Raw genomic sequence first — 50947 nt, 5'->3', positions numbered from 1 at the left:
ATACATCTTCTCTTATTAATTTCTAATCCTTGAGTTGTTGATGAAATTAACGGATTTGGTGATGTTCCAAGTGACATTATTACAGTATCTACATCCATAACAAATTCTGAACCTGGAACTTCAACTGGACTTCTTCTTCCAGATGCATCTGGTTCTCCAAGTTCCATTCTTACACATTTCATTCCTTTAACCCATCCATTTTCATCTACTAAGATTTCTGTTGGATTAGTTAATACGTCAAAGTTTACTCCTTCTTCTTTAGCATGATGTACTTCTTCTACTCTTGCTGGAAGTTCTGATTCACCTCTTCTATAAACAATATGGCTTTCAGATCCAAGTCTTAAGGCAGTTCTTGCTGCGTCCATAGCAACATTTCCTCCACCTACTACTGCAACTTTTTTACCAGATCTAACTGGTGTGTCGTATCCTTCTACTGCTGCTTTCATTAAGTTTACTCTTGTTAGAAATTCATTTGCTGAGCATACTCCATTTGCATTTTCCCCTGGTATTCCCATAAATCTTGGGAGTCCTGCTCCTGAACCTATAAATACAGCTTTGAATCCTTCATCTTCAAATAATTGATCTATAGTTATAGTTCTGCCAACTATAACATTAGTTTCTATTTTAACACCAAGTTTCTTAATGTTTTCAACTTCATTTTTAACTACTTTTTCCTTTGGAAGTCTGAATTCTGGAATTCCGTATTCTAAAACTCCTCCTGCTTTATGAAGTGCCTCAAAGATAGTTACTTCATATCCCTTTTTAGCTAAATCTCCAGCACAAGTAAGTCCTGCAGGACCACTTCCTATAACTGCAACTTTAATTCCATTTTTAGGTTCTGTTGCACTTAAGTCAACATTATGTGCTGCTGCCCAGTCTGCTGTAAATCTTTCAAGCTTACCAATGGATACTGAGTCACCTTTTATTCCTAAAACACATTTTCCTTCACATTGCCTTTCCTGAGGACATACTCTTCCACAAACTGCTGGAAGTGAGCTGTATTTTGAAATTTCTTTTGCAGCTTCTTCAAATTTTTCATCTTTAACATGAGAAATAAATCCTGGTATATTAATTGATACTGGACATCCTTCTACGCACTTAGGATTCTTACAGTTTAAGCATCTAGAAGCTTCTTTAGTTGCTTCTTCTTCGTTATATCCAATACAAACTTCTTCAAAGTTTGCTGCTCTAACCTTTGGATCTTGTTCTCTTACTGGTATTCTAACTAATCTCTCATTCATGTCCATTATTTATCACCTCTGCAACCACAGCCACCGTGACTATGAGTATTTCCTTCTTCACCTTCTAACTGTGCTTTTCCTTCTTCTGTTTTATACATAGCTTGTCTTCTCATTGATTCATCGTAATTTACTAAATGTCCATCGAATTCTGGTCCATCAACACAAGCAAACTTAACTTCTCCTCCAACGGTAACTCTACAAGCACCACACATGCCTGTACCATCAACCATTATTGGGTTTAAGCTTACTGTTGTTGGAATTCCTAATTCCTTAGTTAGCATAGAAGTAAATTTCATCATTATCATTGGTCCAATGATAATTGCATGATCATATTTCTTACCTTGATTATTAATTAGCTCTTTAAGCATATCTGATCCAGTTCCCTTAAATTCATACGAACCATCATCAGTTGTTATATAAAGATTTCCAGCAGCATTCTTTAATTTTTCTTCATATATTAATAAATCTTTGTTTCTGCTTCCTAAAATAACATCCACTGCTATTCCATGTTCATGCATCCATTTTACTTGTGGGTAAACTGGTGCTGCACCAACTCCCCCTGCTACAAAGATGAAATTCTTTTTCTTTAATTCTTCTATATCCTCATGTATAAATTCACTTGGTACACCTAATGGTCCAACAAAGTCAGCTACATGATCCCCTTCATTAAAAGCAGCTAACTGTTTTGTTCCTTTTCCTACAGTTTGAAAAACTATAGTTACTGTTCCTTTTTCCTGATCATAATCTGCTATAGTTAACGGAATTCTTTCACCTTTTTCATCATTTTTTATAATAATAAATTGTCCAGGCTTTGCAGATTTTGCTACTCTTGGAGCTTCTATATCCATTGAGAATATATTGTTTGTTAGCTCCTTTTTACTAACTATCTTGTACATGTATAATCCTCCATGATCTATTATGTTATAATATAACTACTGCTTTAATTAAGTCTTTTGGCTTGTCTTTCATTAATAACAGTGCTTCTTCTATGTGATCAAATCCATGATATACATGTGTAACTAATTTACTTAGATCAACACGATTATATACTACCATATCTCTTAACATTTCTGCTCTCAAACGTCCCCCTGGACAAAGACCTCCTTTTATAGTCTTGTGAGCCATTCCACATCCCCATTCTACACGTGGTATTAGTAAAGCATCTCCACTTCCATGATAATTTATATTAGAAATTATTCCTCCTGGTTTAACCATAGATACTGCTTGGGATAATGTTTCAGAACCACCGCCTGCCATAATTACGCGGTCAACGCCTTTTCCATTCGTTAATTTCATAACTTGATCAACTATATGACCATTTTTATAATTTAGAATATCTGTCGCTCCATAAAATTTTGCAGTCTCAACACAAACCGGCCTGCTCCCCACTCCAATTATTCTACCTGCTCCACGTAATTTAGCACCTGCTATTCCCATTAAACCAACAGCTCCAATGCCAATTACCACAACACTTGAACCCATTTGAATATCTGCAAGTTCTGCTCCATGAAATCCAGTAGTCATCATATCTGTTATCATAACCGCATTTTCTAATGGCATGTCTTTAGGTAGAATCGCAAGGTTCATATCCGCATCATTTACATGAAAATATTCACCAAAGACTCCATCCTTGAAATTTGAAAATTTCCATCCTGCAAGCATACCGTTTGAGTGCTGTTGAAAACCAGCTTGAACTTCTAAAGATCTCCAATCTGGAGTTGTACAAGGAACTATAACTCTGTCACCAGGTTTAAAATCCTTGACTTCACTTCCTACTTCAACAACTTCACCTACAGCTTCATGCCCTAAAATCATATTCTTCCTATCTCCAAGAGCTCCCTCAAAAACAGTATGTATATCTGATGTGCACGGAGATACTGCTAATGGGCGTACAATAGCATCATATGAACCCGCAACTGGCCTTTCTTTTTCGATCCATCCTAACTTATTAATACCTAACATTGCAAAGCCTTTCATAAAATATGTTCCTCCTTAAAAATATTCCTTTAATAGCCTAAATACATTGTTAAAAAATTATTTTTTAAATTTGTTTTAGATTTATATAATATATTTAAGCAAATACTATGCCAAAATATATTATTTTGAACATATTATGAAGTTATATTATCACTATCTGCCTGTTTACAGCTATTTCAATAGATATATAATATAAGCTTTCATAAGTAATAATATTGTTATTCATATTTATCCAGAAATACTGTTGAAAAAAGCAACATTTATATTTCCAATAACTGTCGCATTTTCCACCAGTGTTGTATTTTCATACATATTTCAAATTATTGATTGTTAAAAAATATCCATAAAATCATCTGACTCTTATATTATATTTTTTTATTTTTATATATAATGTACTTCTGTTTATTCCTAATATCCTACAAGCTTTAGAAATATTCCCTCCGCATTGATCTATACAAATTGAAATTGCTCTTTTTTCAAGTTCTTCTAATGAACACATATCATATTCCAAATTTACATCACTATAATAATTGATATCTTTTTTTATTGTTCTATTTTCAAAACTAAATGAAGTATTTCCATCCATATTTACAATATTCTCAATGCAATTCTCTAGTTCTCTAACATTCCCTGGCCATCCATAACTTAAAAGATTCTCATATATGTTTCTTCTTATTTCTGGAATAGGTTTTCCTAATTTATCTGCCTTTATTTTTAAAAAATGTTCTATTAAAATTCCAATATCTCCAGTTCTTTCTCTTAAGGGTGGGACATATATTGGAATCACACTTAATCTATAATATAGGTCTTCTCTAAAATTCCCGTTTTCAATTTCTTTCTTTAAATTTTTATTTGTAGCCGCAATAATTCTTACATCTACATCAACACATTTGTTCCCACCAATTCTAGTAATACATCCTTCCTGTAGAACTCTTAATAGATTTACCTGCATGTCTAGTGGCATTTCACCTATTTCATCTAAAAACAAAGTTCCTCCATTTGCAAGTTCAAATTTCCCTGGACACCCTCCTCTTTTAGCTCCTGTAAACGCCCCTTCTTCGTATCCAAAAAGCTCACTTTCTATTAAGCTCTTAGGTATAGCTCCACAGTTTATTGCCACAAAACTTTTACTTCTCCTATTACTATTATTATGTATTGATTGGGCAATAAGCTCTTTTCCTGTTCCACTTTCTCCTTGAATAAGAACTGTAGAAGGACTATTTGATATGCTCTTTATTTGTTCTTTCAATCTTTTCATAGCTTCGCTTTGACCTATAATATCATCAAAAGTATACTTGGCAGTTCTACTTATATACTTATTAACTAGATTGTAAACATTTTGAATGTCTTTAAATATTCCTACCATACCAGTAATATTCGAATTTTTATCTTTAATAGGATATACATTTATATTAAATCTCTTCTTTTTATCTGAGTACATAATTTCTTCATCCTCATAGGATTGTCCATTTCTAAGACGCTGAAGTATATGCTTCCAGCTATCTAAAACTGTATCTACGTTTTTATTTATTACATCTTCTTCATTTATATGTAACATATCGCAGGCGCTCTTATTTATAGCTTTTATTATTCCTTTCGTATCTACCGCAAAAATGCCTAGATTTACTGAATCCATAATTTTATTTAAATATTGATATGTTTTAACTAATTCATTTTGTGTCTTTTTAACTTTCAAATGATTTTCAATAGATTTTACTGCTGCTACTACAAGACCTAATGTATGTGGATGAGCTAATTGACGGCGTCCAGTTAAATTGAGGCACCCAATTATATTTCCATCCTCGTCATGAACGACCGCCGAGGAACAAGTCCAGATCTGAAAAACTTTTATAAAATGATCCTCTCCAGAAATTTGAAGAGAAATATTTTCAGCAATTGCAGTACCAATTCCATTAGTACCAGCACTTTCTTCACTCATATCAGCACCCTCAATAATGCCCATTTGAATTTGATCCCTAATTATACCTTGGTCACCAATAATAGTTAAAACCACTCCATTTTTTTCCGTAAAATATAATGAAAAACCTGACCCTTTCAAAAAATTATATAATATCTCCATAAATGGTCCGGCTATTTCTATTAATGCCTTGTTTTTTTGTATAATAACATTAAATTCTTCATCTCTAAGAATTTTAGATGGACATGGTATATCTATTTTTATACCATAATTACTACATCTTTTATGTGACTTCTTTATTATTTCATTATAAGTATATCTTCTGAGCATTTAATATTCCCCCATACTGTTTTATTATATAAAAATAATAAAATCCAAATCTATTATACTGATTTAAAAACTATATTTTCACGTCAAATACAAGCTTTTATTTGTTTATTGATAGTAGCTGATATAAAAATCAGTAGCTAGATCCTTAATTACTACTGTTATTATATTATGTTGTCTATTGACATAAAAGGAATAAGGAGAATAAAGATTTCTCTCTACTCTCCTTATACTGGAATTCTTAAATAAATATTCAACCCATATTACCAACTGCTACAATCAAATTATAACATATTTTAACAAAAATGTAACCTATTTTTTACACAGGATTTTTATTTATCTATATTTATTCTGATCAATATTTCTAAAAAAATAAGGAATTCAAGGTTTCAATGTCATTCAAATAATTCCTTTAACTCTAAACATGAATATCTTTTAAATCGATCTGAAATATATTCTGAATTTAAGTAAGCCTTTGAACTTAGTAGTGATTTTCAAATATAAAATACATACAAAGTTCGAAACTAAACTTCACAAAAAATATATTTTTTTAGCATAATATAACATATTTTTTAATTCTTTCTTGATTGAATTTTTTATTATTGATATAATAAGGCATTATTGAAAAAATAACAAGTCAATACACCTATCTATTTGTACTTGCTATTTTCTTTTATATGCCTAAAGCCAATTTTTGAAAATAGAATAACTTTATATTTACTCAATATATATCTAAAAAGCCATATTATGAATATATATATAAAACATGCTTAAAATTAGAAGTTATGTGTATTGAAGATTTTTTAACATTATGGAGGTAATAAAATGACATATATAGCTATTCTTTTGGTTGTATTAAAATCTCACCCAGTGCTGAGTATTTGGGGATGTATTCTTTTTGGTATTATTAGTCAGTTTGCTTTCCCCCAAAAAGCTAGATTCCATTTATCAAAATTTTCTATAGTCTTTTTTGTGATTATCATTGCTAATATCTTTGTAGGACATTTTTTAACCAATATGATTATTGACAATTTTGGTGAAAAGGGAGAAGCTATGATTGTAGATAATTCGCCAACATCAGATCAATACAATAATGAAAGAGTTTATCACTATAATGTTATGATTAAACCTGAGAATGATAGCAATGCTATTTCAACTTACTTTTTATCATCAGATTTCAATATTGTTCATAATGATTCACTTAATAGATACTACTATCCTTCAACTGGAGTTAAGTTTAATGTAAAATATATAAAAGCTTATCCAAAAGCTTTTGTTATTATCGCCAATGATGATAGTGAATATGGCAGACAACTTCAGATTAATAAGTATTCATCAGAAAAATCTAAGATAGAGAACCAACTAAAGATGGATCCTGAAAACTCTGATCTTAAAGAAAAACTTAAGGAATTGGACAATAAAATTCAATCTATTATTGATAGCAATAGTGGTAATACTAGTGAAAACGCAACAAAGCTTCAGCTTAATAATTATTTAGCAGAAAAATCTAATATAGAAGATCAATTAAAACTGAATCCTGAAAACTCTACTCTCAAGAAAAAGCTTGAAGAGTTAAACATAAAAATTCTTTCTGCTAATAACAGTAATTTTGCTGGAGAATTAGTCGCTATATTCGGAGGAAAAGGTACAGATTCTGGAAAATTAAATGACGCAAGATATATTACAGTAGATTCTGATAATAATGTTTGGATAGGAGATTACACTGATGGTAGGATTCAGCAGTTTAATAACTCTGGTGAATTCATTAAGATGATTCAAATAAATGGAGATCAAAATGATTCTAAACTAATTAAGGGATTAGTTGCAGATATGAATGGAAATTTATACGTCTCTTCTGGTAGCACTATTCAAAAATACAAAACGGCTGATGGTAGTTTGTCAGCAACTTTTAAGGGAAATGATTATTATGGTCCCTTAGCAGTTGATAAGGATAATAATATATATTTACTAACTTCTTCTGCAACAGAAAATACCTTATTTAAGCTAAACTCTGATGGATCTATACTTGCCCATTTTAATAATATTATAAAGAAAGCTAATAAAAATGATCCAGGTATGAATGCTGATTTGGCATTAGATAGTTCTGGTAATATTTATATCTTTAGTGAATATAGCCAAAAGATATATGTATATAATTCTAATGGAGATTTCATTAAATATTTAGATTTAAAGTTTAATACTCAAGATACCAATATTGAGGCAATTTCTATAGATAATAATGATAATTTATATATAAAAAGTTTTACTGGAAATTATAAATTTGACCTTAATGGCAATTTACTTAATGTTTTACCTAATAAAAATTCCTATAGTACTGATGTGGATTCAAACGGCAATATTTATATGTCAGATAATGATGATATATTTGAATATAATCTAAATAATCCTATACAGAAATAGATCATGGAATTACTATACTAAGCTTTAAGTAATTTTCAATTATAAGTAGTGCAAGCTTTTCATTATATTCGAACATAATGAAAAACTTCACTTAGTGATGAATAAATAAAGAGATAGCAGGGATGATCCCCCATTCTTCCTGCCATCTCTTTTCTGTATATTAAATTTTATATTTTTCATCATTCCTATGTATATAATTTTTATATTGCGTCAATAATTATTTATTGTAGAAAGCATAATTACTTAATCTCATAAAAATAGAGGATAGTACTTTAAAACAGTAGCACTACCTCTATTTTTTGTACTTTTAACATAATTTAATTTTTACTACGTAATTATAAGAATATTACGTTTAAAGTATAGTCTTGAAGTTATATTATTAAATACTGAATATAAAAACAATAAGTCAAATTACTAGTATACAGGCGTGTTATCTCCGACTACTTAACTGGTCTTGGAGCTATATATATTTCTGTTTTACCGAGTACTACAAGTTTATTCTTTGGTTGCAGAGGTACTAAATTAAAACTTTTTATGCTTGGTGATAATCGTAAAGATTGCAGTATAACATAATTTTCATCAAAAACAAGTATATAAGCATCTTCTGTTGAGGAAACATTTGTAATATTATAAAGATTCTCAGGTGAAACCTGGAGATCAGCTACTGTATAAACGCCTTCTTTCAAAACATTAGTAGAAAGTTTAGCAAAAGTTGTAATTCCAAAAAAATTAATTAATAAACATATAAAAATTAAGAATAAAAAAGTAAATCTCTTCATTACACACCTACCTTTCAGATATATTTTGTGTAACAAATATCATAATATTCAAGTACGTTTTCAATTTATAAATAAAATCATAGAGTGATAATTATTATTCGCAGTCTTCATCATTATAAACGATTTATATCATATATTGTAAGCGAAAAACTAGCAATAGTTAGTTAGCGAAATTTTCTTATTGGCACTTTCTTATTCCTTAAAGACCTTAATTCTATAAATAAAAAAGAATGATCTACTAGGTTGAATAGACCATTCTGAAGACTTTAAAACTTCCTAACATATTTTTAACATTGTAGCGAGTAAATATCTGAAAACTCTATTTCTATTTTTTCTACATTAGTCTTAAAAAGAAGTTTATCTTCCTCTTCTTCATTTTCAACTAACTTCGCTGGCAATTCTATTATAAATTCACTACCTTGCCCTTCAACACTTGCAACACTTACTTTTCCTCCATGCATTTCAACAAAAGATTTAACAAGATATAATCCTATTCCAGTTCCCTCGCATTTTCTTGAAAGAGTGTTGTCCACTTGACCAAAACGTTCAAATATGAAATTAAGTTTATCTTCTGGAATACCATCCCCTTCATCTTTTACTTTAATTATAACGCTTGTTTCTTTATCTATAAAATCCACATAAATATGACCATTAGAATGGCTATATTTAAGAGCATTTGATATTAAATTAAGCATTATACGTTCCATCATATCATAGTCAAATCCCATAATTTTTTCCTCAACATTAGTATCAAATATAAGCGTTATATCTTTATCATTGACATAAGATGCTATGGATTGAGTAATATCTTCAATGATATTTACAATGTTGCCATTTCTTTTTTTTAGCTTAATAAATCCAGAATCAGAATTTAACTTAGTCGTATCTAAAAAATTGTTTATTATTCTAATCATTCTTAGACAATTTTGTTTCATTGTCTTTAAATACGATTTACATTTTTTTGAGTCACCTAAATTGTAATCATCTAAATAAATCCTTATAGTTTGAATAGCTGAATAAATAACATTAACGGGTGTCTTAAGCTCGTGAGACATATTAGTAAAAAAATTCATTATAAGATTGTTAAATTCTCTTGATTCATTAAGTAATTTTAAATTTTTTTCTATATCTTCTTGTAAAGACTCAACTTTCTTTTCAGATGTTATATCTCGTAAAAATGTCAAAACTGATGGTTCTCCTTTATAAGTAAAAAAAGATGATGTATTAAGCACTGGAATTAATTCACCATCACAATTTAATATGTTTTCCTCACTTGCAATCTTTACATACTTGTTATTGCTAATACTTGAGTACTTTTTCTTAATATCTTGGATAAGTTCCAATAGATAATGATTATAAAAGTTCTCCCCCTTTAATCCTAGTAATCTAGTTGCACTTGCATTAGCATATATGACTTCTCCATTTCTATGTACAATAATTGAATTTACAGAATTTTCAAACAACATATCATAGCAAATTTTATTATTTAGTAATAGAGCTTCCATCTCTTTTCTTTGATTAAGCTGTTCTTTTAATTTGCTATTTAATTGTTGTAGTTTTTTTTCAGTCTTTATTTTATTATTTGATTCTATAGTTACATACTGGCCCAAAATCCATGCAACAAATATAAATATAATGCAAACCATTAGATCTCTTTCAAATTGAATATTAATACCATCAATTTTAGTTTCATAAAAAACATCTAAAGTAAGTATAATTGTATCTACAATAATAGAAGATATAACCCCATATTTCAAACCAGTTTTAATAACCGTTAAAATAATAATTAACAGAAATATTAATTTAAATTCTATTTCATAAGAATGAAGTAAGTACATTGGTAAAAAAATAAAAAGCGCAAGAAATATTACTTCAATAAAATATGCTATTTTAGAATCTTTTACAATTTTCACTATTTTTGAACTTATAAATAATACAAATCTGTTAAACAAAAGAGCACTAACTACAAATAATGTAATTATGCATGAATTGTAATAATCATATATTGTAGATTTACTCAAAAGATTTTTAGATAAATTTTGATATATCATTATGCTAACAAAAAATACTATTGTAGTTTTAATAAGTGAACTTATTGAATTATCATTTTTATTATTTATTTTCATTTTATATCCTCCAGATTATATAACATATTTGCTAATAAACGTATAAATCCAATTCATAAAGTTTTAAGACAAAAATCACAGATTTATTCTTTAAAACAGATAAAATCTATGCTTTTTGTCTTAAAATCTTCTATACTTTCTTTATTTGTCTTTTTTTAAACATTTAGGTTCTTTAGGTTGAAATAATCCTGCCCAGCAAGCAGATGCAGATACAGATTCAGCGCTTATTTTACACACCTTTGTAGCAGCAGTAGCAATAATTTTTTTTACTTTAAACTTCATAATCTCCACTCCTTTTCCATAATAACTCAAAATGGTAATAAAGAATCAATTTTATGTAAAAATTTAATTGCAGGCTTAGTAAGAGTAAACGATTGCCATAATATGCCAAGACTAATACATTCAAAAATCTTTATATAAACCAAGTTCGCTGATATCTTAAAAATTAATAATACTATAACCATCCCAATTGAGAAAATTAAAATTGTTACTATAGAGCCACGTTTAAGACGCTGTCTCATTTTATTACTTGTTATAGGCTTATTTTCAGTATCTACAGGTGCTTTTCTAATTATTATATAAAGGGATATAGCAATACATAATATACCAATAACTGTTATCTCCCATACGCTTTGCTTGCATAATATCTTACTAATTAATAAACTAGAACCTATTGATATTGCACTGCCTAAAAAAAGGCAACGACCTGGAGATGATGCATGTGCTCCACCAGAATATTTCTTTAATATACTTACGGTGATAGTAAATACTAATGCTTCATAAATAACACCAAAAATGACCCCCGTTACTATTGTCAATAAAAAACTTATCAAAGTTTGAATTAAATTTATAGCTCCATATATAATTACTTCTTCAGTATCATCATTAAAATCCAATATACATCTAGTTTCTTTTCCAATATTAGCTGCTATTTTTTCAATTAATGACATCTATTTTACCTCCCTCTTTCTAAATAAAAAATTGGTTAAGTAAATTAATAAAACAAATAATAATAGAGATGGTGACAACAATAACGATTCTACTCCAGGTATTTTAAATTGAACTTCAATATTAACATTTAGTATTTTCAATACAAGCATATTAAAAAACTCACTAATTACAAGAAGTAACATCATTAATAAAGAATTGCGAATAGCAATATCTATTGAAATCCCAGTAATAATTAGAAGGCATATAGTAAATATATTATTTATGATTATATGTACTCCAAAATGTATTGGCAATAATCTCACAACATAGACTTCTATAGCTATTAAAACGCAATAAATAATATGTGTCTTTTTATTTATTACTATATCGGAAATTGTGCAAATTCCCCAAATAAATATAAATTCTTCTGGTATAAGTCTAATAAAAAAGTCTATCCAAGTAAGGCTAAGCATTCCGTTCCTCTTTTCTTCAAATTTATATATATTTATGAATCAAAGTAACATTTTCTTATATAATTTACAATATACTCCTTTTTATAATAATGTAAATACAAATAACACAAAACGTACAAATACTGGAATAAACGGAAGTTTATTTAAAAAATATAGATATAAATAAGCATCCATTAATGTGCCTTTAAACGACAGGAAAATTGATTGTTCAAAATAATTATTAAATATATTTTATTGTTATTTTGATTATCTTTAATGAATATTTCTCAATGTTCTGCAGATAATATAATTGTTCAGACTCAAACACAAAAAGAGATAGGAATTCCCCCATTCTCCCTGCTATCTCTTTTCTATACATTTAATTCTATTTTTTATCTTAATTCTTTAAACAACTTAGAGCCGTATATAATATTATTTATTTATAAAATCTTTTTTAAACTTTGAATCTATTTACTTCTTCTATCATTTGATTTGTCATATTACTAAGAATTTGTGCTGAAGAAGCCACTTCTTCTGTTGATGCATTCATTTCCTCTGATGATGCCGAGATCTCTTGTGCTGATGCTGAAACTTCCACTGAAATTGAAGATAGTCCATTTATTCTGGTTAAAATAGCATCCTTATCATTTTCTATCTTACCAGCAGAACTCTTAACTACTTCAATTTTAGGAATTACTTCATCTACTGAGTGTATTATCTTTTTAAATGATGTTATTGAATTATCTATAATTCTAGCTTGATTCGCCATTTCACCATCCATTGCAACAGACTCCTTAACTATAGTTTCGGTGTTGTTTGATATTTCATTTATTAATTTGCTAATATTTTCTGATGAACCTTTTGACTGTTCAGCGAGTTTTCTTATTTCCTCTGCAACTACTGAAAATCCTTTTCCTGCTTCTCCTGCTCTAGCTGCTTCAATAGCTGCATTTAATGCTAATAAATTAGTTTGTTCTGCAACACTATTAATCAAACTTGTAATCTCATTTATCTCATTTATATCATTTCCAAGTGATTTTATCTTATCATTAAAATCTTTAAATGAATTACTTACATTTGTTACTGATTGATTTAACCTATTCATTTCAGTGCTACTATCATTTGCCATTAAACTTATTTCTCTAGAATTAGAGTCTACAACTTGTATTTCTCTAACCATTTCGGATAACTTATCACTAAATTCATTAAGAATTTCTGTTATATGTATTAATTCCTCAGACTGATTACTTGTTCCTTTTGCAACCTCAGATATTGCCTCAGTAACATTTTGTGATACATTAGCTATCTCTTTTGAAATAGAAGATAAATTTTCTGATTGCCCGTCAATATTTGAAGAATTTTCTTTTATTTTTTCAATCATTGCTCTTAAAGATTCCTGCATTGACTTCATTGCATTAGTCATGACACCAATTTCATCTTTTGATTTCAAATACTTAGCAGAGATTTCTTCACATAAATTTCCTTCTGCTAATATATTCAAATGTTTAGAAGTGAATTTCATCCCCTTGGAAATACTATTTGAAATCAGATAAATTATAGCTAATCCAATTATCAAAAATACTACCGATGATAATATGACTAAAATTTTCAAGCTGCCTAATTCTGATAGCTGCTCGCTTTGAGTTACTGAAATTCCTACTGACCAGTCAGTCCCCTGTACTGGTGCATACCCTACAATTTTATTTTCTCCCTCATAATCATATTCACCTTCGCCTGTTGCTTTAGTAATCATTTTACTTTCAATGTCTGCTAAATCTTGAATCTTGGGTTCTTTCTTTGCTTCTTCTATAATATTTGACATTTTTAAAACTAAGTCTCTATTACTATTTGCAATAGTTGTACCACTTTTATTTATCATAAAGGCTGTACCTGTCTGCCCAATTTTTACTTGATCCGTTAAATCACTTAATTTATTTCCATCTCGTGTTTCAATTAAAACACCTGAAATTTCATTGTTGTTTTTTATAGGAACTGCATATATAACAACCACCGATCCATCAGTTTTGCTTATAGATGGATCAGTCACATTGCTTTTACCACTTAAAGCTATCTTAAAATATTCCTTATCTTTGACATTAGTATGTGTTCCCTCAGAAGTAGTAACATTTCCCTCCTTGTCTATAATACTTAGTCTAATGCCTCCGGTTCTTTTTACTTCCTCTGAAAGAATCGGAATTTTGCTATCTGCTGAATTATTAGTATCCTTTATATCTGATCTTGCAGCAATAGACTCTAGCGAACTTAACTCGCCCTCAATCCTGCCTTGAATATTACTTGCGGTTTGCTTTGCAATTTCAGGCAAGGTATTTTTCAAATTTGATTTTAATGCCTTTGATGAATTCATAAAAGAAATTATACCTAATCCTATACATATAATTCCAACTAATATTCCAAAAGACATCATTAATTTCATTTTTATACTTTTCATAGTGTCCACCTTTCCAAAATTGTTAATTTAAATTAACTTTAATCATAATATACATTTTTGTATACTACAATCTAATGATTAATCAGGAAATAAAAACATTTCTATAAATTCAAATATTCACTCTTAATTATTAACTGTTAACCGCTTCTAATATCTCCATTTATTTCATGATTTAATTATTAAGCAATTATAATGCCAACTTTTAGCTTAATGTTTTCAAGCTTAGATATATAGCTATACCACTTACAAGTCGAACTTAATTCTTAGAGATTATTATTCTAATATTTCAGAATAATTTTCAACATAATAATTACATTTCCCTTCCCAAGCTACTAAAATCAACAAAATAACTTATTCTAAAAAATTAGAAGTTTATAATTAAATTTCTAATTTCTTAGAATAAGTTAATAATATTTTTATAGGCTTTATTAAACATAAAAATTACCTCCATTTATTTGGAGGTAATTTGCGATGAGAAAAATACTTTTCATTATATATTAATCAGTTATTTTCTAACTACTTAAAATATTTAGAGATAGGATAATTTAAAATTTACATTACAGTTATTAAATAACTTAATTAATCATGATAAATTCTGCATAATTTACGTGTTTTGTTTCTTAACTATAGCAGTTCCAATTCCCGCTTCAAGCACACCTTAAATTATAACTTCTAAAAATACTTATATTCTTAGTTATTTGTAACATTCTTTCATGAATACTACTGCATTTTACATAAATCATTAGCAATAATAAGCTCCGCCTCTGTAGCTGACTTAATTTCTTCAATTGTATATTTAGGATTATATTCTTTTAACACAAGTCCACTATTTGTAACTTCCATAACCCCCATTTCTGTAACAATAAGGCTAACTTTCCCTACTGCTGTAAGTGGTAATTTACAATCTTTAAGTATCTTTGGCAACCCTTTAGCTGTATGAGTCATTGCAATAATAACTTTTTTTGCACCACTTACTAAATCCATTGCACCTCCCATCCCAGGAACCATTTTCCCAGGAACCATAAAGTTTGCTAAATTACCTTTTTGATCTACTTCCAAAGCACCTAAAACAGTTGCATCTACATGTCCACCTCTAATTATCCCGAAAGAAGTAGCACTATCAAAGAATGCAGCACCTGGTTTTATTGTAACTGGTTGTCCGCCCGCATTAACAATATCTTTATCCGTTTCTGCTTCTGCAGGTTCTGAACCTAAACCAACAAAACCATTTTCTGATTGCAAAACTACATTAACACCTTTTGGTATATAGTTAGCAACCATAGTTGGAAGCCCTATTCCTAAATTCACTACATCCCCATCTTTTAATTCCTTCGCGATCCTCTTTGCAATAAATTCTTTTACATTTTCCACTGCCATTAGTTTTTACCTCCAACAATGTAATCTACAAATATTCCAGGAGTCATTACATGATTGGGATCTAATTCTCCAGCCTCAACAATCCTTTCAGCACCTGCTATTACTAAATCAGCTGCTGTTGCCATTAATGGATTGAAATTTCTTGTAGAACCTTTGTAAAAAATATTTCCCTGTGTGTCTGCAATAGATCCTCCTATTAATGCTATATCCGCTCTCAATGGCAATTCTAAAAGGTATTCTTTATCTTTTACTTTTAATTTCTGCTTTCCTTCTTCGCAGATAGTTCCAACACCTGTTTCTGTCAGAAATCCACCTATACCTGCACCACCACACCTAATTTGTTCTGCTAATGTTCCCTGTGGCACTAAATCTACTATTAACTCTTTATTGTTCATCTGCCTTCCGGTTTCAGGATTAAGGCCTATATGAGATGCTATAACTTTTTTTACTCGTTTGTTTACAATAAGTTTTCCAATTCCCTTATCCGGCAATCCTGTGTCATTTGCAATAATTGTAAGGTTTTTCACCCCTTTTTCAAGTATTGCATCAATTAATATTTCTGGAGTCCCTACTGCCATGAATCCTCCTATCATTACCGTCATATCATCTTTTATAAACTCAATAACTTCACTAACACTTTTAATTTTATTAGCCATACCTCTTCTCCTTTGCTAATAATTATAATATTGAAAATAACTTTCTATATCTCCATATCCAGTAAGACTGAACTTAAACTCTTACCATGCATATCTAGTGATAATGATCTTGTTACGCCTCCACCTAATGCATCATACATAACGAAGTTTAATGCACCAATATTAGGTAATTCATATCTTACAACTTCTCCATGTACTATGTCTTTAAACCATTCTTTTACTTTATCTGTAGTCACTTTTTCTTTTATCACTTTATAATCTTCAGCTTTATAAGCTATAAGTGATATATTCGAAATATTTCCTTTGTCGCCTGTTCTTGAATGTGCAATCTCTCTTAATTTCATTTTTCTATACCTCCTCGTAAACTACTTTTATATTTATATCTTCACTTGGTACAAATATAGAAGCTACTGATACAATTTCTTTAACACCTTTCCTTGCTCCACCGCCTCCAGCTGGACCATTTGTATAAAGTGCCTCAACTTCATTTCCAATTATTGCTGCGTCTTCTTTTTTCAATGTTCTTCCAACAACTCTAAGTCTTACCTCTTTAAAATCATTCTTTCCTTCATTTAGATAATTACTTAAAGAATCTTTGTATAGCGAATTTACCCCAATCAGATCTACTCTTAACTCTTCAATTGGTGCATTTATATACTCTAATCTCTTTTTGATTATCTCTCCAGCTAACACAGCTCTTTCATAGGCTCCTGAGCCACCATAGCTCATTTCCCCCTCACCAATATAGCAATCTTTATAACCTACACTAGTTTTAAATAACCCAGTTTGCGCTTTCCCTCTTGCACCCTTTACTAAAACTCTATCTTTTTCAATTTCTTTAATAGTTACTTTTGAGAAGTCTGCTATAACATCTGGTGTAAAATAATTTTCCGGATCATGAATTTCATATATTATTTGTTCTTTACAAGTATCCTCTGTAACGATTCCACCTGCATCTTCAAGTTTTGTAATTACTATTTCGCCATTCTCTGATATTTCTGCTATTGGGAAACCTAAGTTCCATAGTTCTGGTACATCCTTATATCCTGGATCAGCATAATATCCACCAGTCACCTGTCCTGCACATTCTAATAAATGTCCCGCTAAAGTCCCTTTACCTAGAAGCTCATAATTATTCTTATCCCATCCAAATTCGAACATTAATGGTGCTAAAGTTAGTGATGGATCAGCAACTCTACCGGTTATTATAATATCTGCTCCGTTATTTAAAGCCTCTATTATCCCCTGAGTTCCGATGTACGCATTGGCAGAAACTATTTGCTCTTTTATAGCTTCCAATTTTTCTCCTGTTTCAAGTATTTTGTAATCCATATATTTATCTATATTTCCGAAAATGTCATCTCCAAGAACTGCCGCAATTTTTAATCCTTCAACCCCTAATTCTTTTGCAATTTCACTTACTTTTTTGGCTGCCGCCACTGGATTTGCAGATCCCATGTTTGTTATAACCTTTATTCTATTCTTTTTGCATAGAGGCACCACATGTTTCATTCTATATTCAAGCAGTTCATTATATCCCTTGCTTGGATCCTTCAATTTTTGTTGTTGTCCTATTGCTATTGTTCTCTCTGCTAAACATTCAAATATTATATAATCAAGTTTTCCCTTTTTCATAATCTCTACTGCTGGTTCTATTCTATCTCCTGCATAACCAGCTCCTGAACCTATTCTAACTTTTTTCACTTTAATGACCTCCTTATTGTCAATAATTTATATATTAGTATACATAGCAACTATTGTGCCAAATCTGCAATTTTGTAAATTTACCTAAGGTACTATTCTCAGAATATTATATTGAGGAATATGTAGCTTTCTAGGCAAAGTTTTATTTCTAAAATACTAGAAATAAAACTTTATTAACCGCCCTCTACCTTATATGAATCCATCCAATCATTACAGCATCACTTGAATTTCTAGAATTTAAGAATTATTAGTACTACTTTCTAAAATTCTAGATTCCTTAACCACTTCTTAATAGATTAAATCATTTTACAAATTCCACTTAAAACTCAATTAAAACTAAATAATTATAATCTTAAAATATAATACTTTATTAATACATATGCTTAGAATTTAATTACCCCTATGAGTACCGCCGTTATTAGCATTACAATTGTTATTGCAAAAGCATAAGGTATTGTTTTTTTCTGATGCTCTCCAAGCTCTACTCCCGAAAGCCCTATCAATAAGAATGTTGAACCTGTAAGTGGACTGATTGGAAATCCCATTGTCATCTGTCCAAGTAATGCTGCTCTTCCTATTTCTATGGCTGGAACACCAAATCCTTTTGCAGTTTCTGCAATTACTGGTAACACTCCAAAATAAAATGAATCTGGATCAAATATTAAACTAGCTGGCATTCCTATAGACCGCAAGATGTTGTCCAAGCGCATTAGGAACTATAGAAATTAATACTTTAGCCATTGATTCAATCATTCCAGAATTTTGCATAATTCCTACAAATGCACCTGCTGCAAATAATATACTAGACATCAAAAGAGCTTCCTTTGCATGAGCATCAATTCTTTTCCTTTGCTCTTTTACATTTGGATAATTTATAATTAAAGCAATAGTGAATGAAATCATGAATACTGCTGTTGGTGCAAACATTCCTTTTATAAGTATTCCAATTGTAATAATAATAGTTAAAATATTAACCCAAAATAATTTAGGTCTAAAAAGTTTTTGTTTTTCTTCATCAATTATCATTTCACCTATATCAGTATTTAAAAGGTTTTCTTTTCCAATTCTTTCAACCTCCTTCTTAGCTAATCTATAATCTATAAATAATATGAATATAGCACCTACTAGAATAGGTACAAGAAGTGGGTTGAATAATTCTGTAGAAGATACCTTAAGAACAGACATTGCTCTAAGAGGAACTCCTCCCCAAGGCTCCATATTAACAAGACCAGCTGATAAAGCTACCACGGTTGCTAATGTGGTCCTTTTCATTCCTACTGCGTCAAATAACGGAAGTAATGCTGGTATAACTACCAAGAAAGTTACTGCTCCATTACCATCCAAGTGAACAAACATAGATAGAATAGCTGTACCTAATACAATTTTTACTGGATCTCTTCCAACTAATTTAAATATCTTCTTGATAATTGGATCAAATGTTCCTGCATCAGTTAAAATTCCAAAGAATAACGTTGCAAAAATGAACATAGTTCAGGTTGGTGCTATGGATGTAATACCCTTGATTATAAAATCACCTGTACTTTTCCCAAATCCGCCTATTAGTGCTGCTACTGTCGGCACAGCTATTAGCGCTGTCACTGGCGTAGCTTTATTTGTCATTATTAGTGCTAGTAGGATAACTATAGTTATGAAACCAAGTATAGCTAACATTAATAACCCTCCTTTAATTTATATTTTCACTTTTATATATAGCAATAGCTGTGCCAAAATTAATTATTATCATATTTATTTTAGAATATTAAGAAAAATATGAAAAAAAGCACTATTCATATATGTTGAAAACGTTCTTGATTGTTATAGTTAATGCGAATTTCTGCATCTTTAACTTCAAAATTTATTAATATAAAATAAGACCTATTACTCTCATTATTTTTATATTAAATTTAATAAACCGTCAATAAATATTCTAAAATCTTAGAATTACTTTCTGACGGTTTATCAAAAACTAGTTAATTGGTCGTTAATACCTCCAATCCTTGTTATCTTTTTAACATTGTATAGGTTAACATTTTCAATAGATTATAACCCTGTAATTAAGTTTTAAAAATTTATTCTAAAAACTAAGAAATACAAAACGCATAATTTATAATATTTTAGAAATATTATTTTAATTTGTTGTAAAGTGTAGCTAATGAAATTCCTAAAGCTTTCGCGGCCTTCTTTTTCCCTTCAACAGTATCTCCATAAACAGTAATAGCTTCATTTATTACGGAAATCTCTGCATCCTTTATGATTTCCTCAAGAGATTTTAATTTCATAATATTCTTTTTTATTCCCTCTGTCTGAATAATTTTAGGAAGATGTTCGGGATTAATAATATAGTCATCTGTCATATTCGCGGCAAACTCGATAGAATTTTTCAACTCTCTGATATTACCTGGCCAATCGTAATTATATAGCAAATTAATAGCCTCTTCAGAAATTTCAATATTTCTTTTTATTTTATAAGCCATTTGATTTATGTACTTATTTACTAATGGTTTTATATCTTGACGTCTATTTCTTAATGGTGGTATGTTTATTGGAAATATCGCTATTCTGTAGTAAAGATCCTTCCTAAATTTATTTTCTTCTATCATTTTTTCTAAGCTCTTATTAGTAGCTACTATTGTTCTAACATCTATATGTATTTCTTTAAGTCCGCTTACACGCCTAATAGTATTTTCTTGAAGTACTCTTAATAATTTTGCCTGAAGTCCATAATCTAGTTCAGATACTTCATCTAAAAAAAGTGTCCCACCGTTAGCCAATTCAAAAAGGCCTTCTTTTCCTCCTTTTTTAGCCCCAGTAAACGCACCATCTTCATAGCCAAAAAGTTCACTTTCTAATAAGTTACTCTCAAACGTAGCGCAATTTACTGCAACAAAAGGTCCATTTTTCCTATTGCTATATGCGTGTATGGAATTAGCATAAAGCTCTTTACCAGTTCCACTTTCACCAGTAATAAGTATATTAGATTCACTCCTTGCAGCTTTTTGAGACAATTTTTTAGTTTCTTCTGAATTTATATCAACACAAATTATGTCATCAAAAGTATACCTAGCTTTATTCATGCTCTTAACTCTTTTTTCAAGATTACTTATTATTAAATTTGATTTATTTAATTGTTCTGTAAGTTTATATATTTCAGTTATTTCATTCAATATAGAGATGCCACCAATTATTTCATTACTTTCAATAATTGGCACCATATTTACTATATATTCAGCATCTCCTACTTTTCTAGGAACCCTTAATAACTTTTCACCAGTTTTTATTACATGTGGTAGTCTAGATCCTATCCTAACCTCAGACAAAGGTTTTTCAATTATATCTTTTCCACTAACTTCCGTTATCCTTGTATATGCCGGATTAGTATATTTTATAATCCCATCTTTATCAGCTATAAGAACTCCATCATGTAAGGAATCCAATATTATTCTCAACCAATTAGTTATCTCCACCATTCTCACTCCATTTTTTAAAAATATTTGTTAATTTTAATAATATCATAACTCCTTGTCTAAACATAGTTGAATTCATTCTTGATAGTTAAAAGAGACTATCCAAAACCAAATTTTGAATAATCTCTTTTATCTTTTACTTTATAAACTTATATTTCCGCTAATATCTTCTGTTCCTTCTGATTCTTTGGAATAAATCTTCTTTCTAAACTTTCTTTTCAAATCATCAAAAACTGTATACATAATTGGTACTACAAATAACGTTAAAATTGTAGAAGTAACTAATCCACCAATTACAGCTTCTGCCATTGGTGCACGCATTTCAGAACCCATACCCTTAGATACGGCAAGAGTAATTTTTTATCCTTCTGCCACTACTGCCTTTGCTTCTTCCTGTTTACCTTGTTTTAATAAAAGTGTTGGAATTATTACAATAGCCGTTATGATTGAAATTATAAACATTGTCTCATTAAGCGCTTGAAGCTGCGCTTGACTTGCAACTTCACCAAAAATCTTACTTAAAGCAATTCCTTTAGCATCACTGCTTGATATCCCCCCCTTAATAAGTGCGCCTTGAAGAAGTTCAAACAACTTCATGCTATTTTTATTAAAAGATGTAACTTGTGAAGCTAAGTTCGAATAATCAATCACATTTCTATGCTGCATAATACTTGTAATAATTGTGACACCTACGGAAGTTCCTACCTGCTTTACTGTATTAGTTAAAGCAGATGCGTTTGACATTGCCGCTTTTGGTAATCCACTAAAACCTACTGTTTGAACTGGTGCCATAAGAAATCCCACGCCAAAGCCTCTAATCATTAATAGAATCGTAATCTCTGTATTAGCTGTATCCAACGTAATTTTTGACATACTATAGCTGTTAATTCCTATCAAAACCAATGCAAATACAGCAAATAACCTAACGTCAAATTTATTACCAATTTTCCCATATAAAATCATAGATATGGCTGTTGCTATTGCTTCTGGAAATAAAATCAAGCCTGTACTCATTGAATCAAGTCTCCTTATTTGTTGAAGGAATATTGGCATCAGAAACACACCACCATAAAGAGCTAACATTGCAATATTCATGATAATATTACTCATACAAAAGGTGTAATTCCTTAAAAGTTTTAAATCAAGCATAGGTTCTTCAATGAGTAATTCATTCACAACAAATATGATAAGACTGTAGCAACCAACAATCATAAGCACGATATTTTTTATATCATTCCAGTCCAAATCACTTTTCCCAAGTACATAGAGAACGCAGGACATTCCTATACTCGAAGTTAAAAATCCAATAATATCAAATTTCTTTGATGACTTATGTTCTGATTTCTTGAATATGAGTATAGCCATTATTATGGCAGCTATACCAACTGGAAGATTTATAAAAAAAAGAAATCTCCAATTGAAATTTTGAATAATATATCCACCTAAACTTGGTCCTAAAGCTGGGGCAGCCATTACACACATTCCCATTAACCCTATAGCCATTCCAATTTCACTTTTATCAAAAGTAGTCATTAATATTGTCATACCAAGCGATATTATGCAAGCCCCTCCAATTCCCTGGACTACTCTTGCAATTATCATTATATTCTCATTCCATGAAATACCGCATAATAGTGAACCTAAAGTAAATAAAATTAATGCCGTAACAAATACGTTTTTAGTGCCAAATTTATCTCCAAAATAACTCGTTGATGGAATTACAACACCTAAGGTTAGGGTATATGAACTAACAACCCATTGTATTTGATCTATGGATGCATTAAATGTCTGCATCATTTTAGTAACAGAGATATTAATAATGCTGGTATCTAGATTTACCATAAAAATTGCCATAATTACAACGCTCATAATAAGCCATTTACCTGAAGATTCTTTTTTATTTTCCATGCTCCCACCTACTTTATATGTATTTTTATATCTGCATTTGTACCAGGTAGAAGATTTCCATGATTTTCCTCAAGTTCAATTTTCACAGGTACCTTTTGAACAACCTTAGTGAAAGTTCCACCTGAAGAGGATGGGAGAAGTGAAAATGCTGAATTTGAAGCGTTTCCTATATATTCAACTTTACCTTGAAATACTTTCCCCTCAAATTGATCAATTTTTATATCTACACTTTGTCCTTCATGTAATTTTTCAACTTTGATTTCTTCTATATTCGCAGTTATATAAAGCTTTTCTGGGTCAATCATTACTGCAAGGGTAGATCCAGCCGAAACATATTGTCCTTCCTCAGCCTCCTTTTTAATAACTATTCCATTAATTGGAGTTCTAATTAAAGAAGATTCAACATTTTCATCCTTCAAACCGCTTACTTCAATATGCCCTATGATTTGATTTTTTACAGCTGTTTCTCCTTCTTTTGCATTAAATTCAAGAAGTTTACCTGATACTTGCGGAGCGATACTGATAAAATCGCCATCAACCTTTGCATCTTCTGTTGAAACAAAGTGTTCATTATTATACCAATAATAAAAACCTACTCCACCAAGGGTAATTAACATTGCACATAATATGCATAAGATTATTATTTTACGTTTCCCTTTCATTCTTATCATCCTTTCCTAACTTCTCACACCAACTTCGGCAAACATGCCAGGTTTCAATTGTGAATTTGAATCTACTAACGTTATTTTTACTAAAACATTATTACTCTGAGGATTTAATTCAGAATTTATTACTGATATGGTCCCTTCAAATTCTGATTCCTCTATTTCTGATACTTTAATAGTTACAGCTTGTCCCTCTTTTAAATCTTTTGCAATGCTTAGAGGTACATATGCATTCACGCACAAAGCATCAGGATTAGATATTGAAACAAGAGTACTGCCGGGTGATGTCATTTCACCTTTATTTATATTTTTAACAGTAACTTTCCCTGAAATAGGTGCTGTAATTGTTCCATTATTTAATGCTACCTGCGCTGTTTTTAATGCTTCTTCAGCTTGCTGTACTTGAGCCTTGTAAACATTTATGCTTGTTTCTGTAGCACCATTTTTAAGCATTTCTAATTGTTCCTCTGCTGATTTTTGTCCTGATTCTGCTGAGGTAAGTTGTTGCTGTGCAGTTTCAAGCTGCACCTCTGTAGCTGCACCAGCGTCAGCTAAAGCTTTTGTACGGTCATAATTCTTTTTAGCTACATCATAGGTTGCTTTAGCACTATCCAAAGTTGCTTGTGCTTGAGATATTTGTTCAGGGCGTGAACTATTCATAGCATTAGTTAAATTTGCATTTGCAGTATTTACTGCTGCCTGTGCTTGATTCATCTGTGCTTGCAAATCCTGGGTGTCTAATTTAATGACAGCATCACCTTGATTTACGGTTGATCCTACATTAACTAATACATCTGAAACTCTAGCAGAAATTTTTGAAGATACATTAACTTGATTATCAGTCTCAATCCTTCCAGCCATAAGATATATGGAATTTTGCTTATTAACCGCTTCTGCTTGAACAACATTTTCATTCTTATTGTTTTTTACAGCGCATCCCGTAAAAAGAGATGTTCCTATAAGCACCGGTAATACAATTAACAAAATATATTTTTTCATAATCATTTACTCCTTTACTAAATTAATTATAGATAAGAACTATCATTCTCATTAAATTTTAGAATTTTCATCACCCAATTTATGTAATTAGTTAATATTCCATTTAAAGTTACTATAACACTTTTAACTTTTTCATCATCAATCTAACGTCTGACAGACGTATCCTTTATGAGGTATTTTCATTTTATTCATAATAATGTAAATCACAAAAAATAAAAGTCGCTAGCCGTATGTATATGCTCTTGTTTTACTTGCAACGTTCATCGCAAAAATCGACAGATTTTTTCTTCCATTATTCAAAACCCAAGTTAACCACATTACCCACTTCTCCATAAAATTTTGACAAGTTTTCTGATTTAATTGTATTCATTCTCTGAATCTATTTCTTTGCTTTACAAGAAGTAACAAGGGAATCTTAGTTATAAGTCCCTGTTATTCTTACTGATTGAACTATTTATGTACTTTATATATGGGAAGCAAAATATTATTAATAATATCCTCGCTACTCGTCTCATTGGGCCTTCCATACAATACAATTTCATTGATAATTAGTAAAGTAGGTAAATTTAGAGCCTTTTCAGAAATAGTATCTATTGAAAGTGAAATTTCATTGCGCTGATTAGCCCGCGTTATAATAGTTTCCATTAATTTACGAATACCATTTTCGTGATTAACAATACTAAATAGATCGTAAGATGTAGTATCGGAAAACTTATCTGAAATCACCTCTCGTAGATCCTCAGGTCTGATAATTTCAAAAATTGGATCTAAAACCTTAAATAGAGCAATTAAATCTTCTCTTAATGAACCATGATCACTGATTTCTAATTCTATTGGTGGTGCTTTTCGCTCTACAGCAGCAAGAATAAGGTGACATTTTTGTGGCCATCGGCGATAAATAGCATTTTTGTTGGTTTTTGCAGCACGAGCTACGTCATCCATTGTCAATTTGCTATATCCAATTTGATTAAGTAATAGCCAAGCCTCATCTAAAATTGCATTTTCAAGTATAACGCCACGGCGTCGACTAACATTATTGTTCATGATACAACCTCCTATTTTTGATCAATATAATTCCACAATAATATAGTACCATACGCACCAATGAATATAATAATGAAAATCGTCAATATGCTGCTTAATTAATTGTCAAACTAATATCATAAACACTATTTGGAGAGCTATAACTCTTTGTTAACTTCTTCGTTTGTATTATTATCAAAATACAAACACCTCCAATGTTATACTTTCTATAAGGTACTTCAGTACCTTATAGAAAGTATAACATTGGAAATTATAAAATGCAATACTAAATATTTACATTCAATGAATCTAAAGTATCTCTGACACCTGAGCATCCATAATAAATGTAATTCCTTGCTTGTTCTATAGAACTCTTTTTCTAGTATGCATACTCTATAGAATATATATTCTAATATCAAACTGAATAAATATTGTTTGGAGCATTTCCATAAATATTCTAGTATTCTAAAGAATATTTATGGTTCTTCAGATCAGAATATACCCTTTTAATCATGCATCCCAATTATGAATATTGAGTCTTAATCTTTTTTATTCCTTCCTTAATTTGTTGTATTTTTTCAGAATATCAAATTTGATTTTACATAAAATATAATAGATTTACGCGTGATGGAGGTAATCTTATGAATAATCAAAGTAGTAAAGCAACCCATGGTAATTATGAAAAACATCAAAGATGTGAACTATGTAATGTACCAATATTCCGCAACCCATGTAGTGATACAAGAAGCAGTGATATTTTCCGCGGTAAAGGAAGTGTGCTTTGCAATAAGTGTGCATCTTTACTAAAAAATATGCCTGCGGAACAGGCGATTCAAGCGCTTAACAATGCATCTCAAACCTATAAAAAGCAAAATAATAATTAATCTGACATCTATATTAAGGACAAAAAAAATACCTATAGACTAAACACTTTCTTCATGTGTCCGGTTCATAGGTATCATTTCAAATTATCTTTTTGATTTTGTTGAAATTTCAACGTTTAGCTTTCTTCCAGCGAACTTCTTTCCAACGCAATGCTTCATTATGGATTCCGCTGCTGCTTCTGTTACATTTACAAATGAAAACTTTTCAAGAATATCAATATCGCCAACATCTTCTCTTTTTACATTTGCAGTCTCATTAAAGAATTCCACCAACTGCTTTGGATTAATCTTATCCAAGCGTCCTACAGTTAAAAATAACCTCTTGTAATCTGTCTTTGAACCTATTTCATTTTCAGCATAGTCATAATTCACTTCTTTGCTGTATACCATATCCATTAAGGCCGCTGCTACTTCCACAAGGTTAAACTCCTCATCAAGCTCTGTTGCCATTGGCATAAATTTCTTATAGCTATCCTGCTCCAAAGTTTCCTTTATTTTTGAAAACATATTTTTATACTTTGAAGTAAATATTTCATCTACAGTAGGAATTTCTCTTCTTCTTATCTTGCTTTTTGTTACTTTTTCAATATGCTTAAGAGACATATATTCCCTTGCAGTAACAAGTGTATAAGCAACCCCTTTTCTATTCGCTCTGCCGGTTCTGCCTATTCTGTGAACATAAGATTCTACATCCTGAGGCAAATCGTAATTTATTACGTGAGTTACATTTTCAACATCTATGCCTCTTGCAGCAACATCAGTTGCTACTAAGAACTCTAAGTTTCCTTCCTTAAATTTTCTTAATGTATTTATTCTCTGATTTTGATTCATATCTCCATGCATTCCTTCGGCAGTATACCCTCTACCTTGAAGACCTTCAACCAGTTCATCAACACTCCTCTTCGTCTTGCAAAAGATTATTGCAGAAGTGGGTTCGTCAACATCCAGTATTCTGCATAGCGTTTCAAACCTATCCTTGTTTTTAATTTCATAATAGTATTGATCCACTGTAGCTACAGTCATTGCATTTTTTAAAATGGCTATGTGTTTCGTTTCAGACTTCATATACCTTTTAGCAAGTCTTTTGATTTCTTCAGGCATAGTAGCTGAAAACAACATTGTCTGCCTGTCTTGATTTGAATTTTTTATTATTTCTTCTATATCATCAATAAATCCCATGTTTAGCATTTCGTCGGCTTCATCCAATACAAGGAATTTGATAGAACCTAAATTCAAGACTTTTCTTCTTATTAAATCCAACACTCTTCCAGGAGTTCCTACGACTATATCTATTCCCCTCCGTAAAGCTGAAATCTGCCTATCAATAGGTTGGCCGCCGTATACGGGAAGTAACTTAATCTTAGTAAACTTAGCTATACGATTTAGTTCATCATTTACCTGTATAGCAAGCTCTCTTGTAGGAGTTAGTATGATACTGCTTATCTTCCCCTCTGAGCTGCTAATTCTGCTCAAAACTGGTGCTCCAAATGCCAGTGTCTTTCCAGTTCCAGTTTGTGCCTGCCCAATAACATCATGCCCTTCTAAAAGAACTGGTATTACCTCAGCCTGAATCTTAGATGGTTCTTCAAATCCCATTGCATCAATAGCTTTAAGAATACTCTCATCAAGACCCAATTCGCTAAATACTTTATTTTCCATATTAAACCTTCTTTCTGTTTTTTTATAGTATTTGTAAATTTAATAAATTTATTTCAATGAAAAACCACCTTAAACAAGGTGGCAAAAATTAGCTAATATATTGTTAAGCAACATACAAAGGTTATTTTATACTCTTTGAATATTAGTTGCTTGAGGGCCTTTTGTACCTTTCTCAACATCAAACTGAACTTTATCTCCTTCTTGTATACTAAATCCTGAAAGAGAAGATGAATGTACAAAAACATCCTTTTCCCCCTCTACCTCTATAAACCCAAATCCTTTTTCCGAATTAAAAAACTTTACTGTACCTGTTTTCATAAATATCCTCCTTAATAAAATATTGTATTTTGATTTGTTAAGCATATTACCACTTCTAAAAATAGGTGATAATCTATAATTTATCTAGACCTATTTTTCTCATTATTAAGTATTCCCATAATTTCATAAACAATACTTTTTAAAGAGCAAAATAAATTATGCCTTCTTATTAATGTTTTATTTTCATTGATTTGTTTTTTTAATTATCTCCAAATCTTATATCTTGATTATATTATACACTTAATTCGTTTGTAATTTCTAGTTATTTTTTTAATTAATGCGTATATTGTAATATTTTTACTAAAAATACAGTAAATCATCTATTAGATTTCTTTGAAAAATATTCATTTTTTTTGCATTAGCAAATAGATACAGCTTTGCTCTCATTCAATTAGTCTTTTATCTATTTTATTTTTTACAAAAAATAAAAGGTAGATTAGGCATATCTCCCTAATCTACCTTTATGAGTTTCTTCTGATAATATTATGGATATAATTATATTAACACATTATTATAAAATAATCTATATTAATTAATATTTTTTATAATATATATTGCAATAATAAATTTAAATTTTAAACTTTAGTAAGCTATATGTTCATTTAGAAACTTAATTGCAATATATAATAAAAAGTAACAAACAAAATTTTCTCACTTATTGCTTCATTAAATCCATTCATATCACAACGGTGTTTATTCGATCTTATTGCCTCTACTACATATTTAGGTACACAATATGCCCAATAAATTCTTTCAATTCTATTTTATTTGTGAAAATTATGTAAAATAAGATAATTATAAGTAATATTGTGATATAATTGATTCTGGCAATATTATGGAGGTATCTTTATGACAGAAATTAGTACTAGTGTTCCAACTAAAAAACTATGGAATCCTAAATCATTTATTATTATTTCGGCCATCTTTTCATTTCTTCCTACTGGTATTATATGTTCTTTAAATTATGGACGTTTAGGAGATCATAAAAAGAAATGGATAACCCTTATTTCAACTATTTTAAGCTTTATTGTCTTCATTTATTTGTTGAGTCTATTATCAGTTAAAAGTTCAAGTTTAGCTTTACCCGTTAATGCTGGCATTGGAATCCTTCTTAGAAATATTCAAAAGGAACTATACAATGAACATATTAAAAATGGCGGCGAAAAGGCTTCCTATTTTCTACCAGTACTTATATGCTTTTTATTATTAGCTTTAGTTATTTTATCACGTATATATACTGCTGCTATGCCTGAAAACTCAATCGCTTATGGACAAAATCATGTTTACTATACCAATGCCATAACTGAATCACAAGCAAAAAAATTAGGAGCTTATTTTAAAAAAGACATTTTTACTGATAATTCAAAGATTAACATTAAGATTGATAAAGAGAAAGATATATATGTTTTTTCTTTAATTGTTCAAGATGATGCTGTAAATAATCAAGAATTCATAAATTCTATGAAGGAATGTTCAAAAGACCTCTCTAAAGATGTCTTTAACAATAATCCTGTTAGAGTTGATCTTTGCAACAATAGATTTAAGATTCTCAAATCTATCAACTAAATTATTAGATTTTAATTCTAATATAGCAAATGGGTGTCTCAAGATGATTTTTAATCATCTTGAGACACCCATTTTTAGTTACTACAATTAATTTTACATAATAAGCAGTTTTTCTTTTTCATATAAGATATATACATTATAAAAGCAGCTATGCTGCAACTAAGATCGTTTCACATTATAAAACGCAGCTATGAGTAATCAAAAAATTTCAAAACTATTGATTTCATATTATATTTTTAATTTACAAAGTAACACTAATTCTCATATCCATAAGAGTTCCTAATTAAATCGAAATGTTCTTTCATAGCATTGTAAGCTAGTGATTCATCCCTTTTCTTTAAATTTCTTACTAAATTCTCATGTATCCATAATAAGCTTTCTTTTGTATTTCCCTCATGAAAAATTTTCATTCTAGCTCTTCTAATGAATTCGTCTACAAGTTGAGATATAACATTAAGTACATTAATTAATAATACATTTCTTGATGCTTTTGCAATTAATTGATGAAACTTAATATCTAATTCAACACTTTCTTCTTCACTACTAGCAATATACATCTTATCTAATAGTGCTGTTAAAAGTTCAAGCTCACTTTCCTCTATATTTTTGGCTGCTAATTTAGAACATTCCAGCTCTAGTGTTTCCCTTAAATCATACATTTCTTTTGGCGAACTCTCCTGCAACATAAACATGATTGAAAGTGGTTCAAGCAGAGAGTTATTAAAATTTGTTCGTATATAATTTCCAGCTCCATGTCTGCTTTCTATTAATCCTATTACTTCTAAAGCTCTTAATGCTTCCCTTATAGATGCACGCGATACCTTAAGAGATTCTGCCATCTCTCTTTCACTTGGTAATTTATCTCCTTTTTTTATTTCACCACATTTTATTTTATCTTTAATCTTCTCTATAACCTGATCATATACTTTTGGGCTTTTATTAGGTACAAGCATATGTTATGTATCCCCCTTTTTTATTCATATTTTTTAATTCATTATACATCAATTTTCTAGATGGTATATCGTGTTTTTTAAGCTTTATCTATAATATCTTCCAATATATTTATAAAGCGTCCTAGCTCCAATATATTCTAACATTCTTTGGAATATATATTTTTCAGAATGTTTATGTATATAGTCTTCTATGGTAATATTCTTCACAATATTTATTCTTTATCATATAGAATATATGATACTTAAACACATATCCTAAGTAAGATAAGTGAGAATTCAAAAGCGAATGCCCATATAGAAGTTTATATTTGAAAACATAAACTTCTATATGGGCATCTTGTATTTTGTTATCCGAACTTAATTAACTAAGCTCTACTAGTGAACTTCACTTTAAATTGAAGAGAAAAACTAATTATGGTGAGAATAAAATAATCTGAATTTCATAACTAAATAGTTTCTGTTTCAATGCTAACCTTATTTTTCTTTGCTTGTCTCTCTTCACACTTAGTATTAACTAAAGAATACATTACTGGAACAACTATAAATGTAAGGAAAGTTGCTGTTGCGAGTCCAAATATTATAGTTACTGACATAGGTCCAAATAACGCACTCTTAGAAAATGCTAGTGGGATAAGCCCCGTAATTGTTGCTGTTGAGCTTAGTATTATTGGTCTAAATCTTAGACTTACGGCATGTATACAAGCTTCATCTATAGAAAGACCTTCATGTCTGCCTTCAATTATATATTCTACAAGCAGAATTGCATTTCTTATAACTACTCCAATCAAACTTATTATTCCCATAACAGCAGTTAATGATAGTGGCATGTCGCACATCAAAAGCCCTACTATTACTCCTATTAGTGATAGTGGCAGTGAATAGATTATTACAAAAGGCTGTACAAATGACTTAAATTGAACAAATAGAATTAAATAAATTATTATTATTATAACTACTCCAGCAATAGCAAGGCTTGTGAAATTAGTTTCTATTTGTTTTTGCTCTCCATCATAAATAACATTTACACCGTTTAAGTCCATTTTATTTATTTCTTCCTTCACTTTATTTTCTATATCACCTGAGTTATAACCTGATTTTAAATCACTATATACTGTTACGGTCTTATCCTTCTTATAATGCTTTATTTGGTCTAACTCTGACTTAAGATTTATGGTTGCTACCTGTGATAACAAGATTTTATCGCTTGTAACACTTGATTTTACTTGTAAATTTTTCAAGTCTTCTACTGAAGCAATATTACTTTTGACTAATATATCATATTCACTTCCACTCTTCCTATATACAGAACTGCTATATCCTTTTAATGCAATGTTCATTTGTTTCAAAATATCAGACTTTAACAAACCGTATTGAGATGCTTTAGTACTATCTATATTCACTTCATATTCATATGTCTTTTTAGCTGCATCATCTCTTACATTTGTAGTTCCTGGTATATTTTTTAATCTTTCTTGTATTTGTTCTGAAGCAGTATATATTTTATCTAAATCATCTCCTGTAAGCCGGATTCGAACAAGTGCTCCTATTGGATCTGCTTGTTCCAATAGCTTTACTGTAGCAGTTCCACCAGAGATTTTATTATCTAATTCATTTTGTATATGTTCAACAAGTTTTTCCCTTGTATCAAACTTTTTGGTTTTATCTAGATCTACTTTCACCACAATTTGAGCTGTATCTTTTGATGGTGTTACAGTAGGCAATGTAATATAAAAGCTAGGCAGACCACCACCTATAGCTGAAGTATAACTCGTAACTTCTTCTTGCGATTTTAAAACAGCTTCTACTTCCTTTACTAAATTACTTGAACTATCCAAATCTTCAACCCTTTCATTAGACACATTTATATAAATAATGTTTTTGTCTACATAAGGGAAAAATTGTGCGCCTAATAAATTCATTAACCCCATTGATACTCCAAATATAAGTAAAGATGCTGCAACAATCTTTATTTTATGCTTAAGTCCATAATTCAAAATCTTATGGAATAGCTTTTGGATTTTATTTTCCTTTTCAGACTTTTTACTCTTCTTAAAAAACAAAGATGACATAGCAGGAGTTATAAATAATGCTGATATATATGAACAAGTTATACAAATCATTACTACTTGAGGCAGCGTTCTTATAAATTCTCCTACTGCTCCAGGTATACTTAAAAGTGGAGCAAAAGCACCAACAATAATTAATGTGGATGTAAATACAGGCACAAATAGTTTTTTAATTCCTTTAAATGCTGCTTCATCTCCTGGCAATCCAGCATCAATTCCTACTTGAACAACGTCTCCTATTACAATTGCATCATCTACCAGTATTCCCAGTGCTATAATAAGTGCCGTAGTTGATATTTGATGTACTTTTATTCCTAAAACTTCCATAACAATAAATGATAAAGCAATAGATATTGGAATTACTGAGGATACTACTAATGCATTTCTAATTCCCATTCCTATTAGAACAGTTATAACCACAAGAATTACGCCCTCTTCAAGGTTTTTCATAAAGAAAGAAACTGATTCATCTACGTCTTTAGGCTGGAATGTAACCTCCTCTATCTTTAAATCCTGTGGTAATTGTTTTTTTATTTCGTCTATTTTTTTTCTTACATCATCGCCTATTAAAACTATATTTTTATTATCTTGAAAATATCCTGCAAGCAACACGGTACTTTCTCCATTGCTAGTATATTTATAATTAGAATCATCATCATAATCAATATGGACATTTGCTATATCTTTAAGCTTTATAGTTTGTCCTGTTTCTGATAAAACTCCTACAATTGTATTTTCTATATCCTTAAGAGAGGTAAAACTTCCAGGTGTCTGTACTTTTATTTTTCCAGTCGGGAGTTCCAAAGATCCAGAAGGAATCTCTACATTTTGTGCTTGCAGCACACCACATACATCTTCAAGAGAAATAGAATATGTATTTATTTTGCTTAAATCTATATCTACTTTTACTTGTTTATCCTGCTTTCCCTTTATGTCAAATCTAGACATACCACTAACATTACTTAATTGTTTCTTTATATCATCTGCATAATTTCCTAGTTGTTCATAAGAATAACTTTCACCAGATACACCTAAAATCATACCTGCTGTTTCCGTAAGCTTTGTATCTATTGTACTCTCTTCACAACTGTTGGGAAGATCAGATTTTAAATCTTTTATTTTATCTCTTAAATTACGCCATGCTTTATCTTTATCTGCATCACTATTTAAGTAAACAATAACTATAGATGCGCTATTTTGAGAATAAGATTCAGCATAATCATATCCATCTATTTCTTCAACCTTATCTTCAATCTTTTTTGTAACTAAATTTTCTACATCTTTAGGAGATGCCCCCGGATAAATAGTTGTAATCATTGCTGCTGGCGAAGAAACATCTGGACTCTCCTGTTTAGGAATATAATAGTAACAAGCTAAACCACTCAAGATGGCAACAAACACTAAGAATAGTACTATCTTTTTATTTTTTATAGCAGCGTTAATCGATCCCATGATTTCTCCTCCTTTATTCTGCTGAAACCTGATATCCAGCTTTTATATTTTTCAGTCCTTCATTAACAAGATTATCTCCGCTCTTTAGGCCTTCTACGCACACTTGATTTTCATTAGTTTGTCCTAATGTTACATTTTTCTTGACAGCTCGTCCATCTTCTACTACATAAACATAATCCTGTCCATCATTTAAAATACTAACAATAGGAATCCAAATTCCATTCTTTTCACCTTCATTAATATAAACTTTTACAGATTGTCCTATATAAAATTTACTATTATCTATTTGTGTCAGCAGCTTAATTTCTGCACTATATGTTCCTGATTTACTATCAGCCATTTGAACTATGCTCATAACTTCTCCATCTGTCGTAACATCATCTATTTTCACTTGTGCTTTTGTTCCAAGTTGTATTTTCTTCACATCATTATCAGATAATCCTATAGTAACAACTTGATTTTCACTTCTAATTAAAACAACTGGATAACCAGCGGACTGCATTTCTCCTTCTTTGCAAAGAATATCTACCACATAGCCATCTACATCAGCTGTAAGAGAAGCATCTTGAAGTAAGTTTACTTTGGAATCATAGTCAGCCTTTGCAGCATTTAACTGAGCCAACACTGCCAGCTTATCTTCTTCCCTCGTTCCATTCTGAAGCTGCTTTAATGTTTCCTTAGCTCCATTAAGCTCACTTTCACTTCCATCTAATTTAATTTTAATATCATTAACCTGCTGTTGAGTCACTGCATGCATTTCAAATAAACTAACATTTTTATCATATAAATCTTTGCAGTAATTATAATTATCCTGAGCATTCTTTACTGCTATCTGAGCCTTATTTATATCCTCAGCTTGAGCACCGTTGACTGCTTTATTATATTGTGCTGAAACAGCATCCATTTCAGATTTTGCTCCTTCCATTGCAAAGTTTAAATCAGTTTTATCTAAATCGACAAGCTGGTCTCCTTTTTTTACATGTTGGCCTTTTGAAATATATATTTTAGATACTTTTGCAGAACTCTTAAAAGAAAGTTTTCTAACTTCACTTCCTCCTGTAATCCCGTCATATTCTAATGAAACTGGATAGCTTTCATCTTTAAGTTCCACAGTTTTTACTGGATAAGTTTTTGTATCTGCCTTTGTATCAGCTTTCTCACTACATCCGCTTAATACAATTAAATTTAAAATTAATAAGCAAATAACTAATAATTTTCTCATTATATATCCTCCTAGTATAATTTACAGTTCTCAATTAACAATTCATAACATATATTTTCACTGATTGCTTAATATCCATGGCTTTTGTATACTATCTCTTAGATTATCATGAACATAAATTAATTTTCTTAAGGAAGTACCTACCTCTTCACTTTCTATACATTGCTTATCATAATCATTTTGTAGCATTAACCCCATTTCTACTTGAGCCTTAGCAAATTTAAGTTTTATGTTTGTCGAATTAACCTGTTCCTTTAAAGTATCTATTTTGTTTTCTAAATCAAGCAGAGTTGAATAACTTTCCTTTAATGCATTTTTAAGATTCTTTTTTGTATCATTTAGTTTAACTTGTGCTTCATCTAAACTATATTTACCATTCATGTATTCTCCATAAGCATTAATCTCAGTATAATATTCTTGCTGCTTCTGCTGATAATCTATTAACTTTAATGCATATGCCCCTGAATCAAATGAATAAGTGCCATCAGCATTTGCTTCTACACAAGAAGATTTATTGGGCATTTTTTCTACGTCCTTATCCATAATCTCTTTTATTCCATCATCTTTTAGCTCTTTCATATAATCTTTGGTAAGCTTCAATATTTCACCATCATATTTTACATACTTATCAATTTTGTCATATATATACTCATCAACTGGACCATCAATTTTAAATTTTGTATAATCCACATTGTAATCAAGTGAATATGTATTTTTCAAATCTAAATCTGTTAGTACTTTAAAATAATCTTTGTTGTTATTTAATGAATTCTCTTTTGCTATTATTTCATCTTGTAAAGATTTTATTTCAATTTGTGTATCAGTAACCTGATCAGAAGTTGCCATTCCAAGTTCAAGCTTTCCTTTCATGTAATCTAAATCTTTTTTCTTCAGTTCTAGATTCCTTTTTAATTTGTTTATTTCAATTTCTTTTAAAATCACATCATTATATTTATTTGTAATATCGGAAGCTATTTGATCTTCCATGAAAGCTTTAGATTGCTCTGTCTGCTTTTCTTGAAGTTCAAGCTTGTCATAAGGATAATCATATATTTTCTTACCAATAACTTCATAATAATCATTAGTTTTTTCCTGAAGATCCATTTTATCTTTGTACATTTTTATTTCATTTGATTTCAATGCTAATTTTTCACTGTTACCTATAGCTCCTTCAATTGCTTTATCTAATGTAATAACTTTTTTTCCTACAGTAGTTTGTATGTTTTGATCTAAACCAGAAATATTTCCATCACCTCCATATGCTAACGTTGATTTTGATACATTTAAATTTCCAATAGTTTCTGATGCTGATACTGGTATAATACTGCTAGTCATAACGCTTATCATACTCCCTATCGTTATCATTCTTTTTATTTTTTGCTTCATTGACATTCACCTCTCTATTTGTTTGCTAATAAAACTTCCTATTTAATCTACATATGTATTTTTAATCTATATTTGTATATAATATTTACAACTGTATATTTATACTTTATACTGTTGCTATAAGCTTATCAAGAAACAATATTTTTGATTTATATATTACATCTACATTTTGGCATATATGTAGATTATTTTATTAGGAGGTGCTTATGAATAATAATGTAATTAATGAAAATCTTGATTTGAGAGTACGAAGAATGCATAAACTATTATTTGATGCTCTAATATCTCTGCTTACTGAAAAAAATTTCAACGATATCCGCATTTCAGACATCTGCGATAAAGCTATGATACATAGAACTACATTTTATAAACATTTTGAAGATAAATTTCAATTACTTGATTTTATGCTCAGACAATTAATACAGGATTTTGAAAAAAAGAGTTTGCAATATACTCCCATGGATACTCCCAAAGAATACTATGCAAATTTATTTAGACTTCTTCTTGAGCACATGTGCGAAAACAAAAAGATGTATTCTATAGGTCTGTTAAATAATGGCTCCGCAATGAAACAGCTTCAGAAAATAGTACTTGAATGCATAAAGTCAAAATTAATAAATGACCAGAATAACGGAATTAAATTTATTATTCCAATAGATGTTATTGCAGATTTCTATTCACCTGCATTAGTTTATTCAGCCGGTGAATGGCTTGAAGAAGGTATGCTTATTCCCATTGATGAAATGGTGGATTATTGTAAAATTATAGCTGATGCACTACAGGTAACACATAAAAACTAATTTAAAACTTTTTATACCTATAAAATAACTATCACAAGTTCTTACTACAACTTTAGTTTTGGTAGTACAAAATTACAAATAATTAACACCTCTATTATTTGTAGCCACAAAAATTAAGCCATGCTTTTTGTTTTATCTCCCACTTTTTAAAAATAGTTTATACAATTGGCTTTATGTTTCATAATATACGTATTCTCAATATGTCAAAGTACATAAAAAATAGGATATTGAAGTTTAAAATTAATAATAATATCAAACTTCAATACCCTATTTTTTATACTTTATTCACTTAATTTATAACATCTTTTGCTTCTAACAATTCTTTAGTATAATTCCAAAGTTTATTTTCCATCTCTGTATCACCTGCAGGTTGAACTGGTATAATTGGTTTGCCAGTTCTAACATTAAAATATCCACCAGTTGCACCTTCATACTGTTCCTCTAAGACTAATCTAATAATAATATCAGCTCCTCTACATGGATCTCCAATATGCAGAAATTTTAGTATACGTTCAAGTACAGATGCAAACCATAATTCACGTCCAAGTCCTGTCACATTAAATCCTGGATTAAGTGCATTAACAGTAACTCCAGTCCCTTCAAGCTTGCGTGAAAGTACTCCTGTAAACATAATGTTTAGCAGCTTTGTTTTTCCATAAAGAGAAGATGACTGTCTAGACGTAAATGCATTTATATCAGTCAAATCATCAGGCAATTTGAGCTCACCGTGATTGCGTGATGCTTCAGAAGCAACATTAACAATCCTAGCATTTCCAGACTTTATTAATGATTCTGTTAATATATTAGTTAATAACCACGGTGCAAAATAGTTTACAGCTATCATTTCTGGAAAACCTTCAGAAGTTATTCTTTGTTCAAAAGCATGAAGCCCAGCATTGTTCACTAAAACATCAATCTTTGGATATGAATCTTTGATTTCATTTCCTATTCTTTTAACATCTTTCATTAGTGATAAGTCTCCAAAGAAAAAATCTATTTCTGCATTCGGCGCTATATTTTTTATAATCCTTTCAGTCGCTTCTGCTTTACTCTTACTCCTAGCCGTCAATACAAGATGTGCACCTCTTTTGGCTAATTCACTTGCAACGATCTGTCCAAGGCCATTAGTAGCGCCAGTTATTATAACTATTGGATTAGTAATCATAATAATCCTCCTTAATATTTATATACTAATTTAATATTTCTTGTAGGATTTCCCTCTAAAGTATTATTGATGTGATACATGCGTTGATATTACTTGACATGTAATAAACAGATAAATATACTTGATATATGTCAATTATATTTATTTGTTTGATATATGTCAAGTATCATATAATTTAGTTACTAAGTCGAGGTGTAATATGGACAATAATAATATTAAAAGAATAGAATTGGAATTAAAATTAGGTAAGGAATTAAATGCACTTATAAGTGCATCGCACGCACTTAATGTTAAAACAGCAGCTCGTTTTGATTCAACCTTACAACCTGCTGCCTTTTTGCTTGTCCGCTGGCTTTTCTCATTTGGACCAACAAGTGCCACAGTTTTGGCTGAATCAACAGCTATGGATCGAAGCTCTGTTAGTCGACTTGTCAATCAACTCAAAAAATTAGGCTATGTACAAAGCGAAATATCACCTAATGATCGTCGTGGAATACTATTATCTCTAACTGAACTTGGACGACAAAAAACAATTGATGCACTAAAGGAGAAAGAATCTCTATTTTATGAACGTATTTCAAAATGGGATGATTCTAAACTAAAACAATTCACTGAAATGCTCAGAGATTTTAATTATCAAGATTTTAAATAAGCCTACCATAAATTATTAATCATAAATTTTTAATTTAAAAATAGGATAATGTAACTTAAAACTAATATAAATATTGATCTTAAGTTATATTATCCTATGCTTTTTACTATATTAATAATCTCAACAATACCTATCTTTTATTAGCAATGTTGAGAATATAATTATGAAAATAAATTCTCTCTAAATTAAATTTGTAGCTTCATCTTTTATTACTATATATTCTAAATGTAATGCCCTAGTTAGTGAAACATATAATAACCTTTCATCTAAAATATTTTCTTTATAGTTGTCTTCACTTGGGTTCAGTATTATTGTACAATCAAACTCTAATCCTTTTGTTAAATATGATGGAATTATTATTAAATCTTCTTTTATTTCTTTTTCTTTTCCTAATATTAATTCAAATTTGTATTTGCTTTTTTCTTTTAGGAGTTTGTATATTTCTTCACCTTGTAACATATTTTTTGTAATTATTGCTATTGTTCTCTTTCCGTAGTTCTGTACTTCATTAATGATTTTCTCTATAGCTGAAATATATTCATCTCCACTCGAAATTTTTACTACTTTAGGCTTTTCACCATGTCTTAAAACTGGTTTAGCATCTTTAAGCCCTAAGTTTTGAGACTGTAATGTTTTCTTTGCAAAATCAATTATTTCAACTGTTGATCTATAGCTTTGCGTTAGCTGAATATATGTTGCATTTCCTTCAAAGACATGTTTGGTTATATCTTCCCATGTCTTTAGACCTTTATAATAATAAATTCCTTGAGCTAGATCTCCTACTAAAGTTAACGCATTACCTTTAGCAAAACTATTAACTAAGTATACTTGGAATGGACTATAATCTTGAGCTTCATCTACTATAATATATTTAAATTTTTCGTCATCATCAATTCCTTCAAGTAAAATTCTTATATATGCAAGAGCTGGCAAATCATCTTCATCGATTATATTCTTCTCAAAATTATTATTAAATTCTTCCTTCATGTAATCTGACAATACCTTAGGAATCTTACTTCCAGTTGCTGTTTCAAATAACTCATCATTATAAAAATTATAATAGATATCTCTTGAATTTATATCCTTCCAATTTTTAAAGTAATTATTAAATTCCTTTTTACCGTTACTCTTTACATTTTCCTTTATTTTGTCTCTCTCTTCATATAGACTTATAAGCGATTTTCTTCTTTCTGGTGAATCTTCATTTTCTCTTCTTATTTCTCTTATTTTCTTTTCCCATTCATTATCTATTTCTATTAATAGACTTTCTATTCTTTCTTTTATTTTTAAATTTAAATATCTTTTTATCTCCTTTTTTCTTTTGTTAATAGGATAAGCTTTTAGATCTTTTATATATAACCTCATTATTTCTTTTTTATGAAATAATATCTCATTTCCAACTTTAATATCTTCAATATGAATTGCATCTTTTTCCATTAATGCTATATATCTATCAAGCATTGTTTTAAATAGCATGGTTCCTTTAACTTTGCTTGAATTTACAATAAGCTTTTTTAGATTTTCATCATTTTCTTCTATTATCCTTAATAATTTTTCATCCTTATTATAAACTTTTCCTTTTAGTTTTAACTTTGATAATACCATTTCCTCAAAGGTACTTTGATTTACTTCCTCCGCTCCAAGGCTAGGTAAAATATCTGAAATGTAACTTAGAAATAGTTTATTAGGAGCTAAAACTAAAATTTCATCTCCACTCATGCTTTCTTTATATCTATAAATGAGATAAGCTAACCTGTGTAACGCTATTGTTGTCTTACCTGAACCTGCTGACCCCTGTACTATTATAGGCAGATTTTTAGGCCATCTTATTATTTCATTTTGTTCTTTCTGTATTGTTGCAACAACTTCTTTTAGTTTTTTCCCACTGCTTTCTTCAAGATTTATCTTTAAAAACTCATCAACTAAATTTTGCCCTTCTTCTTCATTTATAATGATGTTATTTATTCCTTCATCAAATACCTTTTCTATGTCACTATTCTTATATAAAAATTTTCTTTTTAATTCTAGCTTTCCTTCAACTATTCCTTGTGGTGCCTTGTAGTATGCATCTCCACCAGTCCCACTATAATAAAGATCTGAAACTGGCGCTCTCCAGTCAACAACAATTTCTTCTCCATCTTTGCTGTTACTTATACCTTTTTTACCAATATATATACTTTCAGTAAATCCCATATTTTCTCTAAAGTCTACTCTACCAAAATAAGGCTCTATTAACGACTCTTCATATTTTTCAATATCTTGAGACAAATAACTAAATATTCTTTCATTAGCTTGCTTTTCTTCACTAAAGCTCTTTACTTGTTTATTTAAAGTCTTAATTTTTTCCCCAACTTCTTCAAATTTTTGTTTCTTTTCCTTTAATTCTTGTTTTATTATATCTTTCTTCTGCAGTAATACTTCTCTTTCTTCTTTTAAACTTGTATCCATATTTAAACACTATATAATGACAGGTAGAAAAATTCATTATACTTTTCCTTTCATCAAGATAAATTACTATAATTAGGTATTATACCATAATATCTTGAATTAATAATTCAAATTTTCTAATAATTTTACACTTCTAGATTAATGTAGTTTATTTCACTAAATACAATCAGAACCACACGCTTAGCAGTTGTTTTTTTGAACGCCAACGCATAAAATTTAAAACTCAAGTAATTTGTTATTAGAATCACTTGAGTTTTTTAACGTTCTGCAGATATATGATATTATTTTTCCATTTACTTTGAGTCATTTTACTCTTATCTAAAAGTTTAGATATACCAGATGTTTCCCAATCTTCTACCTTACTAATTGCTTCATCAAAAGTCATTCCTTGCCCCACAAGTATACCTATCATGATTAACTCTATAACTTTCCTTTATTTAAAAAACATCTTATTTCTTTTTTCCTAAAAAGTCTTATAAAGTAATATGCGATAATAGCAAAGCCTATTAATTCAGGTAAATAATAAGTCGGATCTGTAATAAGTCTAACAATATCACTATTTACCCAATTGCCTTCTGGTCTTGCAGGAAACTTCCATCCAAAGTATGGCCAAAACAATATCTTAGGGTATAACCACATGCTATCTAATACTAAATGAATGGAACTAGCGATGCCCAATAATAAAATATTATTTTTTCCATTTCTATTTAACATATATATGCCTATCAAAATCAGAACTAGAGAAAATATCAAAGTATGTCCAAATATTCGGCTATTATGAAATACACTGCGAAATACCCCAGCCCCAATTGGCTTGTCAATAATATCAGGTAATATTGATCCAATCAAAACAAATCTATAATCAACCAAAACTTCTTTGTTACTTAACTTACTATCTTTATGTAAAATCACTTCATATGCCTTTATCGCTTCAGTGGTTAACCCTAAATGTCCAAAAAAAATCATTTATTTCCCTCCATTATAAAAAACCATATTTTATAGTTTCTAGTTTTAAATTTTAAAATAAGTTATTATTTTTGTTATAACTTATTTAGTCAAATAACTTTTCATTAAATTTTATCACTAAGACTCTTATGTAGTCAATTTTAACCAATAAAACATAAATATAAATTATTAAAAGTACAAAAAAATTCAGCCTGAAAAAAGCTAAACTTTCTTATACTTTTAATAATGTTTTTCTAATTATTGAACATTATACATGCCTTTACTCTCCATATACTTAAATATAGATTCTCCATGCTTTTGTTCTTCTTTTTGTATATGATTTAATACATCTCGTACTTCAGTATCCTTGAATTCAAAAATTGCAGTATCATAAGCTCCTGACACATATTTTTCTGTCATTAATAAATCTGAGCATATTTCCTTATCTGACAAATTACTTGTAGCAGTTTGAGATTTATTTACATTTTGATCAACACCTTGGTTTTTTTGTCCACCTTGTTGTTGATTCATCTGTGGAACATTGCCACTTAGTAACTGATTAATTGTATTAAGATGGCTCCTTTCAATTTGCTCATTATTCTTACAAATTTGTTTCAATTGTAGATCCTGTACCTGATTAGCATAATTTGAATATTTTTGTATACAAATTTCTTCATGGCTTTTCTGATCTTCTAACAACATTTTTTCTTTTTGAGTTAAATTTACTTGCATAATAAAACACCTCCAATTTTATTCTTTGAAGGTGGTCTATTTTTTATTCATTTATAAATTAATTTTTACCTAAAGTTAGAAAATCTTGTTATGAAATGCTTTTTATTTCAACATATGAATCTTCTTGTTTAAGCACATAAGGTGAATATAGTAGATTTGTGTAAAATAAATCTACTATATTCACCTTATGTTAATTCCCTATATTTTAAATATTGATACTACTTCTAATAATTTATCTGCACATTCTTTTGTCTTATGTGTTTGTTCTACAACGTCTTCTGTTAAATTAACTACCTCATTTGACTTATTTGCAATTAAAGTTGTTCCTGTAGCACCTTCATTAGTTGCCTCTGCAACTTCATTTATAGCTGTTATAATATCTTCTGTAGAATTAATAAGTTCATCTGATATTTCACCTATAGTGCTAACTAATTCATTAAATACAATAGCATCATTTCTATACTGTTCTCCTGTGTCTACAAGTTTGTTATAATCTTTCATCACTTGATTTCCAATAAAATTAATTACTTCATTTGATGTTCCTTTAAGTTCATTTACAGCCATAACAACCTCTTTATTTATCTGCTGTATTTCCATTGTAGTTTCCTTTGAGGTTTCAGCAAGTTTCCTTATTTCATCTGCAACAACAGCAAATCCTTTACCAGCTTCCCCTGCTCTTGCTGATTCTATAGCTGCATTTAATGCTAATAGATTTGTTTGATCAGTTATTTCTAATATCCTAACTGTTAATTCATTTATTTTATCTACTGCTTTAGATTTCTCCATAGCAATTCTTAAACTTTCCTGCATTTTTGAAGTTATGCTGCTAGATTGTTCTCTTGATTGTAATGCATCAGATTTAAGTTTTTTAGCTCTTTCCTCAATTTCCTTTGCAGTTACCTCTCCACTTTCAACACTCGATTCCATAGTATTTATTATAGATTTCATATTTGTTGATGAAGCATTTACTTCCTCCGTAGATGCTGCCGTTTCCTCCATGCTTGCAGATAACTCCTCAGTTGTAGCAGATACATCTGAAATTTGATTATTTAAATCTTCTATTTTCCCTTGTGTAAAGTTTATTGAATCTAAAACTACATTACATTCACCTTTAACACCAGATATTATATTCCTTAATGATTTTTGCATCTCATTTATGGACTTAAACATTTTTCCTATTTCATCTTCTCTATCCACATATTTTTTATCGAGCTCTACTGTAAGATCTCCCTTAGCTAATAACTCCATTTGTTCTTCTGCGTATCTTATTCCTTTTGTCATTCTTTTAACTACAATATGTATTACAAATATAACAATTAATAATGATGCAACTGCTGAAATTAAAATAACATTAAATATTTTATTATAACTTTCTAATGTTTTTTCTTTTGGAATTTGACTGCATAGTATCCAGTTAGTCTTTGTATTTTCTAAGTTAACTGGATATGCTACCATTAAAACTTCCTGTCCTTTTTTTATTGAAGTTCCATAAGTATAAAATTCTTTACCTTGTGAAGTCTCACTTATAACTTTCGCCCAAGTATCATTATTTTGCTTTGCATCTTTCATCTTTAGACTTGGATCTTCACCACTTGCTACATAAATACCTTGGTTAGATATTAGTTCAACTGTGCCTCCAAGTGGTGTTTTTTCCAATATAAGTTTTTCTAATGTATCAAGTTTATAATCTATTGATATTACTCCTAAAAACTTTCCGCTATCATCTAATATAGGCATAGCTAAAGATACCATGGATATATCTTGTCCATTAACTGTATACACTGTTGGTTCTGTAATATAAGTCCCCCTTAATTCCTTTGGCTTATTGTACCACGTCATATCTGTCTGTTCATCATATGCTGGTAACACTACTATTTGATCACCATCTCTACTTGCATACGGTATAAACTTTCCATCCTCTGCAAACTCTTTTTTGCCTTTATAATAATCATCTTTTCCATCAAACGCGTTAGCCTCAAATGCAACTGTAACACCAAAAATTTCAGGATCTGTCTTTAATATTTCCTTTTGCATTTCAATAACCAGATCCCTGTTCTGTGAATTAAGCTTAATTTCATTGGTTAGTGAACCTCTTAAATCCTTACCTATTGTTTCTAACTTTTCAAAGTTAGATGTGATTTGCTCTGCATAGGATAAAGATATTTCTTTTGCTAAATTTTCGCTATCCATTATGCTTTTAGATTTTATTTGTACCAATATACTTGCAAATACTCCTATATAACACACAAGGATTATTGATCCTATTATTATACTTATTTTTGTCCCTAAATTAAACTTTTTCATCATGCAACGTGCTCCCCCTCTTGTTATAATTTATTGCAACAATACAATTAATTATAGCATTTATTTGTCATATCTTGTAGTTTCTTAACGCAATTCTAACAGTTTTATACCAATAAGTATAATTATTACGTACTCTTTTACGTATTTGCCTTTTCGAATGCATGTGCGAAAAATCTGCACATCAGAAATGGCAGCTATGCTGCATATAAGAACATTTTATGCAGGCGAATTTATTTTATTTTTTATTCTCTATCAAAATTAACTTTCTGAATCAGCCATTTTCATGATTTATACTCTCAAAGGGCATAATATCCGCAGATTGTCTAACTATATAATTTCATAGTGAATAAAAAAAGTCTAACCCCGTGACCATGAATTCACACTAGGTTAGACTTATATTAATTTAATTTTCTTTAAAAACTTATTCAGAGGGTTTAGTTACATGCACTGTGCCATGTGGATGATGAGGTGGCGCATAAATAGAGTATACTTTGAGAGGTTTTGTACCTGTGTTAATAACATTGTGCCAAGTTCCTGCAGGGACCATGATTGCAAAGTCATCTCTAGCGTTTGCTTGAAACTCTAGTTTATCCTCGCTTCTTCCCATTTTAACAACTCCTTGTCCCTCTTCAATACGTATGAATTGATCAGTGTCTGGATGGATTTCTAAACCTATATCGTCACCTACATTGATACTCATTAATGTAACTTGAAAATGCTCTCCTGTCCATAAAGCAGTACGAAAATTGGTATTTTGCTTGGTAGCTTTATCAATATTAACTACCAAAGGCTGTGGTCCATAGTCTTTCAAATCCATTTTGCTATTTTCAGTTGCTGATTGTGGGATATCAGCTCTGTAATCGTACTCCATTTCATCAAATAGCATAGAATATGGGACAGACCTGAAATTAGAATTCTGATATGTCCAATTATTATTGTATCTGTCCTCTAAGTCATAATCTGATGTTTCAGATGAATAATCTACCGAATACATTATATCATTATTCATATTTTCTTCCTTGTTTATTATTTCAAAAATATAATATGTTACAATTCTATGAATGTTCTATATTTTGGTAAATATTCGTATTATAAGCCACACTTTTTGATTTTTAACAGCTACTAATTACAACATAAAGATTTAAATCTTATTACATATTACTCCATTTCCTTCAAATATATACCATCCAAATTTCCTGGATAATGGCCGTTTTCTTTCATTTATAACTTCTTAATGCAATAGCTATCATTATCAATTGATAACGCAGTTCATCGCTCACTCCTTGACTTTTAATGTATATAAATATATTATATTATTAATTTGTTTTATCAAGTGATAAAACTTATGTTAAATATGGAGGCGTTTTATATGAATGCAAAAGTTAAAGTTGCAAGATTATCTCTATTTTCAAATAGCATCCTAATAACTCTAAAATTAATTGTGGGACTTGCTACTGGTTCAGTAAGTATAATATCTGAAGCTATACATTCGACTATGGATTTATTAGCCGCTATAATAGCATTTTTTTCAGTTAAAATATCTGATAAACCAGCCGATGATATACATCCTTATGGACATGGAAAAGTTGAAAATATTTCTGGTGTAATTGAGGCAATTCTTATACTATCAGCTTCTGCTTGGATAATATTCGAAGCAGCAAAAAAACTAATAATTCCTGGAGCCGTGGAATCGATAGGCCTTGGCTTTATAGTTATGTTTATTTCTTCTGCTATAAATCTTTTGGTTTCTAGAAAAATATATATAGTCGCTAAACAAGAAGATTCTATAGCTCTTGAAGCGGATGCTCTTCATTTAAAAGCTGATGTTTATACATCATTAGGTGTAGGAATTGGTTTGTTTCTTATATGGATAACTAAGTTGAATTTTTTAGATCCAATTGTGGCTATCTTAGTTGGTATATTTATATTAAAAGAAGCCATTGAACTTTTAATATCTGCATTCAATCCACTTTTGGATGTTAAGTTATCTAATGATGAAATTAAAATTATTCAAAACAGTATAAATAAGTTTTCCAGTATTTATTGTAATTACCATAACTTTAAAACAAGAAAATCTGGACGAGTTAGGTATATAGAATTACATTTAGTATTTCCTGAAAATATGCGAATTAAAGATGCTCACGACGTATGTGATAAGATTGAAAATGATATAAAAAACTCTCTAGATCACTCAGAAATTATGATTCATTTAGAATCTTACCAAGATAATCCCGATTGTGATAAATGTAAAAATAAGTGTGATTAAAACTATGATTATATAAAAATATATAATCACAAGAAACTATACGCAGGGATATAACAAATAAAGCGATGGATTAAACATATTCCACCGCTTTATTTGCAACTCTGGCTTCATCTATTAATTAAAGTTATCTATATAAAGCAAAACCTCCCAAAGTAGGGTTTTAAAATCCACCTGAATTTACACCTATATACTATTATTTATAAATGCGCCTTCACTTTATTTAGTATATTTTGTTTTGGCATAAATCCAGCTAAATTTTCTACTGGTCTCCCATCTTTAAATACAATCATAGTCGGTACTGCAGATATTCCATATTTTTCTGCTATGCTTTCACTTTCATCTATATCAATTTTAAAGAATTTAGCTTTACCTCTAACTTCCATACTAGCTTCTTCGAATACTGGAGCTAACATTTTACATGGTCCGCACCAAGTTGCAAAAAAATCAACAACTGCTATTCCTTTTGAGTTCTCAACATTTTCAATAAATTCATTACTACTTATTATTCTAGCCATAACTAACTCCTCCAATTTGTAATTTAAATTTTTGTTTTTTTCTATACTTTAAGTATAGTCTTATTTTTACATTAATTCTGTGACTTAATCACCATATATTTTACTTTTTTGATTACTCAATACTTTAATTTTAATTTAATATTTACCTTATTCGCTCAATAATAACTACACTTGACTTTTTAATTCATCTTCAGTTATTTCTCCTGAATGATCTTTAACTATATTTCCATCTTTATCAATAAATAAAGTTCTAGGTATATATATAATATTATAATTTATTAAAGCAGTGCCATCATTATCAAATAAAATTTTCATATTATAATCATTATCTGCCATAAATCCTTTAGCTCTATCCATAGTTTCTCTTTGGCAATCTGTTAAATCCACCATTAAAACAGTTAATTGTTCCTCTTTATATTTACTTGAAAGCTCATTAAAAAGAGGCATTTCTTCTTTACAAGGCAGACACCAGCTATCCCAAAAATTTACTACAGCAGATCTTCCCCTATAATCTGACAATTTCACTCTATTAAGCTTTTCATCATATACAACAAAATCCTTCTCCGTTTTTTTATCTTGTTCAGTGGAATTGTTAGCTTCTTCTTGATCTTGAGATTAATCCATCCCTAATAAAAATAAATAGACTTCTACTATATTTCATTATAGTAGAAGTCATCAATCTCAAACAAGATATTTAAAGGCGAACTTCATCACCTATGAACTTTTATATTTCAGTAATTACCGGTAAAACCATAGGTTTTCTTTTCATCTTTGTATACACATAAGTATTTACTTCTCTTCTTATGGAACTCTTAATTTCTGACCATTGAGTTACATCATTATCGAGACATCTTTCTACACTCTTAGAAACTATTCTCCTAATCTCTCTCATTAGCTCTTCTGAATCTCTAACATATACAAAACCTCTTGTAATTATATCTGGACCAGATATTACCGTTCTACTTTCTCTATTTATAACAATAACTACTGTTATAATACCATCCTTTGCTAAATTCTTTCTATCTCGAAGTACAATATTACCTACATCACCCACACCTAAGCCATCTATAAGAACTCTACCTGCTGGTACCTTGTTAGCTATTTCTGCTTTATTTCTAGATAATTCTAATACATCTCCTATTTCTAATATAAAAATATTCGATTTATCCATACCCATATTTTCTGCAATCTTAGAATG

44 protein-coding genes, 1 pseudogene and 1 riboswitch (1 of these 46 only partly in view) are annotated in these 50947 nt (G+C 29.8%); of the genes and pseudogenes, 6 read left to right on the top strand and 39 right to left on the bottom strand.

Annotated features, from left to right (window positions below):
• The 4 genes from gltA to T483_RS0123655 all read right to left on the bottom strand — a co-directional run.
• Positions 1–1247 (bottom strand): NADPH-dependent glutamate synthase (gene gltA / locus T483_RS0123670; protein ID WP_026889048.1); only part of this gene is annotated, 1247 nt, incomplete at its 3' end.
• Entirely contained in the window at positions 1247–2137 is an 891-nt protein-coding gene (locus tag T483_RS0123665; RefSeq protein ID WP_026889047.1) for a sulfide/dihydroorotate dehydrogenase-like FAD/NAD-binding protein, read from the bottom strand. The genes T483_RS0123665 and gltA, both read right to left, overlap by 1 nt.
• Positions 2138–2162: 25 nt before the next feature.
• Positions 2163–3218: an NAD(P)-dependent alcohol dehydrogenase gene (locus tag T483_RS0123660; RefSeq protein WP_026889046.1), complete on the bottom strand. Its 1056-nt coding sequence runs from the start codon at positions 3216–3218 to the stop codon at positions 2163–2165.
• Positions 3219–3567: 349 nt separating this feature from the next.
• On the bottom strand, positions 3568–5466 hold the full coding sequence (locus tag T483_RS0123655) for a sigma-54-dependent Fis family transcriptional regulator (RefSeq protein ID WP_026889045.1): 1899 nt from the start codon (positions 5464–5466) through the stop codon (positions 3568–3570).
• Positions 5467–6288: 822 nt separating this feature from the next.
• On the opposite strand from T483_RS0123655, the gene T483_RS0123650 reads away from it, so the two are divergent.
• Complete coding sequence (locus tag T483_RS0123650) at positions 6289–7884, top strand: NHL repeat-containing protein (protein WP_026889044.1); 1596 nt, start codon at positions 6289–6291, stop codon at positions 7882–7884.
• A 440-nt stretch (positions 7885–8324) separates the two neighbouring features.
• Here T483_RS0123650 and T483_RS0123645 read toward each other — a convergent pair whose 3' ends face one another.
• The 19 genes from T483_RS0123645 to T483_RS0123560 form a co-directional block, all read right to left on the bottom strand.
• The gene (locus T483_RS0123645) at positions 8325–8663 is read right to left on the bottom strand and encodes a hypothetical protein (protein WP_026889043.1); all 339 of its coding nucleotides are present in this window, start codon (positions 8661–8663) and stop codon (positions 8325–8327) included.
• Between the two features lie 287 nt (positions 8664–8950).
• Positions 8951–10789, bottom strand: a complete 1839-nt coding sequence (locus T483_RS0123640; protein ID WP_026889042.1) for a PAS domain-containing sensor histidine kinase — start codon at positions 10787–10789, stop codon at positions 8951–8953.
• A 141-nt stretch (positions 10790–10930) separates the two neighbouring features.
• Positions 10931–11071, bottom strand: coding sequence for a cyclic lactone autoinducer peptide (locus T483_RS30695; RefSeq protein WP_080697131.1), 141 nt, complete (start codon positions 11069–11071; stop codon positions 10931–10933).
• 26 nt (positions 11072–11097) lie between these two features.
• On the bottom strand, positions 11098–11739 hold the full coding sequence (locus T483_RS0123630; protein WP_026889041.1) for an accessory gene regulator ArgB-like protein: 642 nt from the start codon (positions 11737–11739) through the stop codon (positions 11098–11100).
• The gene (locus T483_RS0123625) at positions 11740–12192 is read right to left on the bottom strand and encodes a hypothetical protein (protein WP_026889040.1); all 453 of its coding nucleotides are present in this window, start codon (positions 12190–12192) and stop codon (positions 11740–11742) included.
• A gap of 433 nt (positions 12193–12625) precedes the next feature.
• Complete coding sequence (locus T483_RS0123620) at positions 12626–14620, bottom strand: methyl-accepting chemotaxis protein (RefSeq protein WP_026889039.1); 1995 nt, start codon at positions 14618–14620, stop codon at positions 12626–12628.
• Between the two features lie 720 nt (positions 14621–15340).
• The gene (locus tag T483_RS0123615) at positions 15341–15997 is read right to left on the bottom strand and encodes a 3-oxoacid CoA-transferase subunit B (RefSeq protein ID WP_026889038.1); all 657 of its coding nucleotides are present in this window, start codon (positions 15995–15997) and stop codon (positions 15341–15343) included.
• A complete protein-coding gene (gene atoD, locus T483_RS0123610) occupies positions 15997–16653 on the bottom strand; it encodes an acetate CoA-transferase subunit alpha (RefSeq protein ID WP_026889037.1) in 657 nt (218 codons plus the stop codon). The genes T483_RS0123615 and atoD overlap by 1 nt, the downstream gene beginning before the upstream one ends.
• A gap of 44 nt (positions 16654–16697) precedes the next feature.
• The gene (locus T483_RS0123605; protein WP_023975780.1) at positions 16698–16997 is read right to left on the bottom strand and encodes an AtuA-related protein; all 300 of its coding nucleotides are present in this window, start codon (positions 16995–16997) and stop codon (positions 16698–16700) included.
• Positions 16998–17001: 4 nt separating this feature from the next.
• Entirely contained in the window at positions 17002–18357 is a 1356-nt protein-coding gene (locus T483_RS0123600) for an acyclic terpene utilization AtuA family protein (protein WP_026889036.1), read from the bottom strand.
• A gap of 383 nt (positions 18358–18740) precedes the next feature.
• Positions 18741–19034, bottom strand: a complete 294-nt coding sequence (locus T483_RS32295) for a hypothetical protein (RefSeq protein WP_242841920.1) — start codon at positions 19032–19034, stop codon at positions 18741–18743.
• On the bottom strand, positions 19024–19845 hold the full coding sequence (locus tag T483_RS32290) for a citrate:proton symporter (protein ID WP_242841919.1): 822 nt from the start codon (positions 19843–19845) through the stop codon (positions 19024–19026). Before T483_RS32290 ends, T483_RS32295 begins: the two co-directional genes overlap by 11 nt.
• Positions 19846–19848: 3 nt before the next feature.
• On the bottom strand, positions 19849–20028 hold the full coding sequence (locus tag T483_RS32285; protein ID WP_242841918.1) for a hypothetical protein: 180 nt from the start codon (positions 20026–20028) through the stop codon (positions 19849–19851).
• Between the two features lie 452 nt (positions 20029–20480).
• Entirely contained in the window at positions 20481–21821 is a 1341-nt protein-coding gene (locus T483_RS0123590) for a sigma-54 interaction domain-containing protein (protein WP_347460383.1), read from the bottom strand.
• 141 nt (positions 21822–21962) lie between these two features.
• Positions 21963–22178, bottom strand: coding sequence for an efflux RND transporter permease subunit (locus T483_RS0123585; protein ID WP_278247483.1), 216 nt, complete (start codon positions 22176–22178; stop codon positions 21963–21965).
• A gap of 3 nt (positions 22179–22181) precedes the next feature.
• Positions 22182–23729 carry a DHA2 family efflux MFS transporter permease subunit gene (locus T483_RS0123580; protein WP_026889033.1) on the bottom strand — a complete coding sequence of 516 codons (1548 nt, stop codon included), beginning with the start codon at positions 23727–23729 and terminating at the stop codon, positions 22182–22184.
• An 8-nt stretch (positions 23730–23737) separates the two neighbouring features.
• A complete protein-coding gene (locus T483_RS0123575; RefSeq protein ID WP_026889032.1) occupies positions 23738–24391 on the bottom strand; it encodes an HlyD family secretion protein in 654 nt (217 codons plus the stop codon).
• A gap of 15 nt (positions 24392–24406) precedes the next feature.
• Complete coding sequence (locus tag T483_RS0123570; protein ID WP_026889031.1) at positions 24407–25393, bottom strand: HlyD family secretion protein; 987 nt, start codon at positions 25391–25393, stop codon at positions 24407–24409.
• 450 nt (positions 25394–25843) lie between these two features.
• Entirely contained in the window at positions 25844–26437 is a 594-nt protein-coding gene (locus T483_RS0123560) for a TetR/AcrR family transcriptional regulator (protein ID WP_026889030.1), read from the bottom strand.
• A gap of 620 nt (positions 26438–27057) precedes the next feature.
• Here T483_RS0123560 and T483_RS0123555 point away from each other — a divergent pair.
• Entirely contained in the window at positions 27058–27300 is a 243-nt protein-coding gene (locus T483_RS0123555; protein WP_026889029.1) for a hypothetical protein, read from the top strand.
• An 84-nt stretch (positions 27301–27384) separates the two neighbouring features.
• On the opposite strand, the gene T483_RS0123550 is transcribed toward T483_RS0123555, so the two are convergent.
• Both T483_RS0123550 and T483_RS0123545 read right to left on the bottom strand, forming a co-directional pair.
• Complete coding sequence (locus T483_RS0123550; protein WP_026889028.1) at positions 27385–28959, bottom strand: DEAD/DEAH box helicase; 1575 nt, start codon at positions 28957–28959, stop codon at positions 27385–27387.
• 126 nt (positions 28960–29085) lie between these two features.
• Positions 29086–29277 (bottom strand): cold-shock protein, encoded by a 192-nt coding sequence (locus tag T483_RS0123545; protein WP_012059122.1) that lies wholly within the window; start codon positions 29275–29277, stop codon positions 29086–29088.
• A gap of 849 nt (positions 29278–30126) precedes the next feature.
• Here T483_RS0123545 and T483_RS0123540 point away from each other — a divergent pair.
• Positions 30127–30843 (top strand): hypothetical protein, encoded by a 717-nt coding sequence (locus T483_RS0123540; RefSeq protein ID WP_026889027.1) that lies wholly within the window; start codon positions 30127–30129, stop codon positions 30841–30843.
• Positions 30844–31097: 254 nt separating this feature from the next.
• Here the strand turns inward: T483_RS0123540 and T483_RS0123535 are convergent, their stop codons facing one another.
• From T483_RS0123535 to T483_RS0123520, 4 genes are all read right to left on the bottom strand, one after another.
• On the bottom strand, positions 31098–31796 hold the full coding sequence (locus T483_RS0123535; protein ID WP_026889026.1) for a FadR/GntR family transcriptional regulator: 699 nt from the start codon (positions 31794–31796) through the stop codon (positions 31098–31100).
• Positions 31797–32242: 446 nt separating this feature from the next.
• A complete protein-coding gene (locus T483_RS0123530; RefSeq protein WP_026889025.1) occupies positions 32243–35314 on the bottom strand; it encodes an efflux RND transporter permease subunit in 3072 nt (1023 codons plus the stop codon).
• A gap of 13 nt (positions 35315–35327) precedes the next feature.
• Positions 35328–36536: an efflux RND transporter periplasmic adaptor subunit gene (locus T483_RS0123525; protein ID WP_035790515.1), complete on the bottom strand. Its 1209-nt coding sequence runs from the start codon at positions 36534–36536 to the stop codon at positions 35328–35330.
• A gap of 57 nt (positions 36537–36593) precedes the next feature.
• The gene (locus T483_RS0123520; RefSeq protein WP_026889023.1) at positions 36594–37922 is read right to left on the bottom strand and encodes a TolC family protein; all 1329 of its coding nucleotides are present in this window, start codon (positions 37920–37922) and stop codon (positions 36594–36596) included.
• Positions 37923–38128: 206 nt separating this feature from the next.
• On the opposite strand from T483_RS0123520, the gene T483_RS0123515 reads away from it, so the two are divergent.
• Positions 38129–38722 (top strand): TetR/AcrR family transcriptional regulator, encoded by a 594-nt coding sequence (locus tag T483_RS0123515; RefSeq protein ID WP_026889022.1) that lies wholly within the window; start codon positions 38129–38131, stop codon positions 38720–38722.
• Between the two features lie 289 nt (positions 38723–39011).
• Here the strand turns inward: T483_RS0123515 and T483_RS0123510 are convergent, their stop codons facing one another.
• On the bottom strand, positions 39012–39887 hold the full coding sequence (locus T483_RS0123510) for an SDR family NAD(P)-dependent oxidoreductase (RefSeq protein WP_026889021.1): 876 nt from the start codon (positions 39885–39887) through the stop codon (positions 39012–39014).
• Positions 39888–40086: 199 nt separating this feature from the next.
• On the opposite strand from T483_RS0123510, the gene T483_RS0123505 reads away from it, so the two are divergent.
• Positions 40087–40539: a MarR family winged helix-turn-helix transcriptional regulator gene (locus tag T483_RS0123505; RefSeq protein WP_026889020.1), complete on the top strand. Its 453-nt coding sequence runs from the start codon at positions 40087–40089 to the stop codon at positions 40537–40539.
• A gap of 180 nt (positions 40540–40719) precedes the next feature.
• Here the strand turns inward: T483_RS0123505 and helD are convergent, their stop codons facing one another.
• From helD to T483_RS0123475, 6 genes are all read right to left on the bottom strand, one after another.
• Positions 40720–42987 (bottom strand): RNA polymerase recycling motor HelD, encoded by a 2268-nt coding sequence (gene helD, locus T483_RS0123500; protein ID WP_026889019.1) that lies wholly within the window; start codon positions 42985–42987, stop codon positions 40720–40722.
• A gap of 244 nt (positions 42988–43231) precedes the next feature.
• Complete coding sequence (locus T483_RS31785) at positions 43232–43399, bottom strand: hypothetical protein (protein WP_196244917.1); 168 nt, start codon at positions 43397–43399, stop codon at positions 43232–43234.
• An 8-nt stretch (positions 43400–43407) separates the two neighbouring features.
• Positions 43408–43953, bottom strand: a complete 546-nt coding sequence (locus tag T483_RS0123490; protein ID WP_026889018.1) for a metal-dependent hydrolase — start codon at positions 43951–43953, stop codon at positions 43408–43410.
• A 237-nt stretch (positions 43954–44190) separates the two neighbouring features.
• Positions 44191–44664, bottom strand: a complete 474-nt coding sequence (locus tag T483_RS0123485) for a spore coat protein (protein WP_026889017.1) — start codon at positions 44662–44664, stop codon at positions 44191–44193.
• A 198-nt stretch (positions 44665–44862) separates the two neighbouring features.
• A complete protein-coding gene (locus T483_RS0123480) occupies positions 44863–46971 on the bottom strand; it encodes a methyl-accepting chemotaxis protein (RefSeq protein WP_026889016.1) in 2109 nt (702 codons plus the stop codon).
• Between the two features lie 418 nt (positions 46972–47389).
• A complete protein-coding gene (locus tag T483_RS0123475; protein WP_026889015.1) occupies positions 47390–47977 on the bottom strand; it encodes a cupin domain-containing protein in 588 nt (195 codons plus the stop codon).
• 360 nt (positions 47978–48337) lie between these two features.
• On the opposite strand from T483_RS0123475, the gene T483_RS0123470 reads away from it, so the two are divergent.
• The gene (locus T483_RS0123470) at positions 48338–49234 is read left to right on the top strand and encodes a cation diffusion facilitator family transporter (RefSeq protein WP_026889014.1); all 897 of its coding nucleotides are present in this window, start codon (positions 48338–48340) and stop codon (positions 49232–49234) included.
• A gap of 197 nt (positions 49235–49431) precedes the next feature.
• Here the strand turns inward: T483_RS0123470 and trxA are convergent, their stop codons facing one another.
• From trxA to T483_RS0123455, 3 genes and pseudogenes are all read right to left on the bottom strand, one after another.
• Positions 49432–49749, bottom strand: a complete 318-nt coding sequence (gene trxA, locus T483_RS0123465) for a thioredoxin (RefSeq protein WP_026889013.1) — start codon at positions 49747–49749, stop codon at positions 49432–49434.
• 165 nt (positions 49750–49914) lie between these two features.
• Positions 49915–50298: pseudogene (locus T483_RS29765) on the bottom strand (TlpA disulfide reductase family protein); the annotation flags it as partial.
• Between the two features lie 110 nt (positions 50299–50408).
• A riboswitch (Fluoride riboswitch) is annotated at positions 50409–50473 on the bottom strand.
• Positions 50474–50947: the 3' end of a ribonuclease J gene (locus T483_RS0123455; protein WP_026889012.1), read on the bottom strand. The gene runs 1203 nt beyond the window's last position; the window shows 474 of its 1677 coding nt (coding positions 1204–1677); its start codon lies off the right edge, out of view — the gene reads right to left on this strand; its stop codon occupies positions 50474–50476. It abuts the riboswitch before it with no gap.

The organism is Clostridium beijerinckii HUN142 (assembly GCF_000621745.1).
GTDB classification, from domain to species: domain Bacteria; phylum Bacillota; class Clostridia; order Clostridiales; family Clostridiaceae; genus Clostridium; species Clostridium beijerinckii_A.
The sequence above is the reverse complement of the archived record's forward strand: the minus strand, read 5'-3'. Positions and strand labels throughout refer to the sequence as shown.

What these genes read in the sequence shown, in the direction of transcription:
- T483_RS0123665 (WP_026889047.1), bottom strand. Translation starts at nt 2,137, where the DNA reads ATGTACAAGATAGTTAGTAAAAAGGAGCTAACAAACAATATATTCTCA.
- T483_RS0123660 (WP_026889046.1), bottom strand. Translation starts at nt 3,218, where the DNA reads ATGAAAGGCTTTGCAATGTTAGGTATTAATAAGTTAGGATGGATCGAA.
- T483_RS0123655 (WP_026889045.1), bottom strand. Translation starts at nt 5,466, where the DNA reads ATGCTCAGAAGATATACTTATAATGAAATAATAAAGAAGTCACATAAA.
- T483_RS0123650 (WP_026889044.1), top strand. Translation starts at nt 6,289, where the DNA reads ATGACATATATAGCTATTCTTTTGGTTGTATTAAAATCTCACCCAGTG.
- T483_RS0123645 (WP_026889043.1), bottom strand. Translation starts at nt 8,663, where the DNA reads ATGAAGAGATTTACTTTTTTATTCTTAATTTTTATATGTTTATTAATT.
- T483_RS0123640 (WP_026889042.1), bottom strand. Translation starts at nt 10,789, where the DNA reads ATGAAAATAAATAATAAAAATGATAATTCAATAAGTTCACTTATTAAA.
- T483_RS30695 (WP_080697131.1), bottom strand. Translation starts at nt 11,071, where the DNA reads ATGAAGTTTAAAGTAAAAAAAATTATTGCTACTGCTGCTACAAAGGTG.
- T483_RS0123630 (WP_026889041.1), bottom strand. Translation starts at nt 11,739, where the DNA reads ATGTCATTAATTGAAAAAATAGCAGCTAATATTGGAAAAGAAACTAGA.
- T483_RS0123625 (WP_026889040.1), bottom strand. Translation starts at nt 12,192, where the DNA reads ATGCTTAGCCTTACTTGGATAGACTTTTTTATTAGACTTATACCAGAA.
- T483_RS0123620 (WP_026889039.1), bottom strand. Translation starts at nt 14,620, where the DNA reads ATGAAAAGTATAAAAATGAAATTAATGATGTCTTTTGGAATATTAGTT.
- T483_RS0123615 (WP_026889038.1), bottom strand. Translation starts at nt 15,997, where the DNA reads ATGGCAGTGGAAAATGTAAAAGAATTTATTGCAAAGAGGATCGCGAAG.
- atoD (WP_026889037.1), bottom strand. Translation starts at nt 16,653, where the DNA reads ATGGCTAATAAAATTAAAAGTGTTAGTGAAGTTATTGAGTTTATAAAA.
- T483_RS0123605 (WP_023975780.1), bottom strand. Translation starts at nt 16,997, where the DNA reads ATGAAATTAAGAGAGATTGCACATTCAAGAACAGGCGACAAAGGAAAT.
- T483_RS32295 (WP_242841920.1), bottom strand. Translation starts at nt 19,034, where the DNA reads ATGCCAGCTAGTTTAATATTTGATCCAGATTCATTTTATTTTGGAGTG.
- T483_RS32290 (WP_242841919.1), bottom strand. Translation starts at nt 19,845, where the DNA reads ATGTTCATTTTTGCAACGTTATTCTTTGGAATTTTAACTGATGCAGGA.
- T483_RS32285 (WP_242841918.1), bottom strand. Translation starts at nt 20,028, where the DNA reads ATGTTAGCTATACTTGGTTTCATAACTATAGTTATCCTACTAGCACTA.
- T483_RS0123580 (WP_026889033.1), bottom strand. Translation starts at nt 23,729, where the DNA reads ATGGAAAATAAAAAAGAATCTTCAGGTAAATGGCTTATTATGAGCGTT.
- T483_RS0123575 (WP_026889032.1), bottom strand. Translation starts at nt 24,391, where the DNA reads ATGAAAGGGAAACGTAAAATAATAATCTTATGCATATTATGTGCAATG.
- T483_RS0123570 (WP_026889031.1), bottom strand. Translation starts at nt 25,393, where the DNA reads ATGAAAAAATATATTTTGTTAATTGTATTACCGGTGCTTATAGGAACA.
- T483_RS0123560 (WP_026889030.1), bottom strand. Translation starts at nt 26,437, where the DNA reads ATGAACAATAATGTTAGTCGACGCCGTGGCGTTATACTTGAAAATGCA.
- T483_RS0123555 (WP_026889029.1), top strand. Translation starts at nt 27,058, where the DNA reads ATGAATAATCAAAGTAGTAAAGCAACCCATGGTAATTATGAAAAACAT.
- T483_RS0123550 (WP_026889028.1), bottom strand. Translation starts at nt 28,959, where the DNA reads ATGGAAAATAAAGTATTTAGCGAATTGGGTCTTGATGAGAGTATTCTT.
- T483_RS0123545 (WP_012059122.1), bottom strand. Translation starts at nt 29,277, where the DNA reads ATGAAAACAGGTACAGTAAAGTTTTTTAATTCGGAAAAAGGATTTGGG.
- T483_RS0123540 (WP_026889027.1), top strand. Translation starts at nt 30,127, where the DNA reads ATGACAGAAATTAGTACTAGTGTTCCAACTAAAAAACTATGGAATCCT.
- T483_RS0123535 (WP_026889026.1), bottom strand. Translation starts at nt 31,796, where the DNA reads ATGCTTGTACCTAATAAAAGCCCAAAAGTATATGATCAGGTTATAGAG.
- T483_RS0123530 (WP_026889025.1), bottom strand. Translation starts at nt 35,314, where the DNA reads ATGGGATCGATTAACGCTGCTATAAAAAATAAAAAGATAGTACTATTC.
- T483_RS0123525 (WP_035790515.1), bottom strand. Translation starts at nt 36,536, where the DNA reads ATGAGAAAATTATTAGTTATTTGCTTATTAATTTTAAATTTAATTGTA.
- T483_RS0123520 (WP_026889023.1), bottom strand. Translation starts at nt 37,922, where the DNA reads ATGAAGCAAAAAATAAAAAGAATGATAACGATAGGGAGTATGATAAGC.
- T483_RS0123515 (WP_026889022.1), top strand. Translation starts at nt 38,129, where the DNA reads ATGAATAATAATGTAATTAATGAAAATCTTGATTTGAGAGTACGAAGA.
- T483_RS0123510 (WP_026889021.1), bottom strand. Translation starts at nt 39,887, where the DNA reads ATGATTACTAATCCAATAGTTATAATAACTGGCGCTACTAATGGCCTT.
- T483_RS0123505 (WP_026889020.1), top strand. Translation starts at nt 40,087, where the DNA reads ATGGACAATAATAATATTAAAAGAATAGAATTGGAATTAAAATTAGGT.
- helD (WP_026889019.1), bottom strand. Translation starts at nt 42,987, where the DNA reads ATGGATACAAGTTTAAAAGAAGAAAGAGAAGTATTACTGCAGAAGAAA.
- T483_RS31785 (WP_196244917.1), bottom strand. Translation starts at nt 43,399, where the DNA reads ATGATAGGTATACTTGTGGGGCAAGGAATGACTTTTGATGAAGCAATT.
- T483_RS0123490 (WP_026889018.1), bottom strand. Translation starts at nt 43,953, where the DNA reads ATGATTTTTTTTGGACATTTAGGGTTAACCACTGAAGCGATAAAGGCA.
- T483_RS0123485 (WP_026889017.1), bottom strand. Translation starts at nt 44,664, where the DNA reads ATGCAAGTAAATTTAACTCAAAAAGAAAAAATGTTGTTAGAAGATCAG.
- T483_RS0123480 (WP_026889016.1), bottom strand. Translation starts at nt 46,971, where the DNA reads ATGATGAAAAAGTTTAATTTAGGGACAAAAATAAGTATAATAATAGGA.
- T483_RS0123475 (WP_026889015.1), bottom strand. Translation starts at nt 47,977, where the DNA reads ATGAATAATGATATAATGTATTCGGTAGATTATTCATCTGAAACATCA.
- T483_RS0123470 (WP_026889014.1), top strand. Translation starts at nt 48,338, where the DNA reads ATGAATGCAAAAGTTAAAGTTGCAAGATTATCTCTATTTTCAAATAGC.
- trxA (WP_026889013.1), bottom strand. Translation starts at nt 49,749, where the DNA reads ATGGCTAGAATAATAAGTAGTAATGAATTTATTGAAAATGTTGAGAAC.